Origin of the sequence: Lapidilactobacillus wuchangensis (genome assembly GCF_003946645.1) — a bacterium.
Taxonomy (GTDB): domain Bacteria; phylum Bacillota; class Bacilli; order Lactobacillales; family Lactobacillaceae; genus Lapidilactobacillus; species Lapidilactobacillus wuchangensis.
Window position 1 is genome coordinate 1 of record NZ_RHOU01000012.1, and the last position, 57,671, is coordinate 57,671.

A 57,671-nucleotide genomic window follows, 5' to 3' on the forward strand; every position below is an offset into this window, starting at 1 on the left:
TTAAATACAAGCCTTATTCTAACCGCTAAAGCGGCAAGAATAATTTCATGGCTGACGCCAATTGCGCCGCCACCACCTGATAAAACTAACTAAATTGATTTCCACTGTTTGGCCGAACCAGATTGTGGTGACATAAAGTCGGTGTGACAAGCCCTATTGAGAATAGAGGTGTCGCACCCTTTTTTGCCACTGTTTAACTATTTTTACTGATTGAATTAAGTTAATGAATCCCACTAACACTGCCTTAAACTCTAATAAAGATGAAATACACCACCTCAACTCCAGACGGAATGGAGGGATCTTGGCGTCAGCCGCCAAATTATCGTTAGTGCTTTAGCACTTACGATAAGGCTTGTATTTGAGATTGTTGCGAAGCAATAAGCTCAAATCAATGCCGGCCGCGTTCCACGCCAAGCAGCCCGCAATGCAGTCAGACTCAATTCTGTTTCAAGGTCTGCCCAGGTTTTAATAGTTTTGAACTTTCTTTTCAAAAACTTGATGGCCATCAATTTATTAAAGTACCAATCTCGCTAAACTATAGTCATTAAATGAAACGAAAGGCCACGGGGTGACACACATGAAATTTCAAATGTATATCCAGAAACACACCAAACAAATTACTTGGCTAACCGGCATTTTAATTGTTGCGGGGTTAGCACTACAATATTTAGCACATTGGCAATTAGGCGCAAATATTTTATTGGCGATTGCCAGCGTCATTGCGATTATTCCAATTGCCATTCACGCTTATCAGGCTTTGAAGGTTAAAGTTGTCAGCATTGAGTTGCTGGTCACCATTGCCGTGATCGGCGCCTTCATTATTGGCGAATATAATGAATCAGCAATTGTGACGTTCTTGTTCTTATTTGGGAATTTCTTGGAACAGAAAACGTTGGACAAGACCCGCGCTTCAATTAAAACGCTCACTGAAATGACGCCAACAACCGCTTTGGTTTTACAGGACGATGGTACCACGGAAACTGTTGATGTTGATGACGTGGAAAAAGGTGATCGCGTCTTGGTTAAAACTGGGGCCGCGATTCCTGTTGATGGAGTGGTCGTCGATGGCAGTGGTTACGCTGATGAGGCGGCCGTTACTGGTGAGTCACGGGCGGTTAAGAAAACAACTCATGACCAAGTTTTTTCGGGCACGATGTTAAGCGACGGTTATTTACAAGTTGAAGCAACTAAAGTCGGTGACGACACCACTTTTGCCAAAATTATTGAGCTCGTTGAAGACGCTCAAGATACCAAGTCGCATGCCGAAAAATTCATTGATCGTTTCGCGAAATACTACACGCCAGCGGTGCTCTTGATTGCTTTGGCAGTCTTCATCATTAGTCGTGATTTCAAATTAGCGATTACTGTACTGGTGCTTGGTTGCCCTGGTGCTTTGGTGATTGGCGCGCCAGTTTCTAACGTTGCCGGGATTGGCAATGGTGCTAAGCGCGGCATTCTCATCAAGGGTGGCGAGGCGATGGATACTTTCGCCCATGTTGATACGTTTGTTTTCGATAAAACCGGCACTTTAACGCAAGGCAAAACGGCTGTTTCCGAGATCAAAAATTACGCCACAGATCCTCAACAAGTGTTGGCGTTGACGGCGCGAATGGAAACATTATCAGATCATCCTTTAGGACGGGCCGTGTTAGCTTACGCCGACCAACAAAATGTGGACTACCAATCATTGGCGGTCAGCGATAATCAGACTTTGAAAGGCCAAGGCTTAGTTGCCCAGATCAATGGCCAACAAGTCTTGGTGGGCAATCAGAAATTGATGACCACTTATGATTTAAGCCTATCAGCAGCGCAACAAGCTGATTTACAAGCATTACAAGCTACTGGCAGCTCGACAATGATCGTGGCTGTGGCTGGTCAAATTGCGGCGTTGGTGGGCGTTGCTGACCAAATTCGGCCTGAAGTTAAGGCGCAATTAGCTAAGTTAAAAGCGGCCGGTGCCAAGCATTTAGTCATGTTGACTGGTGATAATCAAGTGACGGCTGATTACGTCGCCCAAGAATTAGGTATCGATGAAGTTCACGCTGAATTATTACCTGATCAAAAAGTTGAATTTGTTAAACAGTTCCAAGCTAATGGTCAGAAGGTGGCCTTCGTCGGTGATGGCATTAACGACAGTCCTTCGCTAGCAACGGCGGATATTGGGATTGCCATGGGTAGCGGAACTGATGTGGCGATTGAAACGTCCGATGTGGTTTTAATGCAATCTAATTTCACTTCGTTGGTGCACGCTTATCGCCTAGCTAAGAAGACGGTTTTGAATACCAAAGAAAATGTGGTCATTGCCATTGCTGTGGTCGCCTTCCTGTTACTTGGTTTAGTCGCTGGTTTCATTTACATGGCCAGTGGGATGTTTGTCCATGAAGCCAGCATTTTAGTTGTGATTTTCAATGCTATGCGGCTGATTCAATTCGGTGGTTCACCGGCCAAAAGTAATCCTGATGCGCAACAACAAACGGCGGCTCAAATAAATTAATTAAAAAAGTTAGCTAAACTTGACCACGGTCAATTTTTTAGCAGCTAGTTGCTCGTATACTAAATTTATCAGATATGAAAGGGAGTTACGTTTATGAATAAGAAAGTTATTTTACAACTGGATGCCTTAACTTGCCCCTCTTGCTTGACTAAAATCGAAGGTGCCCTTAAAGCACAACCAGGCGTCGGCGCCATTAAAGTCTTGTTTAACGCTGGCAAAGTGAAAGCTGAAATTGATGATTCTCAGACAAATGCTGATGCTTTAAGCGATGTGGTCACCAAATTAGGTTATGAAGTTCAAGGCGTCAAAGTAAAAGATCTTTAATTAAACCAGTTGTTTTTCAAGAATAAATTGTCAATCCACAATAAATACGCAAAATTATCCCAGTAATTTTAAATAAATTCAATTCCAAGGAGGAATTATTATGAACTTTAATCCCGAAATCGATGCTAAATACCAAGCCGAATTAGAACAGGCTGATCTTGATCACCACAAGCCAACTGCCGGTGCGATGACTGGTCATATCGTTGCCAATCTTTGGTACTTCGACGTGAAGTTGCACCAAGCTCTTTGGTTCGTCAAAGGTGCCTCAGCGTTGCAATTACAGGATTTTTATGAAACTTTGATTCAAGAAAATCGGCAGCAGTTAGACGATCTTGGCGCCATTTTGTTAGATGAAAACGAATTGCCACCAGCAACAGTGGCTGAATATACGAAATACACCAAAATGACTGAAGATGCGCGCCTGAAGTATGTAGACGCTGCTGATTTGGTTAATGAAACAGCTCATGATTACACCACAGCAAATATGTTTATTGATCGGGCTATTATTTTAGCCCAACGCGAGAATCGTCCGGCATTGGCAAGCTTCTTGATCAACTTGCGTGGTAACAATAATCGTCGCACGCGCCAGTTACAAGCGTTGCTTGGCAAAACAGCTTGGGAAGATTTAGTCGAAGTTGATGAAGATGACGAAGATTAAACCAAGCCACCACTAATTAGTCGAAACGCGGCGTAGTTGTGCGGGCGTGATAATTCGTGAATTCTAATTTTCATTTTTAACCCTATGCTTATTCGGCGATTGCCCAATTGCGACGAGCAGATTTACGATTAGCACCAAGTACGCCGCTAATAATTTTGAAATTCAATCACTGATGTTTTAATTGTTGCGCGCATGATTTAAACCTTCGCCAAGATGGCAGCCAGTTGTTGCAACTAAATGATTATTCCCCCGTAGTGATTTAGTGAGTGGCAACGAAAGCCCAAATTAAAGCGAATGTTAGTAGCACTTCATCTTTTCGTCACAATTAAATCTTTGTAAGGCCATTTTTAGATCATCAGTTTTTCATAGGCAGCGGTTATAGTTATCAATATAGAAAGTTACTTATTGCAAGCTAGTTAGTGCAAGTCACTAAGCTTTCTAACCCAAAATCCTAAAACCCAAATTGCTAATTTTCTTCATTTTACTCCTCCCCTTTAAAATGAAACGAAACCCACTTCCTGCCCAGAAGTGGGTTTTTGTTTTGGCGTGGAAATTGAACTTTCCTCATGTTGAGGAAACAATCAGTCAGTGCTTATGGCTAGTTTGCCAACTAAAATATAAAAAAATCTTGTATATTGGGTTGCTTTTCCTGGGTGGTTCGCGATACGCTATAAACAGCAGTTTTTTAAGGAGAGTCGGACGTTTTGCGGAAGGATCCAATTCAGTTAAAGTGGTTATTTTTAGGGTCGTTGATTACCAATACTGGGATTAGTTTTATTTGGCCATTGACCACAATTTATATGCATGAGTATTTGCACGAAACACTAACTGTGGCTGGTTTAGTTTTATTGATCAACTCGGTGGCCACAATTATTGGGAATTATTTAGGCGGTTGGTTGTTTGATCATTGGAAACCCTATGAGACGATTGTTGCTGGGATCGTGATTGCCACTGCTTCAGCTGGGGCTTTGATTTTTTGGCATGGCTGGCCAATTTACGCGATTTTACTAGTTATCCTTGGGCTGGGTAATGGGATTGTCGTCACTTGTATTAATTCGATTGCCACGTTAGTTCGGAGTAAACAGCCGAGCTACGTTTTTAATGTGCTGTATTTTACCAGCAACTTGGGCTTGGTCTTTGGTTCCTTAGTGGTCGGTTTTATTTTGCCACTGGGTATTCAGTACGTTTTCTTAACGGCGTTTATTTTGTTTGTGCTGTTCTTAGCTGTGGCGTTATTGACGTTCCGCAATTTGAATCAAGCCAAACAAGCCATTCGGCGCAGCAAGGTCACCGACACTGGCGACGGTCGCACTCGAGAAAAATTACCGATTTATTTGTTATTATTGATGTTGTTTGTGGCTTGGATTGGCTACGAACAGTGGCAAAGCAACATTTCAGCTTACATGCTGCATTTGGGGATGACGGTCCGTTCTTATAGTTTCTTATGGACTGTCAACGCCGTTTTGATTGTGACATTACAGCCGTTACTGACTCACTTCGATGATTATTTGCTAAAACATTTGCGCGGTCGTTTATACACTGGTTTCTTTATGTTTACTGGTTCGTTCGCAATTTTGCTGACGGCGAAGCATTATGCTTTCTTTATTTTGGCCATGGCTGTTTTAACAGTCGGTGAAGTCATCGCCTTTCCAGCCGTTTCGACATTCGTCAACGAACGCGCTTCTTACCAAGAAAAAGGTAAGTACCAAGGTTTGGTAACAATGGCCGCTTCGGCAGGCCGAGCAGTGGGGCCGTTAATCGGCGCTTTGATTATTGAGTCGATGTCTTACACCGTACTCTTTATTTTCTGTGCCGCCATCGTGATTCTGGCAACATTGGCCTTCATTCTTATCGGCCGTGGCAAGCGCCAGTCCTCAATTAATGAAAAGTAATTTAAATCAATTAGCATTTTAAAACCGTCAATTAATTGACGGTTTTTTTGTTGCTTCAAAATTGCGGTTGATTAAAGGTGAACTGGTTTTGGGCAGATTAGCGAACAACTCCGTTGCGGCCGGCGGGTTGTGGAACGCTGCCGGGATTGATTTAAGCTTATTGCGTTGCAACAATCTCAAATACAACCCTTATCCTAAGCGCTAAAGCGCCAAGGATAATTTGGCGGCTGACAACCCGGCGGCCTCCACTGCGTTTTGAGTTAATCTTAGCCACTTTAAAATTTAGCTGATATCAAGGCAATACTAGCAAAGTTAGATGCCAATGGCTCAGCAATCACCTAATTAAATTAATACAAATGAGCACCACTATTTGGCCGAACCAGATTGTGGTGTTACAAAATCGGTGTGATAATCTCTATTGAAAAGCAGAGTTGTCACATCGACTTTTTTGTTACTGTTCAACAATTACTACTGCTTGAATTGAGGTAATAAATCCCACTAACACTGCCTTAACTACTTCCAAAGATGAAATACACTAACTCAACTTCAGACGAAATGGAGGGATCTTGGCGTCAGCCGCCAAATTATTGTTGGTGCTTTAGCACTTACAATAAGACCTGTATTGAAGACTTTTGAAAAAAGGCTTCAATCAGTGTCGGCCGCGTTCCACGCCAAGCAGCCCGCAATGCAGTCAGACGCCATTCTGTTTATACACCTTCATCAAGTTTTAATAGTTTTAAACATTCATCCGTAATTAACTTACCTAAAAGACAACAATTAGGACAAATAAATCACTTCAAACGAATAAAACCTGACTAGTCATGGTACACTGAGAACAATTATTGGCTTGGGGATGATTTTTGATGCAAAAAAAATTAAAAGAACGATTAGATGTGTTTAGTGATGCGGTCATTGCGATTTTGATCACGGTGATGGTGTTAGAGTTGCCGATTTCAATGCGCCATGGCACGGTTTTGTATTTACAATTATTTAAATCGATTGGGATTTACTCCGTTAGTTTTTGTTTCATTGCTAATTTATGGTATCAACACGCAATTGCTTTTAACGAGGCTGAGAAAGTACCTAATTCAATCGTTGTGTTGGATTTGGTCTTCCTATTTTTCCTATCGTTGATTCCAACTTTTACTCGCCTGATGACTTCGGCGACTACTAACTATAACGTCATGCTTTATAGTGGCTTGTGTTTAATTATCTCGATGATTTTCCGGACGATGACGCGCTGGATCATTCATGATAAATACACCGAGAAGAGCGATATGCAGGTGATTTACAATGTTATTTATGGATCGGGTGTTTGGGATTCAGGCGTCCTTTATTTGGTGTTGATTCCGGTTGGTTATTTCTGGCCCCATGTGGTGCTGGTCCTTCTAATCGTATTATCGGTTCAATCTTTCATCAAACATGGCCAAGAACATACTGATTTCAGTGAATTGGAGAAAATGGCCACCACTGAAAAACACGGATTTGCTAGTCTTTCCGCAGAACAACAGCGTGATTTCTACCGGTTAGTTCACGAATATTTTCGGCAAGCACGTTGGGGCCGTCATGATCAACAAAAGCAAACGGCCGCTTGGAACTACTTTGCTAAGTCGGCACAGGATAAATTTGGGGTTTCTGATGAGACTTTGCGTCATTGGCTCCAGAGTTCCCGAGAAATTCGGGGCCAACGCGGCTATGGTCAATCCGCCGATCAGCGATGAATTAGTCGCAATTATTTTTGAATCTCAAGATTAGTCATATAAAAAATGCTGATTAGCAAGCCGATCATTCTTAATGAAAGATCGGCTTTTTTTGTGGTTACTTGAATGGATCAGTCAAATTATCAATGGCCGCAGTTAATGATGGGGTTAGTTTTTAGCGTCAATCGTCATTATTTTCGGATACGTGATGATTAGGGCGACCCAAGTAAGCAAATAATTAACAGTCAGTTCGATTAGTTTTGCGTTTGCTTAATGAATGACCGGTTAATTGAGCGACTAGCTGCAAAGCCAATCAAAACGGCGTTAGTAGATAACTTGTAAGCGATTAAATTGTTCAATTGCTAACGGTTGAACGAACTTTTTGTTAGTAAAAACCTGCTATATCAACATCGCTGAAAAAAATAAGTGCTTATTGTTGGCGTCGTAACTAGACATATGCTATTCTATTTTTGTTGATAGGGGTTACATTTTGTCACTGAGCCTATTTAGTTGAACCGTTGATCAAAAAATGATCAGTGATCTTAGAGCCCATTATTTTATTGATGTCATTTGTCGCTGGTGGATAACACCTAGTCAATCTTATTGGTTAGTGCTAACAGTTTCTGGGGGGAAGCTGGTGGCCTTATTATTGATATTACACAGGAACGTTAATCGGTTAGTTGGGTAGTCGCCTTTTTGTACGTGGAAAACGCGGAGACAGCGCCGATAATTTTTTTACCAAGAATCCTGATTAATCAAATTTTAAAACCTGTCTATTCAGAGCTAAAGGCGGGTAATCATCAGGTTAGTTAAAGCAAATGGTAATGACTTCTTGTGTCGATGGTTAAGCAAGATGCTGCGGTAGGCCGTAGCAGGGGGGAATCATGAAAAAATATTTACGGATTTACAACGACTTGTTGACTGATATTAAGTCGAAGAAGTTGCAAGAGGGAGATTTGCTACCAAGCGATCAGAAATTAGTCATGCGTTACGCTGTTTCTCGGGAAACGGTTCGTAAGGCGGTGCGCTTGCTATCAAATGAAGGTTATATTCAAACCATTCGTGGCAAGGGAAGTTTGATTTTGAATACGGAACGGCTTAACTTCCCAATTTCTTCAATTGAAAGTTACCGTGAAGTGGCTGAAGCTAATGGTTTGGACGCCGAAAATAATCTGATTGCGATTCAAGACCATGTGGTTGTACCAGAAAAATTATTATACGGTTCGCCAGGAATTCACGCGCAAATGATTTTACGCAAACGCGTGATTGACGATGTGCCGGTCACCTTGGATTATGATTATGTCAATGAACAGGTGATACCTGAAGTGCCAGCAGTCGCGGCGCAATATTCTTTATTCAGTTATTTCGAGCAGAACCTCAATCTGAAAATTGATTATGCCGTGAAGCACATTACGATCGAACCAGCCGGCGATGATGATTGCACCTACTTAGGTATTAATCAAAGTGTACCAATGGTAGTGGTGCGCAGTGAGACGCATTTGGCTGATAATCGGATTCTTGGCTACACCGAATCACGGCATCGCGCTGATAAGTTCAGTAGTGTTGAGTTTGCGCGGCGGCCACAATAATCATTTTTAATCAGGAATAAATTCGTTAACAGCAGGAATTATTTTCGTAAGTTAGTTGTGATTGACTGGCAACGAACTTACGACGCTATTATTAAGCAAATCGATTGAACGTCGATGGCATTCATTCGGGGAGGAATGACAATGTTTCATTTTAAAAAGCACGAACACACGGACAATATTTGCGCACCAGTGGCTGGCACTGTGATTGACTTGAGTAAAGTCTCTGATCCAGTCTTTGCTCAAAAAATGATGGGTGATGGCTTCGCGATTACGCCAGATACGCATAATGACCAAGTTGTCGCACCAATTGATGGGGTGATCACGGTTGCTCAGGGACATGCGCTGGGAATTCGTCGCGATGACGGTTTGGAATTCTTGGTCCATGTGGGCATTGATACCGTTAATTTGAAAGGGGCGCCCTTTGCTGTTCGTTTCAAGCAAGGCAAACGGGTTCACGCTGGGGAAAGTTTAGTGACGGTTGACTGGCAAATGATCAGTGATAATAACTTGGATGATACAGTGATGATTCTGATCACCAATTCGAAGACTGATCTAGCTAAATTAACGATTAACTATGGTGAGATTGCTCAAGGCGCTGTTGTCGGGAGTGCAACAGCGAAATAAAACGAGGGGGAGCGGATTATTATGGCGAAGACAGATTATAGTGCACTGGCGAAACAAATTATTGAATTGGTCGGGGGACCAAGCAATATTAATAAAGTTATTCACTGTATTTCACGATTGCGGTTTTATTTAAAGGATGAAAAAAAAGCCCAGACTGATAAAATTACTAGTCTTTCTGGGGTAGCTGGGGCGTTATATAACTCTGGGTTAGGTCAATATCAAGTCGTCATTGGGCCAGCAGTAGCTGATGTTTATGATGAAGTGATTAAACAATTAGGTAGCGGCTTTGCTGATGATAAAGCGACTGCCGAAGCTGTTGAAGAGACAGCAGAAGAAGCAGCGGCTAATCGGCCCAAGACATTATGGGGCTGGATCACGCGTGGCTTCCAATTGTTGATCGGTACGATTACTGGTTCAATGATTCCAATCATTGGTTTGTTAGCTGCTTCTGGTATTTTGAAAGGGTTCTTGACCCTCTTCACTTTCAACTTGCATTGGATCGATACGAAGTCAACAACCTTCATTATTATTAATGCCATGGGCGACTCGGCCTTTTACTTCTTACCAATTTTGGTTGGGTATACGGCGGCGAAACAGTTGCGTTCAGAACCAATTACAGTAGCAGCAATTGCTGGGGTTTTAGTTCATCCCACGATTGCCGCCTTATGGGCAGCGCCAACTAAAGGAATGGCAACAATCATGGGGATTCCGCTAAATGCGACATTCTTCGGCTTGCCAATCCACATACCTCAATATACGTACTCAATCTTCCCAATTATTTTCGCTGCTTGGTTAGCGCGACCAGTGGGAAATTGGTTGAAGAAAGTGTTACCGCTTAGTTTACGGGCTATTTTCCAACCGTTGTTCACATTGTTCATTGTTACCAGTGCGGTCTTAGTTTTAATGGGCCCAGTTATTTCACTGATTTCTGGCGCGTTGGCAACTGGGATTAACTTCTTAGTTACAGCGAATGAAGCAATCGCCGGTTTAGTTGTTGGGGCGTTATATCAAACCTTAGTTATCTTTGGCTTACACTGGATGATTGTGCCAATTATTTCCAACGATATTGCCATGACCGGTCATTCCGTCTTGAATGGCTTGGTTAACTTTACCATGATTGCCCAAGGTGCTGGTGCCTTAGCTGTTTGGGTCAAATCAAAACGTGCTGACATTAAAGGCTTGGCTTTGGCGGGGGCGTTGTCAAGTTTTGCTGGGGTCACTGAACCGGCGATGTATGGGATCAACTTGAAATATGGTCATGTCTTCTGGACAGCAAGTATTGGGAGTACTGTTGGCTGTTTCATTGCTGGTTTGTTCCATATTGATATGTTTGGTTTCACCGGTTCACTCATTGGTTTCCCATCGTTCTTCTCAAAAACCAATCCCAATAATATTTGGGTCTACCTCGTTGCTGCAGTTGTGACTTTAGTTGTTTCTTTCCTTAGCGTATACTTCTGGGGCTTTACTGATGCAGATCTTGATAAGGGCAAGAATGCGCAGAAGAAAAATGTCTTTAAAGGTGCAGTTAACTAGATAAGGAGTTTATGATGACTACAGATTGGCAGATTGTTTATCAAAATATTCCCCATGGCCCTAAATCGTACGGTCAAGAATCAATTTTAACGTTAGGGAACGGTTATCTCGGCTGGCGGGGGGCGCCAGTAACCACCCAATTTAGTGATGATCATTATCCCGGCTTGTATGTCGCTGGTGTTTTCAACCAAACGACCACTGTGGTCAATCACCGCGATATTGTTAACGAAGATATGGTGAATCTTCCTAATCCGCAATTGTTGAGGATTTTCGTTGATAATCAAGAAGTAACAGTACCTTATGACCAACGCAAAGCTTGTTTAAATATGGATCAAGGGACGCTGGTCGAACATTTCGAGTATCCGCTAGCAGCTGGGCGGCTGAAGTTGGATACGGTGAAAGTTTGCGATCCCGTTAATTACCATCAATTAGCTTTGAAGGTAAATATCCAACTTGATTTTGCCGCGCAAGTAAAAGTCCAACTGATCGTTGACGGTAAAATTAAAAATCAAAATGTGCAACGCTATCGGGAATTTAATAGCCAAGAGTTTGCCATTGTTAAAGCAGCCGATCATTTCATTCATGCCGAAACATTGGCCTCTAAAATTACACTAGCTGTTGGGGCAGTAACAACTAGTGACCAAGCTACTTTTACCACCACTTATCCGGATCATCAAGTGGTCGACCAAGCGCAAGTTGACTTGGCCGCCCAAGAGAATTTCACGATTGAACGCGTGATGGCTGTGGCCACCAGCTATGAGAGCAGTAATCCGATCCCGTTGGTTAAAAAAGCGTTGACTCATAGTAGCTTTACCAAAATTCAAACGTCAGGTTTGACTCATTGGCAGGCCTTCTGGCAAGATGCGGACGTGCAAATTGAAAGTGATGATCCCGACTTGCAGCGGTTAGTGCGCATGAATATTTTCCACTTGCACCAAGCGGCACAGAAACTTGCGAACAAAGATTTAGACGCTTCAGTTGGTTCCCGCGCGTTAACTGGGGAGGGTTATCGCGGGCATATTTTCTGGGATGAGTTATTTCTAGTGCCTTACTATGCCACAGTGGAGCCAGACACAGCGAAGGATATTTTACAGTATCGGCTCAAGCGTCTGACCGCTGCTAAAAAGAATGCCCGGGCGCAGTATGAACACGGCGCGATGTATCCTTGGCAATCAGCCATGTACGGCGATGAACAGTCGCAAAGTATTCATTTAAATCCGTTGACCCATCGTTGGTATCAAGACAACTCACGCTTACAACGCCACGTTTCGCTGGCGGTGGTCTATAATATTTGGTCCTATACGCGGATTACCGGTGACTATAGCCTGCTTCGTGAAGGCGGTCTGAAAGTGTTGCTGGAGACCACCAAGTTCTGGTTGAGTAAGGTGACTTATGATGGCGAACGTTATCATTTGTCCGGCGTGATGGGTCCCGACGAATTCCACGAGGCTTATCCTCAAGCAAGTGTTGACGGCCTATCTGACAATGCTTATACCAATATTATGCTAGTTTGGTCGCTGAACTGGTTACTGGACCTGCGTAAGAATGATGACGTTGATTTCGCCGGTGTTTGTGCTGAAGTTGATTTTGATGAGCTGCTAGTCCAAAAGGCTAGTGATGTGGCTAGTAATTTGGCCTTATTCGTTGATGATGCTGGGGTAATTGAACAATATCAACATTACTTCAACTTAAAGGATCTGGACTTAGATAATTATCGCCAAAAATATGGTGATATTCATCGGATCGATCGCATTTTGAAATCTGAAGATAAATCGTCGAATGATTATCAAGTTAACAAGCAGGCTGATGCATTAATGGCCGTTTATAATTTAGGTGAAAAAATGATGCAGCAATTGGTGGCTCAATTAGGCTATCAATTACCGAAAAATTGGCTTCGGGAAAACCGTGATTACTATTTAGCTCGGACCGTGCATGGCTCGACGGTTTCACGGCCAGTGTTTGCCGCGATTGATGTGCTTTTAGGCGAGCTGGATCATGCTGTGGATTATTTGATCACTGCCATTAAGTCTGACTTCGATGATATCCAAGGCGGCACCACTGCCGAGGGGATTCATACTGGCGTTATGGGCGGCACCCTATCAGTGATTGAGCATGCTTTCGCGGGGGTGAAGTTCTATGACCGGCATGTGCTGGTCGAACCTAAGATTCCTCATAATTGGAGTTATCTCTCCTTTGCGCAACGGTTCCATGGCACGTTAATTCGCTTTACGTTCCGCAATAATACCTTGTGTGTTGAGGCAGATCAGGACATTTGTATTATTGTTCAGGCGAATAAAATCCATTTAAGTGCCAATCGTGCAGTCAACATCGTCTTAAATCCGCGCTTTTAGAAGTTATTTATCAAAGGTTGCCCACTAGAAAATTGAGTAACAACTGAAATAGCGGTGATTTAATTGCTTAAATAAAAATCGCCTCATAATCATGAGTTGGATTATGAGGCGATTTTGTTTCAGAAGACGCGAAGCTTTTTTTCAAGAAAACTTGGCAAAAAAACAGCAACTACCCAGTGGCAATCGCTATCTTTTTACTAGATAATTCGTTAAAATCTGGGTGTTCTGATTTGAAAATAAAATGAATTCAGCAAATTTAAGGAGGATCATGATGGAACAAGATCAACAAGTTACCCCAACTTATCAAGCAAATTTCATGAGTGAGGCCACAGCAGAAGCGTTAGGCAACGTTCAAAATGGCGCCGGCGGTCCCTTTGGTGCAGTGGTTGTGCGCGATGGCCATATTCTAGCGGCAGCACATAATCAAGTTCTTGAAAACCACGACTCCACCGCCCACGGTGAAATTGTGGCGATTCGCCAAGCCTGTGCCCAATTAGGCAGTCATGATTTAAGCGGCTGCATCCTGTATACCAATGCCTATCCTTGCCCAATGTGCCTAAGTGCAATCGTTTGGGCCAATATCAAAACAGTTTATTACGGCAACACTGCTGAAGATGCTGCGGCGATTGGTTTCCGTGATGCCGATCTCTATCACTATATTGAAAATGGCTGCCAAGATGCGCAAGTGCTGGATTTGGAACAGCACGATCATGAGATGACGATTCAACCTTTCCATGAATTTGCTGCGAAGAAAGACAAGCAGCTTTATTAACAGAGCAGTGGTCTGAAACAGAATTAGTTCAGATCAAGAGTGGCGGTAAGTCTTCCCCAATTGAGGACGGCAGGGGCCCAGCAATTTTATGGGCGTGGAACATGGTGGGCGTTGATTTGAGCTTATTGCTTCGCAACAATCTCAAATACAAGCCTTATTCTAACCGCTGAAGCGGCAAGAATAATTTCATGGCTGACGCCAATTGCGCCGCCACCACCTGATAAAACTAACTAAAATGATCACCACTATTTAGCCGAACCAGATTGTGGTGAGACAAAAACGGTGTGACAATCTCTACTGAAAAATAGAGTTGTCACACCGCTTTTTTTGTTACTGTTCAGCTATTACCACTGATTTAAATGGGTTAATGAATCCTGCTATCACTGGCTTAAGCACTAATAATTATTAAATGTACCACCTTAATTCCAGACGGAATGGAGGGCGTGGTTGTCAGCCGCCAAATTTGTCTTATTGCTTTAGCAATTAGACAAAGGCTCGTATTTGAAACAATTGCGGTTTTCAATTGGTTCAAATCGATGCCGGCCGCGTTCCACAACCAGCAAGCCCGGAATGCAGTCAGAACCAGATCTGTTTTTACATCTTCATCTGATTTTAATGGTTTTGGTATTTAATCAGTTCAAAGCGTTCGCACTACAAAGCCATTTTTAGCAGCTAAATCAGCCAAGTTTTGGTGGCAAGTGAACATGATTAATTGATGCTGCTGACTCTGGGATTTTAAGAAACGAAAGGCATTCGCAGCACGGGTGTCATCATATTCGCGCAGAATATCGTCGAGCAGCAAAGGCAAACTACTTTGCCCCGCCTTATTAGTCAACAGGTTAGTAATTGCCAGCCGCAACGCTAAGTAAGCCTGATCAGCGGTGCCGCTGCTTAAATAATCGGCCTCGTGATAACTGCCTTGGTCACGTACTTCTAAGGCGAAACTCTTAGGAATTAATAACTCTTGATAACGCTGGTTAGTCAAAGTCGCTAAATATTGGCCGGCCTTTTCTTTTAAGGAAGGTGCGAAATATTTGCGCCGTTCATCGATGACTTGTTGCAGCGTTGTTTGGGCCAGCGTTAAGGATTGATAACGCGTCTGTAAAAGATTAACGGTTTCTATTAGATCGTGAATATCATGGTCGATTTCGTCAACTGAGCGGCCAAAACCTTGGAGTTGATGTTGTAATTGATACCATTGATCATCAAGATCAGTGGGAAATTGTTTGAGCTGGGTTTGTAATTGGTGGCGCTGCTCAGTAGTTAAACGCGCCGCAGTTGTTGCTTGCTGCAAACTAGCAGCCAACTCAGCTGAACTGGCTTTAATGCCGGTTACTTGACGTTGACTGGCAACGGTGGCCTGAGTGGTCTGATAAAGTTGGCCCACGCGCGTCAAAGTAGCTAATTCTTGCTGGGCTTGGGTGAGATTGGTAACTTCCGTATGGCCTAATTGTTGGTAGTAAGCTAATAGGGCCGCTTGGGTCGTTTGTTGCCGCTTTTGTAGGTCGTGCCACTGTTGCTGCTGAACTTGATCTTTTTGCTGTAACTGATAGTTCACTTGATAGGTGGTAAAATCAGCTACTTGTTTGGCGTGTAACTGTTGAATCAGTTGTTGTTGGCAATTAGCCAATTGCAAAGACAATTGATTTTTAAGCTCGGTTAAAGCAGCCGTCGCTAAAGTTAATTCGGGCAATTGCAGGTCGGTGTTGGCAAGTTGCGTTTGCCATTGTTCGAGATTAGTGTTCCAACGATCCCAAGCCGTGGCCAAACGCGGTTGCGCCGCCTGAATTTGATGAACAACTTGTTGCAGCTGCTGTTCAGTGACTTTTAACTGATTTAATTGTGGCGCTAAATCGGCAGCTTGTTGCTGTAAAACTAAGGCCTGGGCCTGCAATTCTTGCAAGGCAGCCTTTTGTTCGGAAAAGTCATCAGCGTCTGACACTAACGAATTTGGGGTGCTGCGGCGCAAGAGACTAATGACTGCCAGCAACAGCCCACCACCTGCGAGGACGTAGCCGAAGACAATTTTGACAATCACTAAAATTAAACCAATCCCCAATAATAACAAGCCGCCACCTAATAGTAGTTTCTGTTGTTGATTATTTTTGTGGGCCTGTTGGGCGGTGCGACTATTGGCCGCGGTGTGCTGTTGACTGCGATCAAGGCGATCTTGATGAATTTGTTGCTGCTGGAGATTTTGTTGTTGAGCGGTGGTGAGCTGTTCAGCTTGGGCCCGCAATTGGTCGGCCGGCGCTAACTGTTCAGTCAGTTGTTTCTGCTGCTGAGTTAGCTCACGCCAAGCCGCTTGTTGCTGTAAGGCTTGGGCCGCCGCAGGATCTAATTCTTGCTGGAAGAAATTCTGCAATTGCTGAATTTTTTCAGTTTGTTGTTGCAGTTTGGCTGTTGCTGCGTAATCGGCCTCACTAATTGGCAAGCTCAAATTTTGACCGTTAACTTTAGTTAAAACGGCGGCAGCTTGATTGGCGGCAACCGCGTCTTGAACGAGCTGTTGTAATTTCGGTAAAATCGTTGGCACTTGTTCTGGTTGAAAACTTAAAGCATGCAAGGCTTGAATTTGTTGCTCGTTAGCTTGAATCGCTTGTAATAATTGTTGTCGTTGTTGGCTTTGCTGTGCTTGTTGGTCTTGTTGCAATTTCGTTTGAAGCTGATCGCGTTGTTGGCGTTGCTGACTAAGTTCTTGCAATTGTGCCACTTGTTCTGTTTGGGCAGTCTGCCGGGCAACCGTGGCTTGGCGCGCCAACTGCAATTGCTCCAATTGGTCTTTGGCCGCGACTAATTGGCCTTTATTACCAGACTTTGACCTTAAATCGGTGCTGGCCGCCGCTAACCGCGCTAGCACCTCATTAGCGGAAACAGTTTCGTCGCCACTTTGGGTCAAGTTTTTAACTAATTTCTCAGTTAAATCATCTTGCCCTTGACCATTATTGAAAATCCCCGGCTGCCCAATGAAGCCAGTTTTGAGAAAGCCGGCTAAATTCAGATCGAGCAGCCATTCACCGACTTCCATTTTCGGTGGTAGAGGTACGGCTTCATCAGTATTCAAATCAATTATTTCGGTGGTATCTTTGCTGAAAGTTTTACCAAAATGTTTCTCAATTTGATAGCGGTGATTTTTAGCCGTTAAAATAAGACTCCCCGCCATTTCGCGACCGCTCCAAGGTTGATATTTACTGCGAATTGTTAACTGGCCCTTACGATCGCGGCCTTGGTCACCATACAGCATCAGCAACATGAAACTGAGCAGGGTTGTTTTACCCTGTTCATTATCGCCGTAAATCAGTTGGGCGGACGGGTCTAATTTAAGTTCGAATTGATGAAACATTCCAAAGTCAATCAGATTAAGTTGTTCAATGCGCATTGGTCAAGTCCTCCTGAAATGCCCGCAAACCTAAATCAAGGGCTAATTGCGCCTGGGCTTTTTCTTGATCATTATGAGCTTGGTCAATTTTTGCCAGCACCTTTTTGGTAAAATTACCGGCTAAAGTATCAAGTTGGGCCAATTGCTGATAATCAATTGCCAAATGAGTTTCGTTACGCAAACGTAGGTCGAAAACAGACAGTTGCGCTGTTAAACCAGCTTCGGTGATTAAGGCTGTGGTCGGTAAAGCACCAGTTAAATGAATTTTGTAAAGATGGCGCTGATAATCGGGGCCATATTTTTCAGCGAGCATCGTTTCGATTTTCGCGGCTGCTTCGCTGTTACTATTTAAACCAGTTAAATCAACACTTAATTCTTCGTATTGGCGCTGGGCCAAGGGCTGAAAAGTAACCGTCGGCGTAGTTTGACCGGGAATAAAATCGAGCACCAGCACACCTTTGGGACCTTGTTCGTCAAAGCCGTGGCCCTCTGGCGTCCCGGCGTAAGCATAAGCCGTGGCACCAACTTGGTTTTGAATGCGTTTATGAATGTGGCCTAGTGCTAACCAATTTAGGCCTGAATTGGCAATCTGTTCAGCTGTTAACGGATCATAAGGCGAGCTTTCTGGTGTGAAGGCATCGCCATGGAGCACACCGATTTGCCAATGATTGGTTTGTGGAGTGACTGGTTTTAACAGCGATATTTTGGCGTAAGGAGCTGTGAAGCCAGCACCCCAAATCGTGATTTGCCAATCAGGAAAATCGAGTTTTGACCAGGTACCAGTAAAGAGATGAACATTGGCAGGCCATTTTTGCGGCTCATCCCAACAAGAACCGGCGTAGGCAAAATCGTGATTACCAGTCGCAATTACCACTTTAATCGGGGCGATTTTGCGAAAAGCATCTTGGACATCCTGCACTAAAGCGGCGTCAGGATTAGGGGTATCAAATAAATCACCAGGGATCAACAGCAGCTGAGCATCAATTTTTTGACAATAAGCGAGGGCGTTGAGAAACGTCTGCCATAAATCTTGCTGGCGCTGTTGTTGGCGGTGGCGATCAGTGAGTCCGGCGTAAGCAAAGCCGAGATGGACGTCACTCATTTGCACAATTTTCGTCATGATTAGAAAAACTCCTTGTTAGCTAAAATAATTCGAAATAGAACGGTTGTTCCCATAATGATATGTTAGCGTTAACGCCGGTTGTCGTCAATCTTTGTCAGAAAAACAATGATTAATGCTAGGCAAATTGGTTGCATTCGGGTGGCAGTTAATTAGAATTAAAGACGCTAAGAAAAGATTGTCCACAATTAATTTCGAGGAGGAAGCGCCATGACTAAAAATGAAACGACTGCTGATTTGCAACAACGATTAACTGCAGAGGAATATCAGGTCACTCAGGAAGCGGCCACAGAAGCGCCATTTACTGGTAAATATGATCAATTTTTTGAACCAGGAATTTATGTGGATGTTGTGAGTGGTCAGCCATTATTTAGTTCGACGGATAAATATGATTCTGGTTGTGGTTGGCCAGCTTTCACCCAACCAATTGCGGCAAAAAATGTCGTTGAACATACCGATCATTCTTTCGGAATGGTTCGGCAGGAAGTCTTAAGTCAGGACGCCCATTCTCATTTAGGCCATGTTTTCCCAGATGGGCCAACTGATCGCGGCGGTTTGCGCTACTGCATCAATTCCGCGGCCTTGAAATTCATTCCCGTTAGTCAATTAGACGCGGCTGGCTATGGTGAATTTAAGCAGTTATTCAATTAAAAGAAGCGTAATCCATTACTTTGATTGTGATGTTAGTTAAATCTGATTAAGTCGCTCCTTAGTTGAGTGCGGCAGGGGCCCAAACTAGTTCAGGAATAAATTAACGTTAAGTCTTCCTCAATTTGAGGAGGTGGTGGCGGCGCAATTTTGTGGGCGTGGAACGCCATGGGCATTGATTTAAGCTTTTGCTGCGCAAAATCTTAAATACAAGCCTTATACTAAGTGCTAAAGCACTAAGTATAATTTCATGGCTGACGCCAATTGCGCCGCCACCACCTGAGTAAACTAACAAAACTGAGCACCACTATTTGGCTGGACCAGATTGTGGTAAAACAAAAGCGGTGTGACAATCTCTACTGAAATAGATTTGTCACACTGTTTTGCTATTGGTCAACTATTATTACTATTTGAATTGAGTTCATGAATCTCGCTAACACTGCTTTAAGCACTAACGAGGATGAAGTGAGCTAATTCAACTCCAGACGGAATGGAGGGCGTGGTTGTCAGCCAATCGGGTTTTATTTGCGTACGAGCTTGCGAGAAGCAGCCAAATTTGTCTTATTGCTTTAGCAATTAGACAAAGGCTCGTATTTGAAACAATTTGGTTCTTAGTTGGTTCAAATCGATGCCGGCCGCGTTCCACAACCAGCAAGCCCGGAATGTAGTCAAAACCGATTCCGTTTTAACACCTTCACCAGGTTTTAAAGCTATCAAATTTATTTAACGCATTTTTGAAAAAATTCGGTATTGTTACTACTATCGAAGCTTGTACCGAATTCAGATGTGCTAAACTTAACTCAAGTTTAGTTAAAAGAGGAGCTTAGTAAAATGTTGATTCGCCCAGAACAACCCCAAGATTATCAACAAGTTGAACAGTTAGTCCAGACGGCTTTTGCTAGCGCGGAATATTCTGATGGGCAGGAACAAACACTGGTGGCCAATTTGCGTCATAATAGTCAGGCCTTTATTCCTGCGTTATCGCTAGTTGCTGAAATTGATCAACAACTAGTTGGTTATATTTTATTTACTAAAGCTCAGGTTGGTGCGCAAACTGTTTTGGCCTTGGCGCCACTAGCAGTTCTGCCTGAGTATCAGCAGCAGGGTATTGGTAAGCAGCTTATTCAGCGCGGGCATCAAATAGCTCGGCAGTTGGGCTATAATTATGTGTTGGTTTTAGGTCATGAACATTATTATCCGAAGTTTGGCTATCAACCGGCGGCTAGTTTGGGCGTTACGGTGTCCGCTGATTTTCCACCAGCGAACTTTTTTGCTTGCCGTTTGTTGGCCTTGGCAGTGCCATTGCAAGGGACGGTTACTTATGCACCAGAATTTGGTTTGTAGGCCACTAATGACGCTGCTCATCCTGTCCTGAAGACTTCTGCATTGCTGCTAGTGGTCAAGCTAATATTGGCGACTAAGTAGTTTGATTTGAATCATGATAAATAATCGTACAGCAACAAAGCCTGATTAACGGTCTCTATTTTCCAGAGATTGTTAATCAGGCTTTGTTAGTTACTGCAACTTATTTTTCTAAACAGTGGTGCTCAAATCAACGCCCACCATGTTCCACGCCTACAAAATCGCTGGGCCCCTGCCGCTCTCGACTAGGGAGCGTTCCAGACCCAAAATGCAGTCAAAACTAGTATCGTTTTTGCTGATTATTCGCGAACGATTAGCACCGAGATATCAGCGTGTTTGGCCATATAGGCCGCTTGGCTACCGTAATGTTTAGCCAATCCTTTTTTAGCTTCGGCACCAACGATTAGTAAATCAGGCTGGTACTTAGGAATCAAAGTTTTAACAATGGTCTCACCAGGATCGCCTTCAGCAATTACGGCGCGAACATCAGTAATGCCAGCTTGCTTAGCTAGTTGAACATATTCATTAATATGTTGTTCAAGTTCTTCGCGCTCGCCATGAACGTAATCTTTGTTAAGCACTTGGTAGACATTCATTTCGCCAGATTCAAGAATTGACGTAATGATCAAAGCCGCCTGGTCGGTTTTAGCACGATGTAACGCATATTGAAAGGCAGCTAACGCATCGCGTGAATCATCGACACCAACTAAGATTTTTTTATAATCACTAGCCATTATTTTGCCTCCTGTGCATGATGTTCCTTAGCAAGTTCAGTTTGATGTTCAGCTAAACGTTTATTTCCGTGATAAAGATCAATCAAGCACCAAACTAATAACGCAATAATCAAGACGATTGAAACGTAAGCGCCCATGTGAGCTTTGAAAACAGCGTCGGCGCTAGGTTTGTCACCTAAGAAGTCAGTGAATGATTTCGGTAAATTCAATAAGTTCAAGAAAGTTAAACCAATAACTGAAATCCAACCACAAATTTTAACCCAAAGTGAGTTTTTGAAACGATGGCCCATTTCAGCTTTACTATCAGTCAACATTAATAATGGCAACATTGAGAATGGTAAGGCGAAAGCTAGGAAGACCTGGGAATTATTCATCAGGTTATTTAAGGCTTCATGCTGATCAACTTGGTTTAATTTACCAGTCATCATGACACAGATCAAAACAGGAATCACTGAAATCAAACGAGTGACTAAACGCCGGGCCCACAATGGCATTTTCATGTGGACGAAACCTTCCATGATAACTTGGCCAGTTAAGGTCCCAGTAATGGTTGAGTTTTGACCAGAAGCCAATAATGCAACGGCGAAAAGAATTGACAAGATACCTGACTTGGCAACGGTAATTAACACACCGTTACTTAAAGTTGAAGTGTCTGATAAAGCTTCAAACAAACCGAAGAATGAAGGGTCTTTAACGGCGCCTGACTTGAAGACCGCCACACCCATGATCAAGAGTAATGAGTTAACGATGAAGGCGAAACCTAACTGAATGTTTGAGTCCCATTGACTGAAACGAACAGCAGTTGCCACGTCTTCTTCGTCATCATGATCGATTTTACGAGTTTGAGAAATTGCAGAGTGTAAGTAGAGGTTATGAGGCATAACCGTTGCCCCAATAATCCCTAAAGCACCACTTAATGGTGTCATCCCACCAACTTCAGGGTGAGTAGCAATTGATCCAGCAGAAGGAATCGTGCCTCTGATAATGCCACCCCAATCAGGGTTAGACAAAGCAACTTGATAAACGAACACTAATAAAATAACTAGAATCAAACAAACAACGATCGCTTCGATTTTACGGAAGCCGATTTTCGTTAATAATAATAAGACCAAAACATCTAAAACGGTTAAGAAAACAGCGATAACTAACGGAATGTGGAACAGTAAGTACAAGGCGATGGCAGCCCCGATAACTTCAGCAATATCAGTGGCCATGATTGCAAATTCGGTCATGATCCAAAGAATAATGCCTAAAGTTTTACTAGTTCTAGCCCGAATTGCTTGAGCCAAATCCATCCGGCTGACAATCCCCAGTTTAGCTGCCATATTTTGAAGTAACATCGCAATTAAACTCGAGATTAAAATAATCGACATTAACAGATAGCCGAAATTTTGACCACCAGTAATACTTGTTGACCAGTTACCTGGATCCATATAGCCAACTGCTACTAGTGCGCCCGGTCCGGAATAAGCGAATAATGTTCGCCAGAAGCCCTTGCCCTTAGGTACTTCCACGGTGCCGTTAATTTCCTCCAATGAGGGCCCATTCGCATACTCAATTAGTTTATGCTTGTGGGCATTATTTGGTGCTTCTTTCATAAGATCCTCCCTTTCTGTTGCTCGCGTGACACAATTGCGATGCAACTGCCATGATTGGCGTGGTGGTGCTTAAAATAGTGATATGCCAAAACAAGTATACAACAAATGTAGCCCAGGTGAATAAAAAAATTAGGCTAATCTAAAACTTTTATTTCTAAAAACTAAACAAAAACTATCATCAATTTCGATAGGTGCGCGCTTGTTATCGCTTGCAAGTTAAGGCCATAAAATTAAATAAAAAATATGATGCAGCCTCTGATTGGGCTTACAGGTTAAATTAATTAGTCGTTTCAGTATTTGGCATTGATGACTAGTAGCAATTTAAGAACTAGCAAAATCGCTAAACAATAAAAAAACCAGTGATCAGGGCTTTAAACTTGCCTGAAAACTGGTTTTGTCGTTGGTCAATTAACCAACTGACCGGTAATTATTAAGGATAACTTGGCTATTAATTGATTTCGTTCGCGTTAATCACGTTGGAAGGGGCCTTTAGGTTCGATTAATTCCAAATGAGCGCCATCAGGATCGCGGAAATAAACCACGCCTGTGCCTAAGCCGGACTTTAAGCCGTCTGCTTCAGTGAAGTACATTGGTTCACCTTCAGGTTCAATGCCTAGTTCATGCAAACGGGCAACGGCGGCCTTGATGTCATCAACTTCAAAGCACATATGCATCGCGCTGACCTGTTCATTTGAATAGGAAGCCGTGGTTGATTTAGGCTCGTCATATTCCAAGATATCAATATTAATGTTGTCCAAATGGACATTGGCATATTTAATTAAGGTATCAGTTAAGCCCTGCACAGCCGCCATGCGCTTGCCACCAATTTCATCAACATTGGCGGCTTTAACGCCAAAGAGTGCTTCATAGAACGGCAACGCCTTATCTAAATTTTTCACTGTAATTCCCACATGATTAACAACTGAAAATCCTTTAGTCATGATTTCGACCTCACTTTATGTTTTAGTTTATTTTTAAAAATGATGATGATTAATTCTGCAATTAAAAATCAAATTGATCGGGGTTAGGACCCACGCGGAAGTTCTGATTGAGCGCGTCGATTTGGGCCATTTCAGCAGCAGTTAGACTAAAATCAAAGACCGCCGCGTTGCTGGCCATGCGTTCTGGATGAACGGATTTCACGACGAGCAGAACTTCGCGTTGAATATCCCAGCGGAGAATTACTTGAGCCACTGACTTTTGATGCTTAGCTGCAATTGCTTGCAAAGTTGGTTCCTTGAGAATTTGGCCTTGCATTAATGGTGACCAAGCCTGAATCTTAATGTCTTTGGTCGCCGCGTATTCACGTAAAGCGGCTTGGTTCAGACGGGGATGAGATTCAACTTGGTTCAAAACAGGCGTCACCTCAGCAAATTCAGCTAATTCTTCTAAATGATGAATGTCAAAGTTGCTGACGCCAATGGCTTTGATTTTACCGGCGTGGTATAAATCTTGCAGTGCTAGATAAGCGTCTTTAAAAGCATGATCGCCAGGCCAATGGATCAAATATAAATCCAAATAATCTAAGCCAAGTTTCGTTAAACTGTCATTAAAGGCGGTAATCGTCTGATCATAGGTCAAATGATTGTTCCACAATTTCGACGTGATGAATAAATCCTCGCGCTTTAAACCAGTTGCAGCCAGTCCTTGACGAATTCCTGCGCCGGTGCCAGTTTCGTTGCCATAAATTTGGGCGGTATCAATTAACCGATACCCTGCTTTGATACCAGCAGATACTACCGCAGCAGTGTCAGCGTCAGGAATTTGAAAGACGCCTAAACCCAGGCCGGGGATTTTGGTACCGTTATTTAAAGTGATGCGATCATTTAATGAAGTAATCAATGTAAGTGCCTCCTTATTGGTCCGTCAGTTGCCATAAATAGTTCACCATGGTTGTTGCTTTCAAAAGCATGTTATCAATATAATCGATTTCATTCTCGACGGCTAGTACCCACTTTTTTGTGAGATAGGCACTAAAAAGTAGGAATTGTGAGCTGGCAAGTGACGGGGCTCGAAAAGTTTTTTGGCGTTAAAAAAAGCGTTGGTCAATTTTGATAAATTGACCAACGCTGCTGCTGAATGATTTCTATTGAGTAGTGACTGCGCTGATTTAGTTTTCGTCTTCTAAAAGCACAATATCTTGGCCTTCTTGCTCAAGGGTATGAGCATGCATCGTGCCCCAAGCGCAGAGCTCGTGGAGAATTGTGCTTAATGATCGGCCGTAATCGCTTAGTGAATAAACAACCTTAGGCGGCACTTGATTGTAGACGTGCCGATCAACAATGTTGGCCTGCACCAGTTCCTTCAATTCTTGCGTCAGCATTTTTTGACTAATATTAGGGATTAGCCGCTGCAGTTCACTAGGCCGCTTATCGCCATGACGTAAATTACATAAAATAATCGGCTTCCACTTGCCACCAATCGTATCCATGGTCACTTCGACCCCAATATTATAAATCTTTTGTGCCATCGCCACTCGCCCCATTCCTGATTTATCCCATACCATCCTTTTAGTAAGACACTTACTGAAAGGGTGGTATGGGATAATGATACGCTGTGTGAGAAAGTTTGGCTAGGCATAAATTTAAGTCTCGCATCAGTTGCCTGCGGACCAACTAAATGACTGTACTCAAACTATTCGGTTGAATCAAATAATGGCGTGTGAATAAAAAATACTAAGTCAGGATGTAAATAAAAATTCAGCTTGAGCACTTCGAAATTTGCTTGTTATTTTAATGGATTCAGTTTCCATTTGTTTTATAAATAAATTATGAGAATTATTTTTATAAAATGAAAAAGCGTGTTTACAATCGTCATGTGAATGCTATAATATTCTCATAATAAATTTTGTGATGAAATGCTCCAAACTTAAGAGATTTTATAATTATCAACTAAAACCTTAATTGCTAATAATATTCCTGTGGCGGTGCCCCAAGTTAAATTTTAACTTGACGAAAATTTATATCAGTGTAGCCGATTAATCATATATTCTTCACGATTAGGGCCGGCAATGCGAAAAACTAATATTAGCAACAACCTCATTAAAGGCTAATTATTTCACTCCTAAACAGAATTCGAGGTCATCAAAATGGTCAAAATTTTTCAAGACAGTATTTTAAACCGCTTCGCTAAACATTCTCAGGTTGCGCTGGCGATGGTGTCATTTATTTTAAAGGCTGGGGCATTGATTTTAACTGCCCAATATTTCGGTAATTTATTGGGCGCTATTTCCAGTCAGAGTTGGTCAAAATTTGCTTATAATGCATTAGGCTTGTTTCTTAGTTATGCGGCGTTAACGGCGGTGAGCATTGTCTGTGCCATGCTAAAAAATAAAATTATTTTTGACATTAATACTGCTACCAAAATGAAATACATTGATTCAGCGTTGGACTCCAAAACCGCCACCCAAGAAATTGACCAACATGTTTCTTACTTAACAGGCGATATGAAATTGTTTGAGGAGAATGGTATCAGTAATGAATTAACCATTGTTGAAGATTTTTTCCAATTTATCTTAGCCTTTGCTTATGGCCTGAGCCTTGATTGGCTGACTACCAGCATCTTTCTATTAGGTGCCTTTGCCCCAATTATTGTAGGGAATACCCAAACTAAAAAACTTGGGGAGGCTTCTGAGAAGTTTTCTGACACAAACAAGAACTATCTATCAATTGTGCGCAACACATTACTTGGCAAGGATACACTGTGGATCTATCAAGCGCTGACTGGGTCCAAAAAGCGGGTCAAAGAATCATTAGGCGCCATGGAAACATCCGTTCAAAAAATGAACAATCGAATTCAAATCACCAATGAGCTTTCTATTTTAGCTTTTATTGTTTTTGGGGTGATTTTGCCTATTTCTGTTGGTGGTTACCGTGTAATCAGCGGGCACTTATCACTCGCTTTATTCTTCGTTATTTTTCAATTGAATGGCTCAATTTCTAATCCACTGGTTGAAATGATCTCCTGCTTCAATGGCATCAAGACTGTAGATAAAATTAAACAGAACTTGCTTGGCTTAAAGGCGCCGGAACAATCAGTTATTGATGACGATCAACCAGTTGATGTCGCCGAATTCTCACTGCGGCGTGTTTCAATTGCGGCTGGCGACAAAATTTTGATGAAGAATCTTAATTTGGATGTTAATAGTGGCGATAAAGTCCTGATTCAGGCGCCTTCTGGTTATGGTAAAACCACATTGCTGGATGTATTGTGGGGTAAAAATAAAATTCACGGTGGCGAATACTTAATCAATCATCAAGACGTTGATGACATGCAGAATCAAATGCTTGGATTTTCGTTGGTGCGGCAGAAACCACTGATTTTTGACGATACCATTTATTTCAATATTACTTTGGGTCATGAATATACGGATGCAGAATTTGATGAGGCCTTACGTAAGGCCTGCTTAACAGAATTGGTCGCTGAAAAATCGCGAGATTATGTTGTCGGCGAGAATGGCGAGCATTTGTCAGGCGGACAACTGCAACGGATCGAAATCGCGCGGGCCATTATTAGACAACGTCCAGTAATTCTTGCTGATGAACCAACCAGTGCGTTGGATGCGGTATTATCACAACAAATCCAAGAAAGCTTGGCGACGTCTTCAAGTATTTTGATCGAAGTGGCTCATAAGCTATCAGATGATGAAACAAAATTATTTACCAAGGTCGTTAATTTAGAAGAAGACTGAGTAGTAATTTAAAAGTACGACAGCAGCGGAAGCTAGATTATAGTTGCCTTGATTTTATTGATGAGATAATTGGTGCCCTTGAATGTTGATAACATTATTTTGGAGTTGATGGCATGTTAATTTTTAAATTTGGGAAAAAGTCGAAACTGATTAATTATTTATTTTGGACCGCTTTAGATAGTCTGCAAAGTGTGTTCATGGCGTTTATTCTCGGGCGGTTTATTGCTGCGGCGACCAAGGCAAACATGACGCTTTTTTTGCAGAACAGTGTCATTGCAATTGTAGGTTTTTTGATTTTCTGTGGCATTAGTTTGTTACAAGTCAACGCTGAGACGCGTTATGTTGCTGCGGCTAACTTGGAAATCAAGCAGATTATGATTAAAGAAATATTATCGACGGCGCCACAGACCAAGGCGATTTCCGACAATATTTCGTTCATGACCAATGATTTAAAGTTGTTAGAAACCAATGGCATTAAGGCCGAGATGGATATGGTCACGAACCTATTAACCTTTATTTTCGCGTTGGTGGCTTCCTTGACTTATGATATTTGGACAACATTGGCTTTCTTCGTCGGCTCATTAGTACCGCTGCTAATTTCCAATTTCACCCAAGGTCGAATTAGTCAACGAGGAAAAGAATGGTCCCAGGCTAACGCCAGTTTTACCAATCGTTTAAAAGATATTTTAACTGGCAAACGGACGATTCGAACTTATCAAGCTGAAGCAACACTGGGTAAGAAGTTGGTAGGACTAGGGAGTCATTTAGAAAATAGTTTGCGGCGCATGAATTTAACGATTGGCGTGGCTAATTCGTTAGCTTATACAGTAGCGATGTTGACGGCAATGACCATTCCTTTTGGTGTCGGTGTTTATCGAATTATTTTAGGTGCGTTGACTTTGGCTAGTTTCATTTCGGTGATGCAATTATCCAATAGTATTGCTAATCCCTTAATGGCCATTGTTGGTGCCAATAATCAGCGCCAAACAATCACTGAAATTCAACAACGGGTATTAACCGCCAAGCAAAATCAAGTTGCCCATGCGAAAAATCAGTCAGGTTTAGACCAAGGGCAAACTATCGGCGAGTTCTCCGATTTGCAGTTACATAATTTTGCGGTCACTGTTGATCAAAGAGAATTATTTAAGCAGTTAAATTTAAAGATCTCGGCTGGTGAGAAGGTCCTGATCACGGCGCCTTCGGGATTTGGCAAGTCGACGTTGTTGGCAGTTTTGCAAGACGAATTGGTTCCGAGTGCAGGTAATTATGCGTTTAATGGACAACCAATTACGCAGTTTTCACCGACAACTGTTGAAGAACAATTTGCTTGGATCAGTCAACAGCCTTTTGCTTTTGACGACACGATTCAATTTAATCTGACTTTAGGACGGCATTTTAGTCAACAGCAAATTCAACAGGCGTTGCAAAACGCTGGATTGCCACAATTCAGTACTGATGAAGGGTTAAACTATCAAGTGGGTGAAAATGGACAGAATCTTTCCGGAGGCGAATTGCAACGTTTGGAAATTGCCCGGGCCCAGCTTTATGATCGACCAATTATCCTCGCTGATGAAGCAACCTCCTCGTTGGACCAGCAAACAGCTGAACAAGTTCATCAATTATTTATTACTAGTCAGAAAACCTTGATTGAAGTCGCGCATCAGGTTCCTGAGGACCAACTAAAAGACTATGATCAAGTTATTCGTCTTGATCAAGTGACTATGCATGGATAGGGAATACCGCGTGAAAATGGGCGAAAAATAAAACGCGTGGCTTGGGACATATCACCCAAACTAGGAATTTTTATTTTAGGTGGTTCATTAATCCAAAAAAGAGTTAGGAGTGAATTCTCCTAGCTCTTTTTTATAACATATAATTTTAACGTCTATTTAGTCTTCAGTCGTGATAATCTTCGCCATAAATATAGCGATGTAATTTGAAATATTGTTCGCCTAATTTACGCTCGTTTTGATTGTCTTTAGGCTGGTAATATTGACGGCCAGCCAGACCCTGGGGCATGTAATTTTGTTGGGCAATCTGGTGCGGGCTGGCGAAAGGATTGTCGATCAAGCCACCACCGGTGATTTCTTCAGAGTGCTTGTAATGCATGTCCCGTAATCCTCGCGGCATCGGGTGCTCGTTGGGATGCTCAGTGTCAGCATCTAACTTGGGCCAAGTTTCATCGAAGGAACCTGACTTAGGCGAGATGCACATCAGCATCGTGGCGAACATCAGCGGATATTTGGCTTTGGGCATGCCGACTTTTTCCGCTTGATTGGCGGCGACCACAATCTGAGTCACTTGCTCGGGGTTTGCCAGGCCAATGTAAGTATAGGGAATTTCCCGTAAGCGCCGGACCACCGAGGGCAAATCGTTATTCTTCAGTAAAATAGCCAAGTAGTAAAGCGCCGCATCAGTGTCGGAACCGGCCATTGAATCGGAGTAGGCCGATAAATAGTCATAATGTTTCGTAGCTTTGCGGTCGTAACTGAAATGTTGCTGCTGGGCGAAATTCTGAACCGCCGCCACCGTAATTTTATCAGCGTCGATGGCGTGAATGGTTTCCAGAATATTCAAGGCCACCCGCAAGTCGCCATCGGCAGAAATAGCAATCAATTCCAGCGCCTTGGCCTCGACTTGATCAGCATTTAAATGATAAACATCCGTAACCGCCCGTTGCAAGGTGGTTTGAATATCATTCTCGTCCAGTGCTTGGAATTCAAAAATTTGGCAGCGTGAGCGAATTGCTGGCACAATCGACATAATTGGGTTTTCGGTGGTGGAACCGATCAGCATTACGTGACCATTTTCTAAATAGGGCAGTAAGAAGTCCTGCAGTGTCTTGGTCATGCGGTGAATTTCGTCGACCAATAACACGAAAGATTGGTTCGGGTAGAGGGCAATTGCTTGGGTGAGCTGAGCCTTGTTGTCGGTTGAGGCATTAAAAGCCACGAAAGGATAATGATTTTGCCGAGCAATAATTTGGGCCAAACTGGTTTTACCCGTGCCTGGTGGTCCCCAAAGAATCAACGGAATATTAACATGGCGATCAATGATTTGACGTAATGGTTGACCAGGCGTCAATAATTCCTGTTGCCCAACCATTTGGGCCAATTCTTGGGGTCGCATTTGATCAGCCAACGGTGTTTTAAATGCCAAGATCAGGTTCCTTTCTGAAATTGCCTTGATTTTTTGACCAGCTTATTCATAGTTAAACTACTGGTATTATCATAACACGAGCGCTTCAAGTCGAGAAAATTTCGGGTTTGGCAGTCAGGCTGAAAGTTTAAGAGTTAAGAAAATTCGTAGTGCTTGGCAAAGACCGTTTTTAATAGGTACTAGCAACCTGTTTAGTAATGATCCAGTGCCCATTTTGTTTGGCGAAATACATTTTCATTTCCAAAGGCCAAGTATTGACACTACCACCCCAAATCTTAGCTTGAACTTGATTTTGGCCAATTAAACTAGCCTTGTCGCCATCAATTCTAATCTCCTTAATAGCAACTTCTTGGGATGAGAAATAACGCATCGCTTCACTTTGAATTTGGTCGAGCCATTCAAGTTTTGGTTGAACGTAATTTGTCATGTGGGTCAACGTCATGCTAGGCGCCAAAATTTCATTTAATTGTTTGATATCTCGATTAACCATGGCTATATTTTCTGCTCGGTATAATTGAATAATTGCTTCTTTGTCCGTCATCATTTCACACGCTTTCTTAATTGATAAGCACGATGATACCCGTGATTATGGTCGAAAGCTATTTTAATTTTGTGGCTAATTGATAAGTCTCACTTATGCAAAACGCTATTTCAATATTGAAGACACAAAAAAACCAGCAACCACGGCGTTTTATCGCTGCGTGATCACTGGTTAATATCGATTAATGGGTGGTCAACTTTAAACGGCTCGATATTGTCATTGGCGGTTACTATGGCATATTTGGTCTTGATGGGCTAGCAATGAGAATTATTAAGAATGAATTTATTAGCGGATTTAAAATATGGAAAGCCATTTTAAGCATCCATCAAGAGACTGATAGCCATTTTTATTTTTAATATTGTAGCAAAAATACGGAACAAAAGTACGGCTTCTTTTGCTCAATCTAATAGATTGGGAACTCAATGTTGAGTTTTCCGTTTATTTACATTAATATTCGGAAACTGAACGTATTTTGTTCCACGCTCTTTTTAGAAATAAAATAATTCTTCAAATTTTTTATCAAGGGCTACACATAAAACTAGCGCTAACTTAGCGGTTGGATTGAATTTTCCTGTTTCAATCGAACCGATCGTATTACGTGACACTCCCACTAAATCGGCTAGTTCCTGCTGTGATAACTGATTTTCTTTTCGAACTACGCGTAAATTATTCTTTAATACCAATTTTTCTGAGTCCATGCTCTAACTTCCATATCTATAATGTCGTTACCACATACCAAAATAATGGGCCAATACAGGCAACAATGCTTCTGATCAATATGATTAAGGAAAATACTTGTTTGTCATTTTTATGTCGGGAAAAAGTTCCTACAGCAAGTAAAATAAATGACAAAATATCGTCAATTGGTAAATTACGATAAACCTAAATATTGTTAGAATCACTGCTAAAAGAGAGAGTGCCAGTATGCCTTTTTCCTACTACGATCGTTTAAGTAATTCCACTCCTCATTTTTTCTTCAGCATAGGACTTCTCAAGTAGTTCATTTGTTCCTTAAATTACTTTCCCAATCCTCGCAATATAATTGCCGCCAATATGGCTACTAATGCCGTAAATGATAAAATTACAGACCAACGATTTTTACGAACTTTCTCAACTTGAAATTTTCGATAGGACATAACGGTGACTACCAAGACAAAGGCCATCATAATAGTCTTTGTATCGGTAAACTCAAATTTCCAAAAAAGTAGTGTAACGGCATTGATTCCCAAACAAACTCCGAAGAGTGCCAACAAAACTAAATATGAATCTACGATATTTTGTAATTGTAACTGTTTCTGACGTTCATCGCCATTAATATTATCGTGACGATTCTTAGCTAAAATCTCTTCTTTATTCATTAGTATATTCTCCTCAATGATGACAAGTTTACTTTACATAGATAATATACTACTTGCCAAGTAAACTTGTCAATTGGTTGTAAAAAAGGACCGGGCAAAAACCCAAGTCTCTTTTTGCGTAATAATGATTTTCTAGCACATAATCATATGGCCGTTATTAATTTATATTGTTATTTTTGAATACGATATCGTTGTCATCTATCTGCTACTATCCTAATTGAAGACACAAAAAAACCAGCAACCACGGCGTTTTATCGCTGCGTGATCACTGGTTAATATCGATTAATGGGTGGTCAGGGGATCGAACCCTGGACCCACGGATTAAGAGTCCGTTGCTCTGCCAGCTGAGCTAACCACCCAAATATCTGACGACTTAACTATATTAGCATATGGAATATGGTCTCGCAACCCTTCCTTGGCTTTTTTTGGCCAAAATTCTTAAAAAAGTTTATTTTTTAGTGCAAAAATCAGTTACTTACTATAATAAAGAGCTAAAATAAGCGCTATCCAAAAATTCCACCTCTTTATTCGTAGTTAATTATGTAGGTACTACAAAAATTGGGTTCATGTTTAAATCATAAAGCCCGAGTTGTCGAATCTGGTGGCAAGACTTCCTCAATTTGGGTTGGTGGTGGCTGGGCGATTGAGAGGGCGTGGAACGACGTGGCCGTCGATTTGAGCTTTTCTACGAAAATCTCAAATTCGAGGCTTATTGTAAGTGCTAAAGCACCAACAATAATTTCACATCTGACGCCAATCACCCAGCCACCACCAGGATAAACTAATAGAACTGATCACCACTATTGAGAAAAACAGATTGATGTGAACTAGTAGGTTAGTTGACAATTTTTGTGGATCCGAAAAAATCAGCGTGTTAGAGAATTAGAGATCAATTATCAATTAAACATTTTTGGTCTTACTATTCAAATTTAATATCTATCTAACAGAGTTGAGTTGTCCCACAATGATTGCCTTAACTACTAACAATATTGAAATACACAAGCTTAACTCCAGACGGAATGGAGGGCGTGGTTGTCAGCAGCCAAATTCTCGTTGGTGCTTTAGCACTTACGAGAAGGCTTGTATTTGAGATTGTTGCGTAGCAATAAGCTCAAATCAATGCCGGCAGCGTTCCACAACCAGCAAGCCCGCAATGGAGTCTGTAGCCAGTTCTGTTTTGATCACCCCACCTGATTTTTAGAATGGCATATTCATATTTTGAGCGTGTAATTAAAGACAAGAAATGCATTAAAAATGGGTATTCCTGTGTAAAAGAGAGGAACCTTTGTGCTTTTTTCTGAAAGTTAGTATAATAGATTGGGAACGCTCTAAGGAGGAACCATAAATATGGCGAAAAAAATCTTAGTTGTTGATGATGAAAAACCTATTTCGGATATCGTTAAGTTCTCTCTCACTAAAGAGGGCTACGATGTGTACGTCGCTTATGATGGCGAAGAAGCATTAAAAAAAGTTGAAGAAGTTAATCCTGATTTAATCCTATTAGATTTAATGTTACCAAAAGTTGATGGCTTGGAAGTGGCCCGTGAAGTTCGCAAGACGCACGACATGCCAATTATCATGGTCACTGCCAAAGATTCTGAAATCGATAAAGTCATCGGTTTGGAATTAGGGGCTGATGATTATGTTACGAAGCCATTTTCTAATCGTGAATTAGTGGCCCGAGTCAAAGCTAACTTGCGGCGGCAAGCAACTGCTTCTGCTGACAGTGAGGAAGATGATCACCATGAAATTGATGTGGGTGATTTGACCATTTTCCCTGAGGCTTATGATGTGGCCAAACGTGGCGAAAAGATTGAGCTGACCCATCGCGAATTTGAATTGTTACATTATCTGGCCAAGCATCTGGGCCAAGTCATGACCCGTGAACATTTATTGCAGACTGTTTGGGGTTATGATTATTTCGGTGACGTGCGGACGGTCGATGTGACTGTTCGCCGGTTGCGGGAGAAAATCGAAGATAATCCTAGTCATCCTGACTGGATCATGACCCGACGCGGGGTTGGTTATTATTTGAAAAATCCTGATAACGATTAAGAAATGTAAAATGATTTTTGTTCGTGTTGACTATTGTGAATACGCGTGAGAAAGTGAGACATAAGTTATCTTCGCGTTTGACCAGCAGCTGTTGGTCAAAGCGTAACTTCTGTCTCCTTTTATTTAGGTCGAACTTTAAACGACCAGCAAGCAAGAGAAATTAAGGAAGTGAACTGAGTGTGGGCAAGATCCCATTGATTTTGCAACATTCGCGACCGTTATGAACGAGAAAATTCGTCCTTTTCAATCCATTCATTTTAAAATAGCATTGGTTTTCGTCTTGCTACTATTAACCACGATCGAAATTATCGGGGCTTATTTCGTCAAGCAATTGGAACAGCAGAATATTAAAACTTTCGAGGATTCTGTGGTGATCCAACCTTATGTCAGCAGTCAGTTGGCCAATGAATTAAATAACACTAGCACTGACGTCGCCAATCGTAATATTAAGAATATTGTCGCCGAGGTTGATAATTCTTCAATTTCCGAAGTGCAAGTTGTTGATAATAAAGGCATCATTCGCGGGACGAGTAATGCTAACGATCAGGGCAATGTGGGCCAACGCACACCTGATGCCGAGATTAAAAACGTCATTTATTCCAATCATAAGCAAACGCAGATTAGTTCTGATGATCGTGGTGGCAGTTTTTATACCTCGATCACGCCGATCACCAATCCTAGTACTGATGCCAATCAAGTGGTCGGGGCGATTTACGTTAAAGCCAGTATGGACGATGTTTATTCCAATATTAATTCCATTACCCTGATTTTCCTGACGGCTTCATTAGTTGCTGGGTTATTAGGCATGGTCATTGCTATATTTATTGCCCGGGCAATAACGCAACCAATTGACGAAATGAAAAAGCAAGCCATTCGGATGGCCGACGGTGATTATTCCGGGCAAGTGCGGATTTATGGGCAAGATGAATTGGGTCAATTAGCGCTAGCCGTCAATAACTTGTCAGTCCGGGTCGAAGAGGCTCAAGAAGTTTCTGACTCGGAACGGCGGCGTTTGGATTCAGTGTTAAGTCATATGACCGACGGCGTAATTGCCACTGATCGCCGGGGCAATGTGACGATTATTAATGAAACGGCTCAAAGTTTCTTAAATCTAAGCAGTGATGACGCGATTGGTGTGTCGATTTTGACTATTCTGGGGATCGAGGATGAATATTCACTGCGCGATTTGTTAGAAACACGCCACGAAATGACGATTGAACCAGATAAGATCACGCAGAAGCATAACGCCGATCAACCGGAAAAGGTGGTTACCAGTGAAACGCAAGATTTAATTCTCCACGCTGATTTTTCCTTGATTCAACGAGAGACAGGTTTCATTAGCGGCTTGGTTTGTGTGCTGCATGATATTACTGAACAGGAAAAGAACGATGCCGAACGGCGGGAATTCGTTTCGAATGTGTCTCATGAATTGCGAACGCCGTTGACGAGCGTGCGCAGTTATATTGAAGCTTTGACTGATGGGGCTTGGCAAGATCCTAAGTTAGCACCACAGTTTTTAAGCGTGACTCAGGAAGAAACCGACCGGATGATTCGGATGATCAACGAATTACTGGCGTTGTCGCGCTTGGATCAAGGTACAGCCAAGATGGAATTGGAGTATGTCAATTTAAATGAATTCTTCAATTACATTTTGAATCGCTTCGACATGATGATCAAAACCGAGAACGAACGTAACGACAAAAACAACCCGATGCTACCACACGAAGACAAGCGTTATAGTATCAAACGCGAATTCGTTAAACGTGATCTCTGGGTTGAATTAGACACAGATAAAATGATGCAGGTGATCGACAACATCATGAATAACGCCATTAAGTATTCACCAGATGGTGGCGTGATCACCGCCCGACTAATGGAGAATCACCAAAATGTGGTCATCAGTATTAGTGACCAAGGTTTGGGGATTCCTCGTAAAGATATTAATAAGATTTTCGATCGCTTTTATCGAGTGGACAAAGCGCGGTCGCGGAAACAAGGTGGGACTGGTTTGGGCTTAGCAATTTCCAAGGAAGTTGTTGAGGCCCATCATGGCCACATTTGGGTCGACAGTGCTGAAGGTCGTGGCTCGACGTTCTACATTTCCTTGCCATACCAAACTTATGAGAATGGAGATGAGTGGGATGCGGAGGACTAACCTCTTAGTGCGCGTGATTCTAATTCTGGCAGTCGTCGTTAGTTTGATTCTTAGTTTCCTGATCTGGACCAATAATCAGCGTTATGAACGACGTACGGATACGGAAACCGGCACCACAACTGACAGTATTACGGCGGCCAATCAACAGAACTTAAGCCAAGTCTATTTACCAACGGCGGTTGTTAAAGTTGATAATAAGAAGAATCAAACTTTTGTCTATAACCATAAGGAAAATCTAGCTTTAGAAGTGCGCCAAGTCGTCCAAAAGTGGGACTTTCATTCTTTCCGGCGCAGTACGACCAGCTATCATGATTTGATGGATCAAAGTGGCACCTTACAAATGGTTTATGCTGACCAAATGTCACTGAAGCTTTTTGGCTCGGTCATCAAGCAGGATCGGTTGAAAGACGTGGCCAGTGATGTGGCTTTTACACGCGTTATTTTTAGTACCTCGAATAATTTGGACCATATTTATTTCTTGGATGATATTAGTCAGAAGGTTTGGCAAAGTCGGGTTAGCAATACGCAAATCGCCACGATTCGTAATTTGGTGGCCAAGGCTGATATGAACATAGCGGTGAGCCAAGTCCAATTACAGGAACGACCACAGATTTTCTTCCAGAATGAAGTGACCTTGCGACCGTATAGTTATTTAATCAATCGCCGCAATGAGAACACTTATATTTCGGCATTAATGAGTAATGACAAAAATACCAACGTGGAATCACGGGAGTCAGGCGGCCAAACCACTTATTATGGCGGCAGTTATCATAACCAGTTGACCGTCGACCATCGCAGTGACCAGTTAACTTTCTCTAATAACAGTCAAACAGATGTCCCAAATAACTTGAAGAGTTTATTGGAGAGCAGTTTTACAGCATTAACTGATATTGGCAATCCTTTAACAGACATTCGTTATTACAGTGTTGATCAAACCAATAACGTTGTGGCTTTTCGCAGCTTTGTTGAAGGTTTTCCAATTTTCCAGCAAAGTGATTTTGGTTCAGTTAAAGTGAAATTCTCGAATACTGGTAGTCAAACGGCTTTTTCAAGTCGCATTTTACAAGTGCCAGTGCCTGCCAAAGCTAATAAAGTAACGTTGCCAGCTACGGAAACGGTGATGAGTAAATTAGTGGCGGCCAATTATTCCCGCAAGTCGATTCAAGATTTGGTGATCGGCTATCGTTGGGTCAGTGATACTACAGATGCTGATATCGTTGATTTAATGCCAACGTATTATGTCAAAATCAACAATCGTTGGCGTGATTATCAAGATTGGTTGCAGGATCAAAGTGGAACGGAGGCGCAATAAATGGATTTCCGGAGAATTGAAATGATTTTCTTGATTGTCTTTTTAGCGTTGGATGTGTTCTTGCTAGCCTCATATACCCAGAAAGGCAGCAACGCCACTTATAACACCACGCCAACAGTGACCAACGAGCAGGCGATCATTAAGGACATGAAGGACGACCATATCACCGTGCCGAAATTATCTAATGACAAAGGTGAGGGTTATTATTTGGCTAGCCAAACTGAAGACGTTTTAGCTAAAAACACCAAAGAGTTAAGCAGTCAATCAACTTCATATAACTATGACACGCACAAATTAACCAGTCAGTTTAACGTGCCAATTGGTTATGGCAAGAATAATGTTGTCACAGTTCTTAAGGGCTTCGTGGAAAACGAACATAACGTGCTCCACGGTCAAGAATATGTTTATCAGTCAGGCATGTCGGACGCGAAGAGTACCATTGTTTTTGCCCAGAAAACCAAACAGGGCGTGATTATTGATCCCCAAGGTACTCTGACTTTTAAAATTAGTAACGGCAGCGTTACGGGTTACACGCAAACTTATTTGCCGAACGTAACGGTGTTGCGCGAGAAGCAAACGACCATCAGTGCCCGCGATGCCATTGAGTTGTTATATACTTCTAGTGAAATTTCTCAGAATTCCAAGATTGTTTGGTATAAGCTTGGTTATTCTGAATTAATCGATGTTCGTGGCAGTATTATTTACGTGCCGGTCTGGAATGTGATGATTCAACATAAAGGCACGAAAAACGAGACTTTGAAGAAGGTTAACGCCTTAACAAAGACGATTATTAAAGGCACGACCACCACTGATTCAAGTAGTAGTTCGGCTAGTAGCTCGAGTACCACTGTTGATGCTGATGATTAATTACTGCAGATTTGCATTAATAAGTTCAAATAATTAATGTAGATGATCAAACAGAATTAGTTCGGACTGCATTCCGGGCTGCTTGTCGTGGAACGCGGCCGACGCTGATCTGAGCCAATTACAAATCAAATTGTCTCAGATACAGGTCTTATTATAAGTGCTAAAGCACTAACAATAATTTGGCTGCTTCTCGCAAGCTCCTACGCAAATGAAACCCGATTGGCTGACGACAAGATCCCTCCATTCCGTCTGGAGCTAAGTTTGGGCACTTTATTTTTGCGACTTGATAAAGTCAGTTGTAGTGGGCTAACTCAACTAATTTAAACAGATCTGAAGTGCAAAATCGCTGAGGCTGATTGCCAATCTTTTCTTGCTTATAATTTCTTAAATCCATAAAAATTGTCAATCAGTCTATGGCTTCACAACAATCTGGTTTTCTAAACAGTGGTGCTGAGTTAAACTGCCTCATCAGGCAGGGGCCCAGCGATTGGCGTCAGCTGTGAAATTTGTCTTGCTGCTTTAGCAGCTAGTCAAAGCCTCGTATTTGAAACAATTGGGGTTTTAATTTGGTTCAAATCGACGGCCACAGCGTTCCACGCCCTTTAAATCGCTGGGCCCCTGCCGTTACTCAGCTAAGAAACGACTAAAATCAGGACAGATTGATCTAAGCAACTATTTTCAGAACTAGTTCGCAAATTAACCGCAGCGATTCGACTGTGCTAAAATAAGTTAAATGATTTTGATTAGGAATTTGAAAGGAAGCTTTATTGATGACGCAACCAGATACAACTGAAGGGCTACGCGTCAGTGTCTTGGCTAGCAGTAGTTCAGGCAATGTCACCTACCTTGAAACGCCGCAACATAAGGTCTTAGTGGATGCTGGACTTTCTGGCAAAAAGATTGCCGCTTTAATGGCAAGTATTGGTCGCGATTTGAACGATGTTGATGCGGTTTTTGTCACTCACGAACATAGCGATCATATTCATGGGGTGGGTGTCTTAGCGCGGCGTTATCACCTTGATGTTTATGCAAACGAAGGTACTTGGCAGGCAATGAGTCCCAAAATTGGTAAAATTGCCCCAGAACAAAAACATATTTTTGAAATGGGCAAAACTTTGAGTTTGGGTGACTTAGATGTAGAAAGTTTCGGCGTTTCTCATGATGCTGCTGAGCCGCAGTTTTATCAATTTCATCATGATGATCATGCTTTTGCAATTCTGACTGATACTGGTTATGTTTCTGATCGGGTTGCCGGCACGATTGCTGATGCCGATGGTTATTTAATGGAATGTAATCACGACTTGATGATGCTGCGTGATGGTCCTTATCCCTGGTCGTTAAAACAACGAATTCTGGGTGATCAAGGCCATTTATCCAATGATGACGGTGCTTTGGCGTTGATGAGTGTTCTTGGTCGGCGGACGAAGAAAATCTATCTCGGCCATTTAAGTCAAGAGAATAATGCGAAGAAGTTGGCGCACCAAACGGTTAGTGACTTCCTAGCTGATCATGATTTTGGTGTCGGTGATGCCTTTAAAATTATGGATACTGATCCAGCGGTTGCTGATCCACTAACGATTGTTTAGGGCAATGTCTAAAAAAAGACACAATTAGTTTATGGTTTGTCAAGAGCAATTTCATAAATAATTCAAATTTGCTCAGTAAGATAAAGTCAGATAAATGAGTTATCAACTAATCAACTCGTTAGAAATGATTTTAAGGAGATAGATAAAGATGAGTAAGCGTAGAATGAGACGTGGCATCACCTGGTGGCAAATTGCCGTTATCGCTGTTGTTTCGGCGGTAATTGGCGGTGGCGTAGCTTTTGCTGGTTTTTCAATGCTTAGTCGCAATAGCAGCGATACGGCCACCGATTCCTCAGGTACGTCGGGTACCACGAAAGTTAGCAATGTTTCTGTCAAAACAAATAGTTCCATGACCAAAGCCTTCAATAAAGTTGAAGGGGCCGTTGTTTCTGTCATTAACGAACAACGCCAAAGTCAAAATAGTGGTAGCGATATTTTCTCAGATCTATTTGGTAGCAGTGGTAACAGTAAGAGCAGTGGTTCTTCTGATTCAAGTTCCGGCTCAGGCACGAGTTCATCTGAATTAGAGACGGTCAGTGAAGGTTCTGGCTTGATTTATGCCAAGCAAGATGGCACTGCTTATATCGTCACTAACAATCATGTGGTTTCTGGTTCTGATGCCTTGCAAGTTATTTTAGCTGATGGGACGAAAGTTTCTGCTAAAATCGTCGGCGCTGATGCGACTTCTGATTTAGCTGTTTTATCAATTAGCTCAGCTAAAGTCACAACAGTTGCCAGCTTCGGTGATTCATCAAAAATCACGCCAGCTGAACCAGTAATTGCTATTGGCTCACCACTTGGTAGTGAATATGCAACGTCAGTAACTGAAGGGATTGTTTCAGCGAAAAATCGGACGATTGATGTGACTGATGACACCACCGGCCAAACAACTGGTCAAGCCACAGTTATTCAAACAGATGCGGCAATCAACCCAGGGAACTCTGGTGGCCCACTAGTAAATAGTTCTGGCCAAGTTATTGGGATCAACTCATTGAAGTATGCCCAAAGCACTGATGGCACTTCCGTTGAAGGGATGGGCTTTGCTTATCCAAGTAACGAAGTCGCTCAAATCATTGATCAATTAGTTAAAAATGGTAAAGTTGTCCGGCCAGCGCTTGGCGTCGGTGTCGTTGATTTAACGAACATTTCCGCTGATCAACAAAAATCAACTTTGAAATTACCAACGACTGTGACTAGTGGTGTGGTGATTGCTTCTGTTGAATCTGGTGGCCCTGCAGCTAAAGCCGGTTTGAAGAAGTATGATACTGTTGTTGGCATTGACAGTAAAAAAGTCACTAGCATTGCCGAGATCCACACCGCAATTTACGCCCACTCAATTGGCGATACCGTTACAGTGAAGTACTATCGTGATGGTAAGTTACAAGAAACCAAGGTTACGCTGACCAAGGAAGCTAGCAGTACGACTAGCAGCTCGAACAGTTCTAGCAGTAACTAGGTTTAGGTAGAATTTCGGTAGAATGGTGCCGAGACTTCCCCAGTAACCACCTGTGTAAACTAACAGAATTGAGCACCACTATTTAGAAAAACAGATCGTTATAAACTTAATGAGCTCGTTTGACAACCATTCTGGATGAAACCAGAGGAATGTCAAACGAGCTCTTTTGATACTACTATTCAAGTATGATAACAATTCAAATCAAGTTGATTAGTCCCGCTATAACTTCCTTAAGTACTAACAAAGTTGAAGTGCACCACCTCAATTCCAGACGAAATGGAGGGCGTGGTTGTCAGCCGCCAAATTTGTCTTATTGCTTCAGCAATTAGACAAAGGCTCGTATTGATGACAATTTGGTTTGTAATTGGCATCAATCGATGCCGGCAGCGTTCCACAACCAGCAAGCCCGCAATGGAGTCAGAACCTGTTCTGCTGAAACACTAGTTTTTATAAGTAGTCCACTAGTGGACCGACTTGTGCACAACTCGTTTGTAACATTATGACAAGCATAACGGTTATGCACAGTTCAGGTGTGAATTGTCAGTAAGTAACATCAGTGGTCAAATCTAACGTTAGCAGTAGAAAAAACAGTTAAATCTCATTGTTTCACGTAATTGTTCGGCAATAATGTCGCTATAACGGATATTTTGGCGCTACGTTCGGATTATTTACCAGTAAAAAACTTGTCAAGAGAAAGTTTTATCGACATTAGTTATCCACAGCGTGTGGATAAAGGTGTGGATATCCTATAATACCGCGGAAAATCAAGTGCTTTTAAGTTATCCACATTGTTATCGACAGGTGTGGATAACTTTGGCAGTTAGAAAAAAGGTTAAATAAAAAGCTGATAGCATCACTGTTCCACGCGAATAATAATTCACAGCGAACAATAAAAAGACGTGGAAAACTAATTTAAAAAATTTTTACCTTGACAAATTAAAATGGAATATTTGGTATCAAGGGTTGATTTTGACACAAGATTCTGCGGCGAACATGTGTACAAGTGGAAAACTTTGTGGATAACTTGGGGAAAACATGTTTCAGCTGTGGATAGTTATTTTGGGGCTGTGACTAACTGCTAATAACGCTGGTAAAACGGCGATTATTATAAAATACGCAAATGAACCAGGTATTTTTTAGTCACAGCGGTTATTAATCGACTGATTGGGATTAAGTAAGAACATTGCTGATTGCTAGTGAATGTCGGGTGTTGGCAGTTAGCGAAAAATTTTAGCGTGCAAAAAAAGCGCTGATCAAAATGATCAGCGCTAGTTTAATATTTTTAATTGATTAAGCTCGATGTTTAATCGTGGCGGTGTTGAAGTCGATGCGTTTACTCATGTAGTAAATCAGGATGGCACCAACTAATAGAGAAGCAAATTCGCCGGCGGCCACAGAACCGTATGTTAACCAGAATGGCGCCTTTGTTAAGACGACTAATTCCCAAGCAATCAGGAACATCATGACCGTGCCAATCACGACGACGCTGCCTAGCTTGGCCATTAAATTAGGCAATTTCTTGCTGACAAAATAGATAATGGTCAGCGAAATCAAGGTTTGTAAGGAACCCCAAACGATATCAACCACGCCTAAAGTACTAGTTAGGTTGGCCAAGATGCAGCCTAATGTTACACCCCAGATATAACGTTTGTTGAAAACAACCAAGCAATTCAGCATTTCGGAAAGCCGCAACTGTACGGCACCGTAGCCGAGCCCAAACATTTGACTTAAATAAGTCAAAGCCACATATAATGCTGCAATGATCGCCGAAATGACGAGGTCATGCAGATGATTCTGTTCTTTTGTCATGTAAATCCTCCTTTATAACCCATGACGGTTATTAATAACTGTGACCAAAGGAAATACCCATTTTGGGATTAGAAGTGCCACAGTGGTACAAAAAATGTCCGACTCCCATGATAACGGAGATGGCAGGGCTTTACAATAGCCAAAGCGGGCTAATTGTTCGACTTTTGTCACAAAGCCGGTGATTGGTGGTTAAGAGATTGGGAAAAAGCGGCCAATCTTCGGCTTGCCTGTGCTAAGATTAAAGAAGAAAAAATAGCGGAGTTGAGTACAGTGCGGGACTTACAGCCGAAACGAATTGTCGTCAAAGTGGGGACAAGTTCGCTGGTATTAGCAAATGGTAAATTAAATTTACGGGCGATCGGTCGCTTAGCTTATGTGTTAACCGATTTATGTAATCACGATTATCAAGTTATTTTAGTGTCTAGTGGCGCCATGGGTGCTGGCCGCGATATGTTACATATTAAGGAACGACCCACAGAAATTCCCGAACAACAAGCCCTGGCCGCCATTGGTCAAAGTCGCTTGATCGGGATTTATACGCGGGAGTTTGCCGAGTATCAACAAATTGTCGCCCAAGTTTTATTGACGCGGGATGTGATTATTTTTCCGGAAAGTCACTGCAACGTAGTCAATACCTTGAATGCGATGCTGGCTAAAAATATTATTCCGATTATTAATGAGAACGATACAGTGTCCATTGACGAATTGGATCATAAAACTAGCTTTAGTGATAACGACGAACTTTCGGCAATTGTGGCGGAAATTACCCAGGCGGATTTGCTGATTATGTTGTCGGACATTGATGGGCTGTTTACCGCGAATCCCCATAAGCATCCTGAGGCCCAGCTGATTAGTCAGGTACCGGTGATTGACGAGCAAATTCTCAGTTACGCTAGCGGCCGTGACAGTAGCTTTGGCACTGGCGGGATGACGACCAAGATTAACGCAGCCCAACGGATTTTGAAGAATCATCAGCAAATGGTTCTGGCCAATGGCGTCAATCCGGAAATTATTTATGACATTTTAGATGGTCAAGAAATTGGTACGTTATTTAGCGAAGGAAAATAAATAGGTGAAGATATGACAACTTTAGAAAAAATCGGTCAGCAAGCGCAAGCGGCCGCCACGGAGTTAGCGCTATTAAAGACAACTGAAAAAAATGCCGCCTTACAAGCGATGGCCAGTGAATTGTTGGCCGAGGAAACAGCGATTTTAGCGGCTAATGAATTGGATTTGTCGGCCGCGCAAGCTAATGGTGTGCGGCCAGCAATGCTAGATCGCTTGAAATTGGACCACGAACGGTTAGCAGGAATGGCCAATGGCTTGCAGCAAGTGATGCAATTACCTGATCCAATTGGTCAGGCAATTTCTGGCTGGCAAACGGAGAATGGTTTGCAAATTGAGAACGTTCGCGTGCCCCTAGGCGTAATTGGCATGATTTATGAGGCTCGGCCCAATGTGACCGTTGATGCGGCTGGCTTAACTTTGAAATCAGGCAACGCGGTCATTTTACGGGGCGGTAAAGAAGCCATTAAAACGAATATTGCTTTGGTAACGGCCTTGCAAACTGGCTTGAAAAAAGCCGGTGTGACTAGCAATGCCGTTCAATTAATTGCTGATACCAGTCATGAAACGGCGCAACAATTGATGCAGTTAACTGACTATGTTGATGTGTTGATTCCGCGTGGCAGTAGTAAGTTCATTAATTTTGTCGTTCATAACGCTACCGTGCCTGTAATTGAAACTGGCGCTGGCAATTGTCACATTTATGTTGACCAAAGTGCCGATTTAAATATGGCCCGGGAAATAATTATCAATGCCAAAACACAGCGACCTTCAGTTTGTAACGCCATGGAAAAGCTCGTCGTCAATGAAAAAGTGGCCGCGGAATTCTTGCCAATGATTCAGGCAGCTTTGGCGCCTTATCACGTGGAGTTGCGCGGTGATGCGGCAGCTTGTGCGATTTTACCAGAGATTGTGCCGGCAACTGCCGAAGACTGGGGCACAGAATATGACGACTATATTATGGCAATTAAGGTTGTGCCTGACTTAGACGCGGCAATCGCTCATATCAATCGGTATAACACCCACCATTCCGAAGCCATTATTACCAAAGATTATGCGGCGTCCCAAGAATTTCAACGGCGAATCAATGCGGCAGTGGTTTATACCAACGCTTCAACGCGCTTCACTGATGGCTTCGAATTCGGTTTTGGAGCGGAAATTGGTATTTCCACGCAGAAATTACATGCTCGCGGACCAATGGGCCTTGAAGCCTTGACCTCAAACCAATACCACGTTTATGGCAACGGCCAAATTCGCCAGTAAGTCACGTTATTAGTTTTAAATTGAAAGGAATTTCTGAATGACCATTAAGATTATCGGTGTCGGTAAATTAAAAGAAAAATATTTCCGCGCGGCGATTGCGGAGTACGCCAAACGCTTAAGCCGCTTTACGAAATTCGAAATTGTCGAAGTGCCCGACGAAAAAGCACCTGAGAAATTATCTCAGGCACAAATGGACCAAGTGATGGCTGTCGAAGGCGAACGTATTCTTGCTAAAATCAAGCCAAAAGAATACGTGATTGCTTTAGCGATTAAGGGTAAAGAACGCCCTTCTGAAGTTTTCGCTAAAGAATTGGCCGACTTAAGTACCTATGGGCACAGCGACATTACTTTTGTGATTGGTGGTTCTTTGGGATTGAGTCCTGAAGTCTTGCAACGCGCCGATGATCAGCTAAGTTTCGGTCGGCTAACGATGCCCCACCAATTAATGCGGGTCGTGTTGAGCGAACAGATTTATCGGGCGTTTATGATTAATGAGGGCTCTCCGTATCACAAATGATGCGGTTTTTAGTGAATTAACCGCTGCGTTATGCGTTAAGCAAGTCCGTATCACAAGTGATGCGGTTTTTCGATATTTGTTTCAGTTAATGAGGTTGAAAACAATGAAAAGCATTTTATTTGGTAATGGTCTAAATATAAAATTTGGTGGGAATGCATATGAAAACGGGAAAATACTTCGACGAGGATTTAGTACCTTACGACAAGATAAAAAAATACATGCGCTCTGTCCTCCAGAAACACTAGATTTTTTTAATGAAATGTATAAGAGTGTTCCAAATGTTATAAATGGGTCATATGATGTTGTTTCAGATGATTGCATGGATGAGCTAGATCATTTTAAGAGTAATTATGGTCAAAAAAAGATTGATGACATTGGTCAAATAGGAATGGAGGATTATTTCTTGGTTCTTCATTTAATATTTAAATTTAATAGGAAATATAATACTTCGAAAGATGGCGAAGATTTTTTTAGTGAGAAAAAAGAGAGAGATGCCGCTGAATGCTTTCGAGATCTCTGTCTAGTGGGTATTTATAATTTTGGTAAGATAAACAAACTTAATCAGCGGTATTCAAAGGAATTTATTGCATATATTAATGAATTTGATAATGTTTTTACTACTAATTATGACTTAAATTTGGATGCTATATATGATGGAACCGTACAACATATACATGGACAATTTGATGTTCTGGATCAATTATATGATCCAGATAGTTTTAGAAATTCATTAAGTGATAACCAATTTGAAACGAACAATCTACAGAATGTTCCAAAATATAATTATTTGCATTCAACCGCTTTAATGAATTACTCAGGAATTAATAAATTTGAGTATATGATGAATGAGCATCGATTAAATAATCTTTCTGTAGAAAACATTTTGGCATTATCTGCAAATATGGGTAGTAATTCGGAAATTAAATTGGCTCTTGAAGCAAAAAAAAGAATGGAAGCGGATTCGAATCTGCGATTTCAGGAATACGATGCATACGAAAGTTTTAAACAAATATCAGGAAGTCTTAGTATAATTGGTCTGTCATCCACGAATGATAATCATATCTTTAATCAAATTGATGAGTTAAAAACCACATATTATTATTACTCAGATAATGATAAGATTTTGGCTCAGGATAACATGCCTCAGAATACAGATTATGAAAAGGTTTCAAAGTTATGGAAGAAATTGAGGTGTTGATGGATACGGTGTAAAGTCTTTTCAGCCTTTAGCAGGATTTCCTTACCAATATTTTTAGATAATTAATGATGAATAAGTTTATCGGCTTGAACAGTTTCTAAGACGCCAAATTAATTAATTTAGCCTTTTTTGCGCGGATGCTGTATCAAATTGCAGTGGATAATCCAACTGATGCTGACCTGACTCAACAATTTATTGCCTCACCAGTGATGGCGATGTTAGATTTAACGCAATATGCGGTTTGACGACATTTTCGCGGCGCTGCAGAAGGGCATTGATAATGGCGAAGTCCGGGCGCTGGATCCTAGTGTGATCTTAGTAATGGGCACTAGTACTTTATTTAATTATGAAAGGATGGTCCGATTACACCAGGTCGATCCAGTGACCACACCGTTGAGCGCTGTGATTGACATGATTCTGGCCGGTTGCGTGAAACCGGTCGGTGATGAGTAAGAAAATCACCGTGAAATACAATTATTGTTAAACTAACCGAGGAGAATTATCTATGAAATCAAAAGTTATTGTAATCAGTGGTCTAACCGCTGGTGGTAAAACAACACTTGTTCAGGCCCTTCATCAAGAATTGGCCAACAGTTATGTGATTTCTTTTGATGATTATAATATTGATGCGATACCTTCTGCACCAGCGATTACTGAACCATTAGCCGATCACGTGTTGCAATATGATATTTCGGTACTAATCAAAGCCTGTTGCGAAATGGATGGCCAATATGAGACGCTATTATTAGACTTTCCCTTTGGCAATCGTCATCCCGATTTGGCACCGTTAATTGATCTGACGGTATATAATCAAGTGCCGTTGGATATTCGTTTGGCCCGCCAATTGCGGCGTGATTCTGAGTCGGAAATGTTGGCGATTGTAACTGCTTATTTGAGTACAGCACGACCATTATTTATTGCGAATGAGCAATTTGTGCTGGCAACGGCTGATCTTGTTTTAGACGGGATGCGCCCACTTAATGAACGCGTAACCTTGATTATAAAGCAGTTGAAGCAAAAATCGTGTGACGATTCGCTGGAAAATTAAACCACCGCTAACGAGACGAAGTATGTTCGTTAGCGGTGGTTTTTTATATTGGCGCAGATTAATCTTTAGTAGTTGACTCGAGTTGTGTCCGAATCCGACTTAATGAGACTGGCGTGATGCCGAGATAGCTGGCGATTTCATGGAGCGGAATTCGCGTTAGTATTTCGGGGTTATCGGCAATCAGTGCTTGGTAGCGGCCCGTCGCGGTAGTTTGAAGTTGGGTGTAGATGCGCCGCCGATACGTGATGAATCGTTGACACAACCACTGATTCAAATTAGTTTCGAATTCGGGATAAGTTTGTCGGAAGTTATCGAAATCTTTTTTATTCAAAATTAAGAGAGAACTTGTTTCTAATGTTTCAATTGAAGAATCACTGGGCTGATTCAGATAGAAACTTTCAAAAGAAGTGACCGGCTGATTTTCGAAGAAAAATTGTAAAGTTACCTCGCGTTCAGGTGTGGTGTGCCACATCCGCAAACTGCCATGAACAATTAAATTTAGGTGCGTTGCAACGAGGAACGTTTATGAAGACTAGGTTGTGGCGGTTTAAGTGGCAGAACTTTGCCCAGGTGGAAAAGAAAACGATGGCAGAAAGAACGCGGCTTTTAACTAACTTTCGCTTGAAATAAGTCTTTTTTCCAGGCAATAAGTAATCGTTCCTGGCGGGCAATCTTTGATTTCGCCCCAAACTTGGTAGCCGAGTTTTTCGTAGAATCCTCGGGCTTGAAACTGCCAGGTTTCCAAGCGAATGCCAGTTAAATGTTGGTCAGTGGCGAATGTTTCGACGGCTTGCATTAATTGGCGACCGACGCCTTGTTTTTGAAAGGCGGCATCGACTTGCAGTAATTCTAAGAAGTACCAATCATATTGCACTAGCCCCGTAGCGCCGCCGATTTGTTGCTGGTCAGCGTAAGCTAAAAAATTATGGGCGACAATTCCGGAGCCGTGTGCTTTTAGCCACGGCGATTTTTCGGCGTTATTCTGAATTAAATTGGCAATAATGGCTTGTTTGCCTGCTTCGGCATTATTTTCTTGAATCCTAATCATGATGAGTGAACTTCCTTTTCGCAAGAATGAGGTCGATGGAGAAATTATACCATTTACGGGTGCTTGTCTTAAAAGTAGCCCAGCAATAAATGGTATAATGATGTTATCTTGGGGAGTTGCAGGCGAACCCCAGCTTAAATTGCCGGTGAACGGAAAGGATTTATCATGCGGATCAATTTGTTGCAGCACACGTCAAATGAAGGCCCAGGGATGATTGCTGATTGGGCGGCGACTAAAGGTCATGAGCTATATATTTATCATCCAGATCAATTTGGCCAGTTGCCAACTGCTGCTGAAACCGAGATGTTAGTGATTTTAGGTGGACCAATGAGTCCTAACGATGATTTGCCTTGGATTCGGCAGGAAGAACAATTAATTCAACAGTTGTTGGCGAACAAAACGCCGATTTTTGGTGTTTGTTTTGGCGCTCAGTTAATTACGAAAGTCCTTGGTTATTCCGTGGAAAAAGCTCCCGCCAAAGAGGTCGGTTGGGCACCAATTTATCGCCAAAGTGAACTGATTGCCGGCATACCGGAGCAGTTAACAGTCTTGCATTGGCACGAAGAGATGTTTGCCATTCCGGCTGGTGCTGAACGGCTCTTTGCCAGTGACCGGGTGCAAAATCAAGGCTTTGTTTTGCCACAGCCACAGCGGGTGGTCGGTCTGCAATGCCATTTGGAACCAGCGGCGATCAATGTGCGCGAGATGGTCATCAACGACGGAGCTTATTTGGCCGGATCGGCGTTAGGTCAGAGTGCCCAGGCAGTATTGGCGCGACCGGTTCCTCCAGAAAACCGGGCGGCGTTGTTTGCCATCTTGGATTATTTGGCGCATTAAATCATATTTTTAATTTAACTAAGCAACAGACTCATTATGATGAGCTTGTTGCTTTTTTGGCCTATAATGAAAGCAGTTACTGATTTGTTAAAAATTTCAGGAGGTTTTATCGATGACAAATTATAAGTGGGGCATTATTGGGCCCGGGCGGATTGCGGTTAACTTTTGTGAGCAATTTCCGGCAGGTCAGACGCTGTATGGTGTCGCCAGTGCCCATAGTCAAGAAAAAGCGGCAGCATTGGCGAGCCAGTTTAAGATTCCTCATGTTTATTCAAGTCATGAGGAATTATTAGCTGACCCCGCAATTGAGGTGGTTTATATTGCCACCACCAATAATGTTCACTACGATAATATTAAGGCAGCGTTACTGGCGGGCAAGCATGTCTTAGCTGAAAAGCCGATTACCTTGAACGCGAGTCAATTGGTTGAATTAAATACTTTGGCCCAGAGTAAGCATTTGATTCTAATGGAAGCTCAAACAATTTATCATATGCCCCTGTATCCTAAACTATTAGAATTTGTGGCCCAGCATCCAGCTCAGGTTGGTCGGCTCAAATCACTACAAGCAGCCTTGGGGATGTTTGTGGATCCTAATGAAACGGCCGGCCGCTTACTAAATCCAGAGTTGGCTGGTGGAGCGTTACTTGATTTAGGTATTTACACTTTAAGTTTTGCGCGGCGCTTCATGACGGCGACACCTAAATTGGAAAAAACCGTAATGGTGCCGACAGCAACTGGTGTCGATGATACTAGTGTGACGTTGCTTTCAAATAGTCATCAGGAATTGGGCTCGTTTTCATTAAGCTTGTCAGCACGTCAGCCAGAAGTGGGCTACGCTGTTTATGAGCATGGCTACTTTATGGTGGAACATTTCTTGCGGCCGGAGCGCGCTATTTTCGTGGACGGCGCTACGGGCAAACAGCAAGTCATTACTGCTGGCGCCAATCAGCAGGCGATGGGCTATGAAGCGAGTGATATGGCGACGGCGATTGAAACTGGCGCTAATCCAACGGCGGCATGGACGCAGGAGACCATGGCGATAATGACTGCGATGCGCGAGCAGTGGGGCTTGGTTTATCCGAATGAAAAGTAACGTTAGATTAAAATGAATACGCCGAATTAGCAAAATAAATTGTGGTCAATTAATAACCCGCTTGACAAGCTTGCTGGAAAAATACCAGTGATTGTCAAGCGGGTTATTTTTGTGCGCGATGCCATTAGTTAATCGATTTTTCGCTGTGGATTCAGAATGCCCATGGGATCAAATAAGTGTTTAATTTGATGTTGTAATTCATCAACCGTTTCGCCTAATTCAGCATTATTCCATTGATTTTTCAGCATGCCCACCGCGTGTTCACCAGAAATTGTGCCGCCTAGTTCCAGGGTTTTGCGGAAAGTTCGACGTAGCGCTTCAAGGACAACTTCGGGCACCTCAGCACTACCAGACCAGACGAAAATCGGATGAATATTGCCATCGCCAGCATGGCCGCCCTTATAAATCGTAATGTTTAATTCACGTTCAAGCGTCTGCAAATAGTCCATCAGAGTGGCTAGTTGTGAGATTGGCACCGCCATATCTTCCGACAAATGATTTTTACCAACTAAGGCTACCACCGCTGGCAAAAGATCGCGGCGAGCTTGCATCAGGGCTGCTTGTTCTTGCGGGTCAGTTGACTGTTGGAAATTATGACCGTGATGTTGCGTCACAATTTTTTCAAGTAGCGCCTGTTCTTCGGGATGGCTATTATCTAAGCGGAAAACTAGCATCGATTCCCCAGGCTGGGCGTAGTGCGTGTGCTCGTATTGATCGATGACCGTCATTGTTTCCGCGTCAACCGCCTCTAAAGTTGTGGGATACAGCCCGGAAAGGCGAATCGCTTGGACGGCAGCCGCCAATTCGCCCAGACTAGGGAAAAAGGCCCGGCCGACAGTTGGTGTGCCTAAAGGAATCGGTAATAGTTTAACGGTGATTTCATAAATGATGCCTAAAGTGCCCTCAGAACCGACGAAAAGTTGAGTCAGGTCATAGCCGAAAGCTTGCTTAAGTGTGCGGCCGCCAACTTTGACGAGCCGACCATCAGCCAGCACAACTTTCAGGCCCAACACATTGTCTTTCGTTGCGCCAAAGCGGACAGTACTCATGCCGCCAGCGTTCGTAGCGGCGTTACCACCAACTGAAGAAATCAGACGCGATCCCGGATCGGGGCCGTAGAACAGCCCTTGTTTACGAGCCGCCTGATCCAGATCATTATTGATTACTCCCGGTTGCACCACGGCCAAGAGATCAGCTTGATCGATTTCCAGAATTTGGTCCATTTCTCGGGTGGAGAGAATAATGGCGCCAGCAATTCCGTCGGCGCTGATCACAGTATTTGTAAAGGCACTTTGCGGCACCACTGGTAAATGGAAACGCCGCGCCGTTCGCAAAACACCTTGAATATCCGCCACACTTTTAACACTGACAAAAGCGCGAGCTAGCGCACTATCTTTCACCACAGTCTCAGCACTGAATGATTGCCGCTGCAATGTTTCTGAATCAGTTTCAACCGTGCCATCGCGGACTTGTTGTCGCAAATAATCATTGATTTCTTGATCGGAATAAGCTGCTAATACAGTCATATCGAAGCCTCCTTTGATTTCAAGGTCTACTAACTGAGTTCTCTGTAAATGAACCCAGTTTTTCACCATAATCGTTAAGTTACCGCCGATAATACCGTAGTTAAATTGGGAAAACAAAAGAATGAGATTGATTTTGACGAAATTGCGGTAAATTCTTGGCTAGACAGGGTAGCTAATTCCTAAGGTGAAGCTCACTGAGTTGGTAACTGGGCAGCGGCGTTACTAAATTGTTTTTCAAAATAAAAACACCTCTGACAAGTGAATATAATGTCGGGGTGCTTTGCTGAGATTTAAGAATTTATAAATTTGGCTAATTAAAAGAATTAACCGAACAAGTTATGATGAGTGCCAATTGCCAGCAAATAAACCGCTTCGTCTGCTTGACCATAAATCAACAGATGGTCGCCGATATGGCCATCGAAGTGTAATTCCAAAATATGAATCGTTAATTGTTTATTTGCAAGTTGCTGTTTAATCTGTTGCTCATGTTTAGGAAGAATCAGCGTATATTCATAGAAATAAGCTGGTATTGGTTCATTATTAATTAAACAATCAAGCGCATATTGCCAAGCCGATCAGTGATCTTGAGTAAATGAGACTGGCCGATTGAAGATGGGTCGTCAGCGAGGATCTTTTTTATATTGCTTTTTGAATTGTGAGGTTAGTTTGATTTCAATCGTCATTTAATAGTTGCTCAAGTTCTTGACGATTATGAGCAGTTGGCAGTTGCCGCTGCTGTTCCAAATCATCGATGGCTTCAGTGAGACTGGCAAGGACTTCTGCGTTCGGAGCACCAAAGCCCTTGGGCAAGCCCTCATTAGCTAGCGTGCTAACGCTAGCACGTAAATAGTCAGATAAAGTCAAGCCAGTGTCCTTAAGCTGAGCTAGAGCTTTCAATTTGATGTTATTATCAATTCGCACTTCAATTCGCGCATTGTGTTTTTCAGTTAATTTTTTTGCCATATCACTCACCTGCATTGTACTACAAATGCCTCACAAAAAAGTAAAAACTTACTCGCATAATCTCAAAATTCACTTAATATTAAATACGCGTTCTTGCCGATATTTTTTTAATTTCGGTGGTTTGGCAAGTTTAGTTTGAATAATTAAGGGTGAGACAGCTAACTTTAAATCCTTCTGCGTTAAAATAAAATTAGTGACGGTTTTAATAATTAACAAGTGGAGGATATCATCGATGATCAGCCAAGCTCAACAACATCAAAAAATTCAGACTTATTTTCAAATGTGGCTTAATCGTGATTGGTCTAGATTGGCCGATCTTTTTACGTCGAATTGTGTTTACGAAGAATGTTATGGGCCGGTTTATCGTAACTTTGCCGAGATTCAACAATGGATTAACCACCAAAAGCAGAAACAAGTGGTGACAGCCTGGCCAATTCATGAATTTATTGATGCTGGTCCGACCGTCATTGTGACTTGGACTTTTGCTGCGAGGGAACAGACGAGTTATTTATTTGATGGCGTGTCAATTATTCATTTTGCTGCTGACGGTCGGTTTGATCAGGTGCGCGAATTTGAAGCCAAACATGAGCGCCGGTATCCTTATGAAAATGCTGAAACCAAGAAGTATTGAAAATGAGTGAGATTAAATTTGCTCAATTGGTTTAATTAAAAAGAAATACCTGTCTAACCCGCCAATTGCGCTTTTCCAGCCCGCATGCTACACTGACTTTAAATTGAATATTTCAATTATCCACTAGGGGTGCTTTATGCTGAGATAGACTGCGGTCTGATCCCTTTGAACCTGATTTAGTTAAGACTAACGTAGGGAAGTGGCAACGACGGCTTATTTGCGGCGTTTCACCTTTTCTATCTACTTGTGGAGATAAAAGGGCGGAACGCCTTTTTATTGCGCTAATTTGCGTGCAGTAGGTAAGAATGATGACAAAAAGGATTGAGGTAAATGGCAAGTTGTGCGACCAATGGCATTGATATTACTGGGGTACGGGCGAGTTTGTACCCAATGCGTGCCGATTTTGCAAAGCAGATTTTAGAAAGTGTTGCGGTGACAGATACCAGTGCTGTTTGGCAGCAGACTGATTTATTTAGCACGGTTTATCGTGGGGAATCGGCCAGTGTGGTTGATGCAGCCGCTGGTTTATTTGTAAACGCCTATGACACCACTACTCATTTAGTGGGCGAGTTTACTTTCTCCAAAGGCTGTCCCGGCGACATCGCTGGCGACAGTTATTTGACTGGTCAGCAGTTGCGACCAAACGCGGCTGTGATCAAAGAAAAAGGTGATTTTCTCGTTCACTGTAAATATTCGTTCTATACTTTTGGCCGCGATGATTATATGACCGAGATCGAGCACATCGTTACGATGGCTGCAGATGCAGGCCTACAACCGGAACATGCCCATTACTGTACTTTTTTAACAGGCACGGCGGCGCAATTATTTAATTATTTTGCGGAAATTTTAGCCTATGCCCACGACCACATGTCACATTATGTCGTTGAAGCAACGGTTTCGGTAAATAGCCCATCATTGGAGGAGAACTAACATGACGAAGAAATTGGCAAAATGGTCCTTAAAAGACGTGATCATGGTTGGTATCACGGCGATTATTTTTGGCGTGATTTATTTAGGTGCGGTTCATCTTGGTGTTTATTTAGGCGTGTTGCTGACGCCATTTGGCTTGGCGGTTTTGGCCAATGAATTTATTTTTGGGATTTGGTTCATGGCTGCAGCCTTTGCTGGTTATGTGATTCAACGGCCAGGGGCGGCGCTAATTACTGAAATGATTGCGGCGTTGCTGGAAGTTTTCATGGGGAATTTCTATGGTCCGATTGTTTTTGTCAGTGGTTTCGTGCAAGGTATTGGGACTGAGGCTGGTTTTATGAGCAACGGTTATCGTCGTGCTGGTTGGCCACAATTGATTATTGGGGCGGTTGCCGCGACAGTAACTAGCTTTATCTGGGGCATCGTTCGCTCCAGCTTTTCCGGTTTACAGTGGCAATTATTGCTCAGCATTTTCGTGATTCGGTTATTATCAGCGCTACTTTTCTCAGCAGTTTTGGTTAAAATCGTCTGTGATCGCTTGGCAAAAATGGGCGTGCTTAACAGCTATCCCATCGGCACCGCGCAACAATGAGTTTACAGGCACAACTGACTTTTGCTGTGGAACAACGGTTAATCACGGTTGATTTGCAACTTAATCCTGGTGAGGCGCGTGGCTTGTATGGCCCTTCAGGCATTGGCAAAAGTACGCTGCTGGGGCTGCTAGCTGGTCAGAGCACGACTGGCATCAAACAGGGACAAGTGCTTTACCAGGGTCAGGCCATTGCTGACTTACCGGCTAATCAGCGGGTGGCGCAAGTTAGCTTGATGTTTCAGAACCCTGATTTGCAATTTTGTACCCAAACGCCGCGCACGGAATTGTCTTTCTGTTTGGAGAATCAAGCTGTGGCACCGACAGCAATGGCGGCTAAGGTTGGCTGGGCTTTAGATTTTTGTGGCATTGCCAAATTAGCCGACCAACCACTGGTCACCTTATCTGGTGGCGAGAAACAACTGGTGGCCTTGGCTTGTTGTGTCGTCTTAGAAAGCCGCTATTTATTGCTGGATGAGCCTTTTGCCAATCTTGACCAACAAACAAGTCAACGCTTGGTCAGCAAATTAAAACAGTTGCAACGCGAGCGGCAAGTGGGCATTTTATTGATTGACCATCAAATAGAAAATACCAGTAATTGGGTTGACCAGTGGTATGCATTCAGTGAAAACCAGGTCGCGTTAACCACCCGCAGCCACCTGGAACAACAAGAAGAATTGCTGCAGCAAACATTAATGCCGGTTGTTAAACGGTCGTTGGTAGCAGCTGCGCCAGTGTTGACCATGCAACAATTTAGCTTACCAGTTGGTGATCATCGCTTGCTCTTCCCTGATGTGACTTTAGCGATGGGGCAAATGATTGGCATCACTGGCCGTAGTGGTCTAGGTAAATCAACTTTTCTGAAGTCGTTAATGGGCTTAGCACCGCATCAAGGCCAGTTACTAATTAATGGCCAGCGCGTCAAAAAATGTCGGCGTCGGTTATTCAAACAATTAAGTTGGGTAATGCAGAACCCCCAGGATCAATTTATTGCGGTGACAGTGGCGCAGGAGTTAGCCAATCGGCAGCATGCGAATCAAGGAGTCGCCCCAATTTTGCAGCAGTTAGGCTTAACCGACAAAGCTGATGTTTCCCCATTTCTATTGAGTCAGGGTCAGCAGCGGCGGTTGGCAGTGGCTAGTTTTTTAGAACGGCCGTTAACCGTATTATTAGTTGATGAACCCACTTATGGTCAGG

At 42.5% G+C, this 57,671-nt stretch carries 52 protein-coding genes, 1 tRNA gene, 1 pseudogene and 1 riboswitch (1 of these 55 running past the window's edge); of the genes and pseudogenes, 35 read left to right on the plus strand and 19 right to left on the minus strand.

What is annotated here, in order from left to right:
- The first annotated feature begins 577 nt into the window (after positions 1-577).
- The 11 genes from EKM82_RS09170 to EKM82_RS11575 all read left to right on the plus strand — a co-directional run bounded on the left by EKM82_RS09170 (position 578) and on the right by EKM82_RS11575 (position 14,569).
- Complete coding sequence (locus EKM82_RS09170) at positions 578-2,494, plus strand: heavy metal translocating P-type ATPase (protein ID WP_125768346.1); 1,917 nt, start codon at positions 578-580, stop codon at positions 2,492-2,494.
- A 93-nt stretch (positions 2,495-2,587) separates the two neighbouring features.
- On the plus strand, positions 2,588-2,818 hold the full coding sequence (locus EKM82_RS09175; protein ID WP_125768348.1) for a heavy-metal-associated domain-containing protein: 231 nt from the start codon (positions 2,588-2,590) through the stop codon (positions 2,816-2,818).
- Positions 2,819-2,918: 100 nt separating this feature from the next.
- Entirely contained in the window at positions 2,919-3,476 is a 558-nt protein-coding gene (locus tag EKM82_RS09180) for a ferritin-like domain-containing protein (RefSeq protein WP_125768351.1), read from the plus strand.
- Between the two features lie 704 nt (positions 3,477-4,180).
- Entirely contained in the window at positions 4,181-5,368 is a 1,188-nt protein-coding gene (locus EKM82_RS09185; protein ID WP_125768353.1) for an MDR family MFS transporter, read from the plus strand.
- Positions 5,369-6,231: 863 nt separating this feature from the next.
- Positions 6,232-7,089, plus strand: a complete 858-nt coding sequence (locus EKM82_RS09190) for a TMEM175 family protein (protein WP_125768356.1) — start codon at positions 6,232-6,234, stop codon at positions 7,087-7,089.
- An 863-nt stretch (positions 7,090-7,952) separates the two neighbouring features.
- Positions 7,953-8,657, plus strand: a complete 705-nt coding sequence (gene treR / locus EKM82_RS09195; RefSeq protein WP_125768359.1) for a trehalose operon repressor — start codon at positions 7,953-7,955, stop codon at positions 8,655-8,657.
- Between the two features lie 141 nt (positions 8,658-8,798).
- Entirely contained in the window at positions 8,799-9,281 is a 483-nt protein-coding gene (locus EKM82_RS09200; protein WP_125768362.1) for a PTS sugar transporter subunit IIA, read from the plus strand.
- Between the two features lie 21 nt (positions 9,282-9,302).
- Complete coding sequence (locus EKM82_RS09205; protein ID WP_125768365.1) at positions 9,303-10,814, plus strand: PTS transporter subunit EIIC; 1,512 nt, start codon at positions 9,303-9,305, stop codon at positions 10,812-10,814.
- Between the two features lie 14 nt (positions 10,815-10,828).
- Positions 10,829-13,165, plus strand: coding sequence for a glycoside hydrolase family 65 protein (locus EKM82_RS09210; protein ID WP_225419707.1), 2,337 nt, complete (start codon positions 10,829-10,831; stop codon positions 13,163-13,165).
- Positions 13,166-13,436: 271 nt separating this feature from the next.
- Positions 13,437-13,937, plus strand: a complete 501-nt coding sequence (locus EKM82_RS09215) for a nucleoside deaminase (RefSeq protein WP_125768371.1) — start codon at positions 13,437-13,439, stop codon at positions 13,935-13,937.
- Positions 13,938-14,371: 434 nt separating this feature from the next.
- Positions 14,372-14,569: a hypothetical protein gene (locus EKM82_RS11575; RefSeq protein ID WP_164508209.1), complete on the plus strand. Its 198-nt coding sequence runs from the start codon at positions 14,372-14,374 to the stop codon at positions 14,567-14,569.
- 5 nt (positions 14,570-14,574) lie between these two features.
- Here the strand turns inward: EKM82_RS11575 and EKM82_RS09220 are convergent, their stop codons facing one another.
- A complete protein-coding gene (locus tag EKM82_RS09220; RefSeq protein ID WP_125768374.1) occupies positions 14,575-17,316 on the minus strand; it encodes an AAA family ATPase in 2,742 nt (913 codons plus the stop codon).
- The gene (locus EKM82_RS09225; protein WP_125768379.1) at positions 17,306-18,436 is read right to left on the minus strand and encodes a DNA repair exonuclease; all 1,131 of its coding nucleotides are present in this window, start codon (positions 18,434-18,436) and stop codon (positions 17,306-17,308) included. The genes EKM82_RS09220 and EKM82_RS09225 overlap by 11 nt, the downstream gene beginning before the upstream one ends.
- A 210-nt stretch (positions 18,437-18,646) precedes the next feature.
- Between EKM82_RS09225 and msrB the strand changes: the two genes are divergently transcribed.
- From msrB to EKM82_RS09235, 3 genes are all read left to right on the plus strand, one after another.
- Positions 18,647-19,087 (plus strand): peptide-methionine (R)-S-oxide reductase MsrB, encoded by a 441-nt coding sequence (msrB, locus tag EKM82_RS09230; RefSeq protein WP_125768382.1) that lies wholly within the window; start codon positions 18,647-18,649, stop codon positions 19,085-19,087.
- A gap of 500 nt (positions 19,088-19,587) precedes the next feature.
- Entirely contained in the window at positions 19,588-19,752 is a 165-nt protein-coding gene (locus EKM82_RS11580) for a hypothetical protein (protein WP_164508210.1), read from the plus strand.
- A 163-nt stretch (positions 19,753-19,915) separates the two neighbouring features.
- Positions 19,916-20,428, plus strand: a complete 513-nt coding sequence (locus EKM82_RS09235; protein WP_125768385.1) for a GNAT family N-acetyltransferase — start codon at positions 19,916-19,918, stop codon at positions 20,426-20,428.
- A gap of 317 nt (positions 20,429-20,745) precedes the next feature.
- On the opposite strand, the gene EKM82_RS09240 is transcribed toward EKM82_RS09235, so the two are convergent.
- The 5 genes from EKM82_RS09240 to EKM82_RS09260 form a co-directional block, all read right to left on the minus strand.
- Positions 20,746-21,180 carry a universal stress protein gene (locus EKM82_RS09240; RefSeq protein WP_125768388.1) on the minus strand — a complete coding sequence of 145 codons (435 nt, stop codon included), beginning with the start codon at positions 21,178-21,180 and terminating at the stop codon, positions 20,746-20,748.
- Entirely contained in the window at positions 21,180-22,778 is a 1,599-nt protein-coding gene (locus EKM82_RS09245; RefSeq protein ID WP_125768391.1) for an Nramp family divalent metal transporter, read from the minus strand. The genes EKM82_RS09240 and EKM82_RS09245 overlap by 1 nt, the downstream gene beginning before the upstream one ends.
- 467 nt (positions 22,779-23,245) lie before the next feature.
- A complete protein-coding gene (locus EKM82_RS09250; RefSeq protein ID WP_125768394.1) occupies positions 23,246-23,719 on the minus strand; it encodes a VOC family protein in 474 nt (157 codons plus the stop codon).
- 61 nt (positions 23,720-23,780) lie between these two features.
- Positions 23,781-24,620, minus strand: a complete 840-nt coding sequence (locus EKM82_RS09255; protein ID WP_125768397.1) for an aldo/keto reductase — start codon at positions 24,618-24,620, stop codon at positions 23,781-23,783.
- A 268-nt stretch (positions 24,621-24,888) separates the two neighbouring features.
- Positions 24,889-25,248, minus strand: coding sequence for a winged helix-turn-helix transcriptional regulator (locus tag EKM82_RS09260; protein ID WP_125768400.1), 360 nt, complete (start codon positions 25,246-25,248; stop codon positions 24,889-24,891).
- A gap of 618 nt (positions 25,249-25,866) precedes the next feature.
- Here EKM82_RS09260 and EKM82_RS09265 point away from each other — a divergent pair.
- Together EKM82_RS09265 and EKM82_RS09270 are read left to right on the plus strand one after the other, a co-directional pair.
- Positions 25,867-27,468, plus strand: coding sequence for an ATP-binding cassette domain-containing protein (locus EKM82_RS09265; protein WP_125768402.1), 1,602 nt, complete (start codon positions 25,867-25,869; stop codon positions 27,466-27,468).
- A gap of 113 nt (positions 27,469-27,581) precedes the next feature.
- A complete protein-coding gene (locus EKM82_RS09270) occupies positions 27,582-29,201 on the plus strand; it encodes an ATP-binding cassette domain-containing protein (RefSeq protein WP_125768405.1) in 1,620 nt (539 codons plus the stop codon).
- Between the two features lie 163 nt (positions 29,202-29,364).
- On the opposite strand, the gene EKM82_RS09275 is transcribed toward EKM82_RS09270, so the two are convergent.
- From EKM82_RS09275 to EKM82_RS11585, 6 genes are all read right to left on the minus strand, one after another.
- Entirely contained in the window at positions 29,365-30,627 is a 1,263-nt protein-coding gene (locus EKM82_RS09275; protein ID WP_125768408.1) for a replication-associated recombination protein A, read from the minus strand.
- Between the two features lie 169 nt (positions 30,628-30,796).
- Positions 30,797-31,168 (minus strand): nuclear transport factor 2 family protein, encoded by a 372-nt coding sequence (locus EKM82_RS09280; protein WP_125768519.1) that lies wholly within the window; start codon positions 31,166-31,168, stop codon positions 30,797-30,799.
- A 488-nt stretch (positions 31,169-31,656) separates the two neighbouring features.
- Positions 31,657-31,866, minus strand: coding sequence for a helix-turn-helix transcriptional regulator (locus EKM82_RS09285; protein WP_125768412.1), 210 nt, complete (start codon positions 31,864-31,866; stop codon positions 31,657-31,659).
- 318 nt (positions 31,867-32,184) lie between these two features.
- The gene (locus tag EKM82_RS09290; protein ID WP_125768415.1) at positions 32,185-32,526 is read right to left on the minus strand and encodes a DUF6442 family protein; all 342 of its coding nucleotides are present in this window, start codon (positions 32,524-32,526) and stop codon (positions 32,185-32,187) included.
- Positions 32,527-32,812: 286 nt separating this feature from the next.
- Positions 32,813-32,885 (minus strand) — tRNA-Lys (locus EKM82_RS09295).
- A 216-nt stretch (positions 32,886-33,101) separates the two neighbouring features.
- Positions 33,102-33,287 (minus strand): hypothetical protein, encoded by a 186-nt coding sequence (locus EKM82_RS11585; RefSeq protein WP_164508212.1) that lies wholly within the window; start codon positions 33,285-33,287, stop codon positions 33,102-33,104.
- A gap of 586 nt (positions 33,288-33,873) precedes the next feature.
- Between EKM82_RS11585 and yycF the strand changes: the two genes are divergently transcribed.
- The 7 genes from yycF (at position 33,874) to EKM82_RS11590 (ending at position 42,401) form a co-directional block, all read left to right on the plus strand.
- Positions 33,874-34,581 carry a response regulator YycF gene (gene yycF / locus EKM82_RS09300; RefSeq protein ID WP_125649618.1) on the plus strand — a complete coding sequence of 236 codons (708 nt, stop codon included), beginning with the start codon at positions 33,874-33,876 and terminating at the stop codon, positions 34,579-34,581.
- A 220-nt stretch (positions 34,582-34,801) separates the two neighbouring features.
- Positions 34,802-36,736, plus strand: coding sequence for a cell wall metabolism sensor histidine kinase WalK (gene walK, locus EKM82_RS09305; protein ID WP_125768418.1), 1,935 nt, complete (start codon positions 34,802-34,804; stop codon positions 36,734-36,736).
- A complete protein-coding gene (locus EKM82_RS09310; RefSeq protein ID WP_164508213.1) occupies positions 36,723-38,048 on the plus strand; it encodes a YycH family regulatory protein in 1,326 nt (441 codons plus the stop codon). Before walK ends, EKM82_RS09310 begins: the two co-directional genes overlap by 14 nt.
- A complete protein-coding gene (locus tag EKM82_RS09315) occupies positions 38,049-38,915 on the plus strand; it encodes a two-component system regulatory protein YycI (protein WP_125768423.1) in 867 nt (288 codons plus the stop codon).
- A gap of 770 nt (positions 38,916-39,685) precedes the next feature.
- The gene (locus tag EKM82_RS09320; protein WP_125768426.1) at positions 39,686-40,501 is read left to right on the plus strand and encodes an MBL fold metallo-hydrolase; all 816 of its coding nucleotides are present in this window, start codon (positions 39,686-39,688) and stop codon (positions 40,499-40,501) included.
- Between the two features lie 148 nt (positions 40,502-40,649).
- On the plus strand, positions 40,650-41,957 hold the full coding sequence (locus tag EKM82_RS09325) for a S1C family serine protease (RefSeq protein ID WP_225419708.1): 1,308 nt from the start codon (positions 40,650-40,652) through the stop codon (positions 41,955-41,957).
- 276 nt (positions 41,958-42,233) lie between these two features.
- Positions 42,234-42,401: a hypothetical protein gene (locus EKM82_RS11590; protein ID WP_164508214.1), complete on the plus strand. Its 168-nt coding sequence runs from the start codon at positions 42,234-42,236 to the stop codon at positions 42,399-42,401.
- 846 nt (positions 42,402-43,247) lie between these two features.
- Here the strand turns inward: EKM82_RS11590 and EKM82_RS09330 are convergent.
- A complete protein-coding gene (locus EKM82_RS09330; RefSeq protein WP_125768430.1) occupies positions 43,248-43,766 on the minus strand; it encodes a QueT transporter family protein in 519 nt (172 codons plus the stop codon).
- A gap of 270 nt (positions 43,767-44,036) precedes the next feature.
- On the opposite strand from EKM82_RS09330, the gene proB reads away from it, so the two are divergent.
- From proB to EKM82_RS09360, 6 genes are all read left to right on the plus strand, one after another.
- Entirely contained in the window at positions 44,037-44,834 is a 798-nt protein-coding gene (proB, locus tag EKM82_RS09335; RefSeq protein WP_125768433.1) for a glutamate 5-kinase, read from the plus strand.
- Between the two features lie 12 nt (positions 44,835-44,846).
- A complete protein-coding gene (locus EKM82_RS09340; protein ID WP_125768436.1) occupies positions 44,847-46,094 on the plus strand; it encodes a glutamate-5-semialdehyde dehydrogenase in 1,248 nt (415 codons plus the stop codon).
- Between the two features lie 37 nt (positions 46,095-46,131).
- The gene (gene rlmH, locus EKM82_RS09345; protein ID WP_125768439.1) at positions 46,132-46,611 is read left to right on the plus strand and encodes a 23S rRNA (pseudouridine(1915)-N(3))-methyltransferase RlmH; all 480 of its coding nucleotides are present in this window, start codon (positions 46,132-46,134) and stop codon (positions 46,609-46,611) included.
- Between the two features lie 103 nt (positions 46,612-46,714).
- Positions 46,715-47,809, plus strand: coding sequence for a hypothetical protein (locus EKM82_RS09350; RefSeq protein WP_125768442.1), 1,095 nt, complete (start codon positions 46,715-46,717; stop codon positions 47,807-47,809).
- 234 nt (positions 47,810-48,043) lie between these two features.
- Positions 48,044-48,262, plus strand: a complete 219-nt coding sequence (locus EKM82_RS09355; RefSeq protein ID WP_125768445.1) for a hypothetical protein — start codon at positions 48,044-48,046, stop codon at positions 48,260-48,262.
- Between the two features lie 52 nt (positions 48,263-48,314).
- Complete coding sequence (locus EKM82_RS09360; RefSeq protein ID WP_125768448.1) at positions 48,315-48,857, plus strand: nucleoside/nucleotide kinase family protein; 543 nt, start codon at positions 48,315-48,317, stop codon at positions 48,855-48,857.
- 58 nt (positions 48,858-48,915) lie between these two features.
- Here the strand turns inward: EKM82_RS09360 and EKM82_RS09365 are convergent.
- Both EKM82_RS09365 and EKM82_RS09370 read right to left on the minus strand, forming a co-directional pair.
- A pseudogene (locus EKM82_RS09365) lies at positions 48,916-49,356 on the minus strand (Crp/Fnr family transcriptional regulator); the annotation flags it as partial.
- Between the two features lie 111 nt (positions 49,357-49,467).
- The gene (locus EKM82_RS09370) at positions 49,468-49,905 is read right to left on the minus strand and encodes a GNAT family N-acetyltransferase (protein WP_125768454.1); all 438 of its coding nucleotides are present in this window, start codon (positions 49,903-49,905) and stop codon (positions 49,468-49,470) included.
- 165 nt (positions 49,906-50,070) lie between these two features.
- Here EKM82_RS09370 and EKM82_RS09375 point away from each other — a divergent pair, with 165 nt between their 5' ends.
- Together EKM82_RS09375 and EKM82_RS09380 are read left to right on the plus strand one after the other, a co-directional pair.
- Entirely contained in the window at positions 50,071-50,742 is a 672-nt protein-coding gene (locus EKM82_RS09375) for a type 1 glutamine amidotransferase (RefSeq protein WP_125768457.1), read from the plus strand.
- 112 nt (positions 50,743-50,854) lie between these two features.
- Positions 50,855-51,835, plus strand: coding sequence for a Gfo/Idh/MocA family protein (locus EKM82_RS09380; RefSeq protein ID WP_125768460.1), 981 nt, complete (start codon positions 50,855-50,857; stop codon positions 51,833-51,835).
- Between the two features lie 128 nt (positions 51,836-51,963).
- Here EKM82_RS09380 and EKM82_RS09385 read toward each other — a convergent pair whose 3' ends face one another.
- The 3 genes from EKM82_RS09385 to EKM82_RS09390 all read right to left on the minus strand — a co-directional run bounded on the left by EKM82_RS09385 (position 51,964) and on the right by EKM82_RS09390 (position 54,324).
- Positions 51,964-53,361 carry an FAD-binding oxidoreductase gene (locus EKM82_RS09385; protein WP_125768463.1) on the minus strand — a complete coding sequence of 466 codons (1,398 nt, stop codon included), beginning with the start codon at positions 53,359-53,361 and terminating at the stop codon, positions 51,964-51,966.
- Positions 53,362-53,684: 323 nt separating this feature from the next.
- Positions 53,685-53,795 (minus strand): type II toxin-antitoxin system YafQ family toxin, encoded by a 111-nt coding sequence (locus EKM82_RS11835; protein WP_225419709.1) that lies wholly within the window; start codon positions 53,793-53,795, stop codon positions 53,685-53,687.
- Positions 53,796-54,033: 238 nt separating this feature from the next.
- Positions 54,034-54,324 carry a type II toxin-antitoxin system RelB/DinJ family antitoxin gene (locus EKM82_RS09390; RefSeq protein ID WP_125768466.1) on the minus strand — a complete coding sequence of 97 codons (291 nt, stop codon included), beginning with the start codon at positions 54,322-54,324 and terminating at the stop codon, positions 54,034-54,036.
- A gap of 232 nt (positions 54,325-54,556) precedes the next feature.
- On the opposite strand from EKM82_RS09390, the gene EKM82_RS09395 reads away from it, so the two are divergent.
- The 4 genes from EKM82_RS09395 to EKM82_RS09410 all read left to right on the plus strand — a co-directional run.
- Positions 54,557-54,955, plus strand: coding sequence for a nuclear transport factor 2 family protein (locus EKM82_RS09395; RefSeq protein WP_125768469.1), 399 nt, complete (start codon positions 54,557-54,559; stop codon positions 54,953-54,955).
- Between the two features lie 115 nt (positions 54,956-55,070).
- Positions 55,071-55,170: riboswitch (TPP riboswitch) on the plus strand.
- 115 nt (positions 55,171-55,285) lie between these two features.
- A complete protein-coding gene (locus EKM82_RS09400) occupies positions 55,286-55,885 on the plus strand; it encodes a YkoF family thiamine/hydroxymethylpyrimidine-binding protein (protein WP_125768472.1) in 600 nt (199 codons plus the stop codon).
- A gap of 13 nt (positions 55,886-55,898) precedes the next feature.
- Positions 55,899-56,477: an ECF transporter S component gene (locus EKM82_RS09405; RefSeq protein WP_125768525.1), complete on the plus strand. Its 579-nt coding sequence runs from the start codon at positions 55,899-55,901 to the stop codon at positions 56,475-56,477.
- Positions 56,474-57,671: the 5' portion of an ATP-binding cassette domain-containing protein gene (locus EKM82_RS09410; protein WP_125768475.1), read on the plus strand. 173 nt of this gene lie beyond the right edge of the window; 1,198 of the gene's 1,371 nt are visible here — the first part of the coding sequence; the start codon lies at positions 56,474-56,476; the stop codon falls past the right edge of the window. The genes EKM82_RS09405 and EKM82_RS09410 overlap by 4 nt, the downstream gene beginning before the upstream one ends.

Coding starts and splice junctions, on each gene's coding strand:
- EKM82_RS09170 (WP_125768346.1), top strand. CDS start 578: ATGAAATTTCAAATGTATATCCAGAAACACACCAAACAAATTACTTGG.
- EKM82_RS09175 (WP_125768348.1), top strand. CDS start 2,588: ATGAATAAGAAAGTTATTTTACAACTGGATGCCTTAACTTGCCCCTCT.
- EKM82_RS09180 (WP_125768351.1), top strand. CDS start 2,919: ATGAACTTTAATCCCGAAATCGATGCTAAATACCAAGCCGAATTAGAA.
- EKM82_RS09190 (WP_125768356.1), top strand. CDS start 6,232: ATGCAAAAAAAATTAAAAGAACGATTAGATGTGTTTAGTGATGCGGTC.
- treR (WP_125768359.1), top strand. CDS start 7,953: ATGAAAAAATATTTACGGATTTACAACGACTTGTTGACTGATATTAAG.
- EKM82_RS09200 (WP_125768362.1), top strand. CDS start 8,799: ATGTTTCATTTTAAAAAGCACGAACACACGGACAATATTTGCGCACCA.
- EKM82_RS09205 (WP_125768365.1), top strand. CDS start 9,303: ATGGCGAAGACAGATTATAGTGCACTGGCGAAACAAATTATTGAATTG.
- EKM82_RS09210 (WP_225419707.1), top strand. CDS start 10,829: ATGACTACAGATTGGCAGATTGTTTATCAAAATATTCCCCATGGCCCT.
- EKM82_RS09215 (WP_125768371.1), top strand. CDS start 13,437: ATGGAACAAGATCAACAAGTTACCCCAACTTATCAAGCAAATTTCATG.
- EKM82_RS11575 (WP_164508209.1), top strand. CDS start 14,372: ATGGAGGGCGTGGTTGTCAGCCGCCAAATTTGTCTTATTGCTTTAGCA.
- EKM82_RS09220 (WP_125768374.1), bottom strand. CDS start 17,316: ATGCGCATTGAACAACTTAATCTGATTGACTTTGGAATGTTTCATCAA.
- EKM82_RS09225 (WP_125768379.1), bottom strand. CDS start 18,436: ATGACGAAAATTGTGCAAATGAGTGACGTCCATCTCGGCTTTGCTTAC.
- msrB (WP_125768382.1), top strand. CDS start 18,647: ATGACTAAAAATGAAACGACTGCTGATTTGCAACAACGATTAACTGCA.
- EKM82_RS09235 (WP_125768385.1), top strand. CDS start 19,916: ATGTTGATTCGCCCAGAACAACCCCAAGATTATCAACAAGTTGAACAG.
- EKM82_RS09240 (WP_125768388.1), bottom strand. CDS start 21,180: ATGGCTAGTGATTATAAAAAAATCTTAGTTGGTGTCGATGATTCACGC.
- EKM82_RS09245 (WP_125768391.1), bottom strand. CDS start 22,778: ATGAAAGAAGCACCAAATAATGCCCACAAGCATAAACTAATTGAGTAT.
- EKM82_RS09250 (WP_125768394.1), bottom strand. CDS start 23,719: ATGACTAAAGGATTTTCAGTTGTTAATCATGTGGGAATTACAGTGAAA.
- EKM82_RS09260 (WP_125768400.1), bottom strand. CDS start 25,248: ATGGCACAAAAGATTTATAATATTGGGGTCGAAGTGACCATGGATACG.
- EKM82_RS09265 (WP_125768402.1), top strand. CDS start 25,867: ATGGTCAAAATTTTTCAAGACAGTATTTTAAACCGCTTCGCTAAACAT.
- EKM82_RS09270 (WP_125768405.1), top strand. CDS start 27,582: ATGTTAATTTTTAAATTTGGGAAAAAGTCGAAACTGATTAATTATTTA.
- EKM82_RS09280 (WP_125768519.1), bottom strand. CDS start 31,168: ATGACGGACAAAGAAGCAATTATTCAATTATACCGAGCAGAAAATATA.
- EKM82_RS09285 (WP_125768412.1), bottom strand. CDS start 31,866: ATGGACTCAGAAAAATTGGTATTAAAGAATAATTTACGCGTAGTTCGA.
- EKM82_RS09290 (WP_125768415.1), bottom strand. CDS start 32,526: ATGAATAAAGAAGAGATTTTAGCTAAGAATCGTCACGATAATATTAAT.
- yycF (WP_125649618.1), top strand. CDS start 33,874: ATGGCGAAAAAAATCTTAGTTGTTGATGATGAAAAACCTATTTCGGAT.
- walK (WP_125768418.1), top strand. CDS start 34,802: ATGAACGAGAAAATTCGTCCTTTTCAATCCATTCATTTTAAAATAGCA.
- EKM82_RS09310 (WP_164508213.1), top strand. CDS start 36,723: ATGCGGAGGACTAACCTCTTAGTGCGCGTGATTCTAATTCTGGCAGTC.
- EKM82_RS09315 (WP_125768423.1), top strand. CDS start 38,049: ATGGATTTCCGGAGAATTGAAATGATTTTCTTGATTGTCTTTTTAGCG.
- EKM82_RS09320 (WP_125768426.1), top strand. CDS start 39,686: ATGACGCAACCAGATACAACTGAAGGGCTACGCGTCAGTGTCTTGGCT.
- EKM82_RS09325 (WP_225419708.1), top strand. CDS start 40,650: ATGAGTAAGCGTAGAATGAGACGTGGCATCACCTGGTGGCAAATTGCC.
- EKM82_RS11590 (WP_164508214.1), top strand. CDS start 42,234: ATGGAGGGCGTGGTTGTCAGCCGCCAAATTTGTCTTATTGCTTCAGCA.
- EKM82_RS09330 (WP_125768430.1), bottom strand. CDS start 43,766: ATGACAAAAGAACAGAATCATCTGCATGACCTCGTCATTTCGGCGATC.
- EKM82_RS09340 (WP_125768436.1), top strand. CDS start 44,847: ATGACAACTTTAGAAAAAATCGGTCAGCAAGCGCAAGCGGCCGCCACG.
- rlmH (WP_125768439.1), top strand. CDS start 46,132: ATGACCATTAAGATTATCGGTGTCGGTAAATTAAAAGAAAAATATTTC.
- EKM82_RS09350 (WP_125768442.1), top strand. CDS start 46,715: ATGAAAAGCATTTTATTTGGTAATGGTCTAAATATAAAATTTGGTGGG.
- EKM82_RS09355 (WP_125768445.1), top strand. CDS start 48,044: ATGCGGTTTGACGACATTTTCGCGGCGCTGCAGAAGGGCATTGATAAT.
- EKM82_RS09360 (WP_125768448.1), top strand. CDS start 48,315: ATGAAATCAAAAGTTATTGTAATCAGTGGTCTAACCGCTGGTGGTAAA.
- EKM82_RS09370 (WP_125768454.1), bottom strand. CDS start 49,905: ATGATTAGGATTCAAGAAAATAATGCCGAAGCAGGCAAACAAGCCATT.
- EKM82_RS09375 (WP_125768457.1), top strand. CDS start 50,071: ATGCGGATCAATTTGTTGCAGCACACGTCAAATGAAGGCCCAGGGATG.
- EKM82_RS09380 (WP_125768460.1), top strand. CDS start 50,855: ATGACAAATTATAAGTGGGGCATTATTGGGCCCGGGCGGATTGCGGTT.
- EKM82_RS09385 (WP_125768463.1), bottom strand. CDS start 53,361: ATGACTGTATTAGCAGCTTATTCCGATCAAGAAATCAATGATTATTTG.
- EKM82_RS09390 (WP_125768466.1), bottom strand. CDS start 54,324: ATGGCAAAAAAATTAACTGAAAAACACAATGCGCGAATTGAAGTGCGA.
- EKM82_RS09395 (WP_125768469.1), top strand. CDS start 54,557: ATGATCAGCCAAGCTCAACAACATCAAAAAATTCAGACTTATTTTCAA.
- EKM82_RS09400 (WP_125768472.1), top strand. CDS start 55,286: ATGGCAAGTTGTGCGACCAATGGCATTGATATTACTGGGGTACGGGCG.